49 protein-coding genes and 2 pseudogenes are annotated in these 45,359 nt (G+C 68.2%); 17 read left to right on the top strand and 34 right to left on the bottom strand.

Annotated elements, in window-relative coordinates; genetic code table 11:
* Positions 1-479 precede the first annotated feature (479 nt).
* Complete coding sequence (locus tag AB0E69_RS40760; protein ID WP_360159674.1) at positions 480-1,025, bottom strand: AAA family ATPase; 546 nt, start codon at positions 1,023-1,025, stop codon at positions 480-482.
* Between the two features lie 51 nt (positions 1,026-1,076).
* Between AB0E69_RS40760 and AB0E69_RS40755 the strand changes: the two genes are divergently transcribed.
* Entirely contained in the window at positions 1,077-1,709 is a 633-nt protein-coding gene (locus AB0E69_RS40755) for a hypothetical protein (RefSeq protein ID WP_360159672.1), read from the top strand.
* Positions 1,710-1,726: 17 nt separating this feature from the next.
* Positions 1,727-2,434 carry a hypothetical protein gene (locus tag AB0E69_RS40750; RefSeq protein WP_360159670.1) on the top strand — a complete coding sequence of 236 codons (708 nt, stop codon included), beginning with the start codon at positions 1,727-1,729 and terminating at the stop codon, positions 2,432-2,434.
* Here the strand turns inward: AB0E69_RS40750 and AB0E69_RS40745 are convergent, their stop codons facing one another.
* Both AB0E69_RS40745 and AB0E69_RS40740 read right to left on the bottom strand, forming a co-directional pair.
* Complete coding sequence (locus AB0E69_RS40745; RefSeq protein ID WP_360159668.1) at positions 2,435-3,262, bottom strand: uracil-DNA glycosylase; 828 nt, start codon at positions 3,260-3,262, stop codon at positions 2,435-2,437. It lies immediately after the preceding gene.
* A 293-nt stretch (positions 3,263-3,555) separates the two neighbouring features.
* Positions 3,556-4,977: an MFS transporter gene (locus tag AB0E69_RS40740; protein ID WP_360159666.1), complete on the bottom strand. Its 1,422-nt coding sequence runs from the start codon at positions 4,975-4,977 to the stop codon at positions 3,556-3,558.
* Positions 4,978-5,126: 149 nt separating this feature from the next.
* Here AB0E69_RS40740 and AB0E69_RS40735 point away from each other — a divergent pair, with 149 nt between their 5' ends.
* The gene (locus tag AB0E69_RS40735) at positions 5,127-5,699 is read left to right on the top strand and encodes a helix-turn-helix domain-containing protein (protein ID WP_360159664.1); all 573 of its coding nucleotides are present in this window, start codon (positions 5,127-5,129) and stop codon (positions 5,697-5,699) included.
* A gap of 9 nt (positions 5,700-5,708) precedes the next feature.
* Here the strand turns inward: AB0E69_RS40735 and AB0E69_RS40730 are convergent, their stop codons facing one another.
* Genes AB0E69_RS40730 through AB0E69_RS40690 form a run of 9 tightly spaced genes read right to left on the bottom strand, consistent with a single transcriptional unit; the run spans position 5,709 to position 11,133 of the window.
* Positions 5,709-6,110 carry a type II toxin-antitoxin system VapC family toxin gene (locus AB0E69_RS40730; RefSeq protein ID WP_360159662.1) on the bottom strand — a complete coding sequence of 134 codons (402 nt, stop codon included), beginning with the start codon at positions 6,108-6,110 and terminating at the stop codon, positions 5,709-5,711.
* Complete coding sequence (locus AB0E69_RS40725; protein WP_360159660.1) at positions 6,107-6,403, bottom strand: type II toxin-antitoxin system prevent-host-death family antitoxin; 297 nt, start codon at positions 6,401-6,403, stop codon at positions 6,107-6,109. Before AB0E69_RS40725 ends, AB0E69_RS40730 begins: the two co-directional genes overlap by 4 nt.
* A gap of 23 nt (positions 6,404-6,426) precedes the next feature.
* On the bottom strand, positions 6,427-6,963 hold the full coding sequence (locus AB0E69_RS40720; RefSeq protein WP_360159678.1) for a hypothetical protein: 537 nt from the start codon (positions 6,961-6,963) through the stop codon (positions 6,427-6,429).
* The gene (locus AB0E69_RS40715) at positions 6,906-7,283 is read right to left on the bottom strand and encodes a hypothetical protein (protein ID WP_360159658.1); all 378 of its coding nucleotides are present in this window, start codon (positions 7,281-7,283) and stop codon (positions 6,906-6,908) included. Before AB0E69_RS40715 ends, AB0E69_RS40720 begins: the two co-directional genes overlap by 58 nt.
* Positions 7,280-7,810, bottom strand: coding sequence for a DUF501 domain-containing protein (locus tag AB0E69_RS40710; protein ID WP_360159656.1), 531 nt, complete (start codon positions 7,808-7,810; stop codon positions 7,280-7,282). The genes AB0E69_RS40715 and AB0E69_RS40710 overlap by 4 nt, the downstream gene beginning before the upstream one ends.
* Positions 7,807-8,412 (bottom strand): septum formation initiator family protein, encoded by a 606-nt coding sequence (locus tag AB0E69_RS40705; RefSeq protein WP_360159654.1) that lies wholly within the window; start codon positions 8,410-8,412, stop codon positions 7,807-7,809. Before AB0E69_RS40705 ends, AB0E69_RS40710 begins: the two co-directional genes overlap by 4 nt.
* 16 nt (positions 8,413-8,428) lie before the next feature.
* Complete coding sequence (gene eno, locus AB0E69_RS40700) at positions 8,429-9,709, bottom strand: phosphopyruvate hydratase (RefSeq protein ID WP_360159652.1); 1,281 nt, start codon at positions 9,707-9,709, stop codon at positions 8,429-8,431.
* Between the two features lie 60 nt (positions 9,710-9,769).
* A complete protein-coding gene (locus AB0E69_RS40695) occupies positions 9,770-10,294 on the bottom strand; it encodes a tRNA 2'-phosphotransferase (protein ID WP_360159650.1) in 525 nt (174 codons plus the stop codon).
* Positions 10,291-11,133, bottom strand: a complete 843-nt coding sequence (locus tag AB0E69_RS40690) for a LysR family transcriptional regulator (RefSeq protein WP_360159648.1) — start codon at positions 11,131-11,133, stop codon at positions 10,291-10,293. The genes AB0E69_RS40695 and AB0E69_RS40690 overlap by 4 nt, the downstream gene beginning before the upstream one ends.
* A 70-nt stretch (positions 11,134-11,203) precedes the next feature.
* Here AB0E69_RS40690 and AB0E69_RS40685 point away from each other — a divergent pair, with 70 nt between their 5' ends.
* Complete coding sequence (locus AB0E69_RS40685; RefSeq protein WP_360159646.1) at positions 11,204-11,719, top strand: hypothetical protein; 516 nt, start codon at positions 11,204-11,206, stop codon at positions 11,717-11,719.
* Positions 11,720-11,740: 21 nt separating this feature from the next.
* On the opposite strand, the gene AB0E69_RS40680 is transcribed toward AB0E69_RS40685, so the two are convergent.
* Positions 11,741-12,580 (bottom strand): phosphotransferase, encoded by an 840-nt coding sequence (locus AB0E69_RS40680; RefSeq protein WP_360159644.1) that lies wholly within the window; start codon positions 12,578-12,580, stop codon positions 11,741-11,743.
* Positions 12,581-12,623: 43 nt separating this feature from the next.
* Positions 12,624-15,464 (bottom strand): AAA family ATPase, encoded by a 2,841-nt coding sequence (locus tag AB0E69_RS40675; RefSeq protein WP_360159642.1) that lies wholly within the window; start codon positions 15,462-15,464, stop codon positions 12,624-12,626.
* Between the two features lie 193 nt (positions 15,465-15,657).
* Between AB0E69_RS40675 and AB0E69_RS40670 the strand changes: the two genes are divergently transcribed.
* Positions 15,658-16,404 (top strand): hypothetical protein, encoded by a 747-nt coding sequence (locus AB0E69_RS40670; RefSeq protein ID WP_360159640.1) that lies wholly within the window; start codon positions 15,658-15,660, stop codon positions 16,402-16,404.
* Here the strand turns inward: AB0E69_RS40670 and AB0E69_RS40665 are convergent.
* The 8 genes from AB0E69_RS40665 to AB0E69_RS40630 all read right to left on the bottom strand — a co-directional run bounded on the left by AB0E69_RS40665 (position 16,393) and on the right by AB0E69_RS40630 (position 26,559).
* On the bottom strand, positions 16,393-17,418 hold the full coding sequence (locus tag AB0E69_RS40665; protein ID WP_360159638.1) for a MazG family protein: 1,026 nt from the start codon (positions 17,416-17,418) through the stop codon (positions 16,393-16,395). The genes AB0E69_RS40670 and AB0E69_RS40665 overlap by 12 nt on opposite strands.
* 4 nt (positions 17,419-17,422) lie before the next feature.
* Positions 17,423-18,046, bottom strand: coding sequence for a hypothetical protein (locus AB0E69_RS40660; protein ID WP_360159636.1), 624 nt, complete (start codon positions 18,044-18,046; stop codon positions 17,423-17,425).
* Positions 18,047-18,074: 28 nt separating this feature from the next.
* Positions 18,075-21,704 (bottom strand): transcription-repair coupling factor, encoded by a 3,630-nt coding sequence (mfd, locus tag AB0E69_RS40655; RefSeq protein ID WP_360159634.1) that lies wholly within the window; start codon positions 21,702-21,704, stop codon positions 18,075-18,077.
* On the bottom strand, positions 21,701-22,276 hold the full coding sequence (gene pth, locus AB0E69_RS40650) for an aminoacyl-tRNA hydrolase (RefSeq protein WP_360159632.1): 576 nt from the start codon (positions 22,274-22,276) through the stop codon (positions 21,701-21,703). Before pth ends, mfd begins: the two co-directional genes overlap by 4 nt.
* Positions 22,277-22,321: 45 nt before the next feature.
* Entirely contained in the window at positions 22,322-22,969 is a 648-nt protein-coding gene (locus AB0E69_RS40645) for a 50S ribosomal protein L25/general stress protein Ctc (RefSeq protein WP_360159630.1), read from the bottom strand.
* Positions 22,970-23,191: 222 nt separating this feature from the next.
* On the bottom strand, positions 23,192-23,953 hold the full coding sequence (locus tag AB0E69_RS40640; RefSeq protein WP_360159628.1) for a DUF1932 domain-containing protein: 762 nt from the start codon (positions 23,951-23,953) through the stop codon (positions 23,192-23,194).
* 9 nt (positions 23,954-23,962) lie between these two features.
* Positions 23,963-24,604 carry a response regulator transcription factor gene (locus AB0E69_RS40635; RefSeq protein ID WP_360159626.1) on the bottom strand — a complete coding sequence of 214 codons (642 nt, stop codon included), beginning with the start codon at positions 24,602-24,604 and terminating at the stop codon, positions 23,963-23,965.
* Entirely contained in the window at positions 24,592-26,559 is a 1,968-nt protein-coding gene (locus tag AB0E69_RS40630; protein WP_360159624.1) for a histidine kinase, read from the bottom strand. The genes AB0E69_RS40635 and AB0E69_RS40630 overlap by 13 nt, the downstream gene beginning before the upstream one ends.
* 137 nt (positions 26,560-26,696) lie before the next feature.
* On the opposite strand from AB0E69_RS40630, the gene AB0E69_RS40625 reads away from it, so the two are divergent.
* Positions 26,697-27,374, top strand: a complete 678-nt coding sequence (locus tag AB0E69_RS40625) for a hypothetical protein (RefSeq protein ID WP_360159622.1) — start codon at positions 26,697-26,699, stop codon at positions 27,372-27,374.
* Between the two features lie 3 nt (positions 27,375-27,377).
* Here the strand turns inward: AB0E69_RS40625 and AB0E69_RS40620 are convergent, their stop codons facing one another.
* Together AB0E69_RS40620 and glmU are read right to left on the bottom strand one after the other, a co-directional pair.
* A complete protein-coding gene (locus AB0E69_RS40620) occupies positions 27,378-28,358 on the bottom strand; it encodes a ribose-phosphate diphosphokinase (RefSeq protein ID WP_360159621.1) in 981 nt (326 codons plus the stop codon).
* A 29-nt stretch (positions 28,359-28,387) separates the two neighbouring features.
* Entirely contained in the window at positions 28,388-29,848 is a 1,461-nt protein-coding gene (gene glmU, locus AB0E69_RS40615; RefSeq protein WP_360159619.1) for a bifunctional UDP-N-acetylglucosamine diphosphorylase/glucosamine-1-phosphate N-acetyltransferase GlmU, read from the bottom strand.
* A gap of 154 nt (positions 29,849-30,002) precedes the next feature.
* On the opposite strand from glmU, the gene AB0E69_RS40610 reads away from it, so the two are divergent.
* Positions 30,003-30,326: a hypothetical protein gene (locus tag AB0E69_RS40610; protein WP_360159617.1), complete on the top strand. Its 324-nt coding sequence runs from the start codon at positions 30,003-30,005 to the stop codon at positions 30,324-30,326.
* Between the two features lie 16 nt (positions 30,327-30,342).
* Complete coding sequence (locus AB0E69_RS40605) at positions 30,343-30,495, top strand: hypothetical protein (protein ID WP_360159615.1); 153 nt, start codon at positions 30,343-30,345, stop codon at positions 30,493-30,495.
* A gap of 19 nt (positions 30,496-30,514) precedes the next feature.
* Here the strand turns inward: AB0E69_RS40605 and AB0E69_RS40600 are convergent, their stop codons facing one another.
* The gene (locus AB0E69_RS40600; RefSeq protein WP_360159613.1) at positions 30,515-31,732 is read right to left on the bottom strand and encodes a hypothetical protein; all 1,218 of its coding nucleotides are present in this window, start codon (positions 31,730-31,732) and stop codon (positions 30,515-30,517) included.
* Between the two features lie 96 nt (positions 31,733-31,828).
* Here AB0E69_RS40600 and AB0E69_RS40595 point away from each other — a divergent pair, with 96 nt between their 5' ends.
* Positions 31,829-32,161: a VOC family protein gene (locus tag AB0E69_RS40595; RefSeq protein ID WP_360159611.1), complete on the top strand. Its 333-nt coding sequence runs from the start codon at positions 31,829-31,831 to the stop codon at positions 32,159-32,161.
* Here AB0E69_RS40595 and AB0E69_RS40590 read toward each other — a convergent pair.
* Entirely contained in the window at positions 32,151-32,933 is a 783-nt protein-coding gene (locus tag AB0E69_RS40590) for an alpha/beta hydrolase (protein ID WP_360159609.1), read from the bottom strand. The two genes, AB0E69_RS40595 and AB0E69_RS40590, sit on opposite strands and share 11 nt — an antisense overlap.
* Positions 32,934-33,729: 796 nt before the next feature.
* The gene (locus tag AB0E69_RS40585) at positions 33,730-34,047 is read right to left on the bottom strand and encodes a MerR family transcriptional regulator (RefSeq protein ID WP_360159607.1); all 318 of its coding nucleotides are present in this window, start codon (positions 34,045-34,047) and stop codon (positions 33,730-33,732) included.
* A 933-nt stretch (positions 34,048-34,980) separates the two neighbouring features.
* Here AB0E69_RS40585 and AB0E69_RS40580 point away from each other — a divergent pair.
* Positions 34,981-35,646 (top strand): annotated as a pseudogene (locus tag AB0E69_RS40580) (pyridoxal-phosphate dependent enzyme); the annotation flags it as partial.
* A gap of 324 nt (positions 35,647-35,970) precedes the next feature.
* A complete protein-coding gene (locus AB0E69_RS40575) occupies positions 35,971-36,384 on the top strand; it encodes a pyridoxal-phosphate dependent enzyme (RefSeq protein ID WP_360159676.1) in 414 nt (137 codons plus the stop codon).
* A gap of 78 nt (positions 36,385-36,462) precedes the next feature.
* On the opposite strand, the gene AB0E69_RS40570 is transcribed toward AB0E69_RS40575, so the two are convergent.
* Entirely contained in the window at positions 36,463-37,887 is a 1,425-nt protein-coding gene (locus AB0E69_RS40570; protein ID WP_360159605.1) for an MFS transporter, read from the bottom strand.
* A gap of 51 nt (positions 37,888-37,938) precedes the next feature.
* Between AB0E69_RS40570 and AB0E69_RS40565 the strand changes: the two genes are divergently transcribed.
* The gene (locus tag AB0E69_RS40565; protein WP_360159603.1) at positions 37,939-38,520 is read left to right on the top strand and encodes a TetR/AcrR family transcriptional regulator; all 582 of its coding nucleotides are present in this window, start codon (positions 37,939-37,941) and stop codon (positions 38,518-38,520) included.
* A gap of 6 nt (positions 38,521-38,526) precedes the next feature.
* Here the strand turns inward: AB0E69_RS40565 and AB0E69_RS40560 are convergent, their stop codons facing one another.
* The 3 genes from AB0E69_RS40560 to AB0E69_RS40550 are packed head-to-tail and all read right to left on the bottom strand — an operon-like array spanning position 38,527 to position 39,518.
* The gene (locus tag AB0E69_RS40560) at positions 38,527-38,838 is read right to left on the bottom strand and encodes a DUF1048 domain-containing protein (protein WP_360159601.1); all 312 of its coding nucleotides are present in this window, start codon (positions 38,836-38,838) and stop codon (positions 38,527-38,529) included.
* Position 38,839: 1 nt separating this feature from the next.
* The gene (locus AB0E69_RS40555; RefSeq protein WP_360159599.1) at positions 38,840-39,196 is read right to left on the bottom strand and encodes a DUF1048 domain-containing protein; all 357 of its coding nucleotides are present in this window, start codon (positions 39,194-39,196) and stop codon (positions 38,840-38,842) included.
* Positions 39,168-39,518: a PadR family transcriptional regulator gene (locus tag AB0E69_RS40550; RefSeq protein ID WP_360159597.1), complete on the bottom strand. Its 351-nt coding sequence runs from the start codon at positions 39,516-39,518 to the stop codon at positions 39,168-39,170. The genes AB0E69_RS40555 and AB0E69_RS40550 overlap by 29 nt, the downstream gene beginning before the upstream one ends.
* 77 nt (positions 39,519-39,595) lie before the next feature.
* Here AB0E69_RS40550 and AB0E69_RS40545 point away from each other — a divergent pair.
* Positions 39,596-40,180 (top strand): annotated as a pseudogene (locus tag AB0E69_RS40545) (DNA-3-methyladenine glycosylase); the annotation flags it as partial.
* A 70-nt stretch (positions 40,181-40,250) separates the two neighbouring features.
* Here AB0E69_RS40545 and AB0E69_RS40540 read toward each other — a convergent pair.
* The 3 genes from AB0E69_RS40540 to AB0E69_RS40530 all read right to left on the bottom strand — a co-directional run bounded on the left by AB0E69_RS40540 (position 40,251) and on the right by AB0E69_RS40530 (position 41,561).
* The gene (locus tag AB0E69_RS40540) at positions 40,251-40,565 is read right to left on the bottom strand and encodes a hypothetical protein (protein ID WP_360159680.1); all 315 of its coding nucleotides are present in this window, start codon (positions 40,563-40,565) and stop codon (positions 40,251-40,253) included.
* Positions 40,562-40,840 carry a hypothetical protein gene (locus AB0E69_RS40535; protein ID WP_360159595.1) on the bottom strand — a complete coding sequence of 93 codons (279 nt, stop codon included), beginning with the start codon at positions 40,838-40,840 and terminating at the stop codon, positions 40,562-40,564. The genes AB0E69_RS40540 and AB0E69_RS40535 overlap by 4 nt, the downstream gene beginning before the upstream one ends.
* Positions 40,841-40,985: 145 nt before the next feature.
* On the bottom strand, positions 40,986-41,561 hold the full coding sequence (locus AB0E69_RS40530; RefSeq protein ID WP_360159593.1) for a suppressor of fused domain protein: 576 nt from the start codon (positions 41,559-41,561) through the stop codon (positions 40,986-40,988).
* Positions 41,562-41,819: 258 nt separating this feature from the next.
* On the opposite strand from AB0E69_RS40530, the gene AB0E69_RS40525 reads away from it, so the two are divergent.
* The 4 genes from AB0E69_RS40525 (at position 41,820) to AB0E69_RS40510 (ending at position 45,204) form a co-directional block, all read left to right on the top strand.
* Positions 41,820-42,287 carry an NUDIX domain-containing protein gene (locus AB0E69_RS40525; protein WP_360159591.1) on the top strand — a complete coding sequence of 156 codons (468 nt, stop codon included), beginning with the start codon at positions 41,820-41,822 and terminating at the stop codon, positions 42,285-42,287.
* A gap of 490 nt (positions 42,288-42,777) precedes the next feature.
* Entirely contained in the window at positions 42,778-43,158 is a 381-nt protein-coding gene (locus AB0E69_RS40520) for a VOC family protein (protein WP_360159589.1), read from the top strand.
* A 471-nt stretch (positions 43,159-43,629) separates the two neighbouring features.
* Positions 43,630-44,040 carry a hypothetical protein gene (locus tag AB0E69_RS40515; RefSeq protein WP_360159587.1) on the top strand — a complete coding sequence of 137 codons (411 nt, stop codon included), beginning with the start codon at positions 43,630-43,632 and terminating at the stop codon, positions 44,038-44,040.
* A 639-nt stretch (positions 44,041-44,679) separates the two neighbouring features.
* Positions 44,680-45,204, top strand: a complete 525-nt coding sequence (locus AB0E69_RS40510) for a hypothetical protein (RefSeq protein WP_360159585.1) — start codon at positions 44,680-44,682, stop codon at positions 45,202-45,204.
* The last annotated feature ends 155 nt before the right edge of the window (positions 45,205-45,359 follow it).

Raw genomic sequence — 45,359 nt, 5'->3', positions numbered from 1 at the left:
CAGCCTTGAACTGCGCACTGAACCGACGACGCTTCTCAGCCATGAACAAATCCTCTCAAGCAAGAGCACCTGTCCAACAACCTTGGTACACCCCACGTGTGCGGGCTGGCGCCCGGGTTGCTCGCTTTCGCTCGCGTTCGTGCGCTACGCGGCCGCTACGTTCGTCGCTTCGCTCCTCACCGCTGCCGCTTCGCGCACTCCATCTGTTGCCCGGCTCGGCTCGTACCCGGCATCCTGGCACCGGCGAACTGCTTGCCAGTGACTACAAAGCCTGCCGTAGCGGGCCGCGACCTGATCAGCCTCAGCTGCTGTGGCCGGCGGCTGACCTGACCAACGCTTGAGCCGTGTCCTCTTCGGGCGTCCAGACCGGGATTGGGCCTTCAGGTTTCATTGGATCGCCCTGCCGGGATCGGCACCACGGTTGCAGTTCCGGTTGCAGTTCAACCGCCTTCAGTCGCTCCCGCCCGGTCACGTCGTACCTAGGGCTTCAGATAGATGTCGACTTCGGGGAGGACCTCCGCGAGGGGGCGGTGCATGTCGAGTTGGAGGTAGTTGGTAGCGGGGCGTTGGATGCGGGTTAGCCAGTCGCGGAAGAGGGTTTCGCCGTCAACCGGTTCGGATGCGGCGTCGGCGGGTGGGATGTTGATGCGGGGGCGGTGGGTTCGTAGGCGGGGGCGGGTGGCTAGGCGTTGGTCCAGGAGGGTCAGGTCTTGGATCTGGCATTCGATGTATTTGTAGGTCGCGTTGTGGGAGCGCGCGATTTCCATGCCTGTGGTGAGGATTCTGGGCCAGGCGCAGGGGCTGTCCATGATGACCGAGTGGCCTTGGGTGAGGGTGTGGCGGGCCGTGGCGTACATGACTTCGTAGGCGGCCTTGGCGCTCGCCGGTAGGTCGAAGTCCGCATCCAGGATTGCGGTTTTGATGACGTCGTAGTCGATGGCCACCGCGCCGTACGTTTCGACGACGTACGCCGCGACGGTGGACTTGCCGGAGCCGGGGACGCCGGACATCTGCAGCAGGAACATCGAACCTCCTGGTAGGCGAGTCAGCCTAGCAACGCGAGCTACCTTCAACAGATGGATGGTTGGGAGGGTTTGCGACGGGATGTACGGCGTCTGCTGGAGGAGTCGCCGGAAGCGTTGATGAGCTTTCCTGATCCGGAGAGTGAGCGGCGGGAGCGGCGGATCCGGATCGAGTTGGCTCCCTGGGCGACGGAGATCGCGGCGGCGCTGGATGCGAGGTACGAGACGTTCGTGGAGCTGCGGGTGGGAGCAATGACGTTCCCGGAGCGGCAGTTGTTCGTGCGGGCATACGTACCGCGGCCAGCGTATGGACTCGATGGGATCGAGGTAGAGCTGCTGGGGCCGTTGGCGGTTCGGAGTGGGTGGTCTGCGCAGGCGGACGTGCTGGTGACGAATCGGGGTGATGACGAGCAAGTGCTGCTCAGCAACGGCGCCCTGGGGTCTCTGCTGGTCGACAGCTCCGCTGCTGTGGTCGGTCGGTTTGTCGGTCCGCAGCCCTTGGTTCGTGTGGGGCACCCGGTTGAGGCTCACGGAAGTCGTCCGGTGCCAGTTTTGATCGGTACGGCCTCGTTGGTTCCTGAGCTCGGGTACGCCGTTCCGCCGGGCCAGTGGGGGCTGCTCGTCGGCCTTGGGACGGAGAACGGCAGTAGATGGTCGGCACCGCTGGAGATCACCGTCACGGCGTAGCTGCCAGGATGGGCCGTATGACGGACTGGCGGTCGCTGCGAGATGCTTACGGCTCGGCCGAGCCCGTCGGAGGGCTCCTCGAGCGTGCCGGCACGGGAGATCGCGATGTCTGGGACGAGCTGTGGTCGCGGCTTTGTCATCAGGGCACGGTTTACAGCGCGAGCTACGCCGCTCTCCCCCGGCTGACGGAGCTGGCCGCGCACAGGGATCCAAGAGAATTCGTCGAGCCCCTCTTCCTGGCTACGTGCATCATCGGATCGACCGACGGCCCGGCGCCGGCAGACGTGCGGAGCCGGTACGCCGAGACCATCCGCCAGCTGCACGAACTGGCCCAGGGGTTCGTGCCGTTTGCCGGCGACGACACTGACTTCGTGTACCGGGTGCAGGCCGTGCTGGCGACCGAAGGGGATTCGGTGTGGGGGACGCGGTTGGATGCTCTGGCGGATCAGGAACTGGAGCTCGCGTGTCCCGGCTGTGGTGAGCAGCTCCTCGTCGGGCTCGAAACGATGCCAACGCTCGTCAGGCAGTTCGACGACGCAGCTGTGGGGGCGACGACGTTGACGCCGGCTGACCCGGACCAGCTCAGTGGTGGCGAGGCGCGTGCGTACGAGCTTGCGATCGGCAACGGGCGACCGCAGGTTGCTCGGCGGTTGCTGGAGCTCTTCGGTCGTTTCGAGTGTCCGGCGTGCCAGTTCAGCGGGCGGACCGCGACAGCGCTCAGCTGATTACAGGCCGGCGATTGTCTTGGCGCGGTGGAGGACTGCGTCGAGCATGTCCTCGGTGAGTTTGCCGGTGAAGGTGTTCTGCTGGCTGGGGTGGTAGGAGCCCAGGACAACTACTTCGCCGTACGGGGTCTGGATCTGGTGTTCTACGGCGTGGCCGAACTTGGGGCGGGGGCGCGGGACCTCGGCACCTAGAGCAGCAAGGGCAACCAGGAGGGCGTCGTAGCCGTACTTGCCCAGGCAGACGATGGCGCGAGTCGTTGGGAGCGCCAACGCCAGTTCGTGGTTGTACCAAGGGGCGCAGGTGTCGCGCTCCGCAGGCGTCGGCTTGTTGGCGGGTGGGGCGCAACGGACCGCGGCGATCATGCGGGTGGCGGTGAGGTGGAGGCCGTCGCCGGCGTGTTCGCTGGTGGGTTGGTTGGCGAGGCCGACGCGGTACAGGCTGGCGAAGAGCCAGTCGCCGGAGCGGTCGCCGGTGAAGACCCGGCCGGTGCGGTTGCCGCCGTTGGCCGCGGGGGCCAGGCCGGCGATCAGGATGCGCGGGTCGGGCGCACCCCAGCCGGGGATCGGCCGGCCCCAGTACGGCTGGTCGGCGAAGGACTTTCGCTTGCTGGCGGCAACATCCTCACGCCACTCCACCAGGCGTGGGCAGGCCCGGCAGACAGATACCCGCGCCTCGAGTTCGCCGAGATCGGCCGCAGCCAACCGGCGTACGTCGTCCGCGTCGTGAGCGATCGGGGTTCGCCGTACGGCGGGATCCTCCGGCCAACCGGTCCCGGGTGGAACCGGGCTCTCGAACAGTTGCCCGGTGAGGGGATGTGGCAGCTTCATTCACTCAGACTAGAAGCATGAGTGTCGTGGGCGTGGGATCGGCGACAACCAAGCATCGCCGGTGCTGGCCGAGGCGCTCGGGAGTACTGCGATGGTCGTGTTCCGAGAGTCAACGCGGCCCACGCGAGACATCCCGCGTGGGCCGGGCATCTTCAGGCTCTCCGTCAGGCGGGTGTGGTCCTCATCGAGTGGGAGCTCCGCGAGCCGCGCGCCTCGGACGGCCGGGACCTGCCTTGCCGCAGATCCTCAGCGCCGTCGACCAAGGATTGGCTCCCCTGGCGGGACGGTGACGCTCAGGCTTCGGACATCTCCAGGACCGGGGCAACAGGCCGGGTACGGCGACGCGCACCGGGGATCACCAGCGCGACCAGGACGGCCGCCGCTGCGAAGGCGGAGAGCAGGAGGAACGTGTCGGTGAAGCCGGATTCGGCCGGTAGACCGCTTGGCTGGAGGTGGCCGGTGATGATCGTGCTGGCCAGCGCCGTACCGATCGAGCCGCCGATTGTCCGGATGTTGGCGTTCATGCCGGTGGCAGCACCCGTCTGCTCGCGCGGGACGTTCTGGACGATCAGGGCGACCATCGACGCATACGCCAGACCGAGGCCGACGCCGAACAGCGCAGTCGACACCGCCAGCTGCCACGGCTCGTCGTGGAAGGCTGCGAAGAACAGCGCCGCGACCAGCGTCGTCGCCGAGCCCGAGATCACCTGCGCCTTTGCGCTGAAGTGCGGCGTCAGCGGACCGCTCAGCGAGCCGCCCACCGCCATGGTGACGAGCATCGGCAGCATCAACAGCCCCGCCTGCGTCACGCTGGCCCCGAAGCCGAACCCCGCGATGCGAGGGATCTGGATGAACTGCGGCACGAACGCATACACGGCGAACATCGCGGCGCCGAACAGCAGCGCGACCAGGTTCGTCGTCCACACCGCCGGGATCCGCATCATCCGCATGTCGATCAGCGGGTTCCGCGAGCGCAGCTCGACCCGGATCCAGCCGGCCAGCAGTACGGCGGCCAGCACGAACAGGCCGATCGTCCGGACCGAGGTCCAGCCCCACATCCGGCCGCTGCTGACCGGCAGCAGCAGCGCGATCAACCAGCCGGACAGGAACGCGGCCGCGACCCAGTCGATCCGGCCGGGGACACGGACCGGGGACTCCGGGACGTACCGGCGTACCAGCACCAGGGAGGCCGCGACAACCGCGGCCGGGATCCAGAACAGCCAGCGCCAGCCGAGCCAGGTCACGATCGGACCGGCGAGCACGATACCCAGCCCGCCGCCGGCCGCGATGATCGACGACATCACGCCGACCACCGACGGCAGCCGCTCGGCCGGGAACTCGTCGCGCAGGATGCCGAACGACAGCGGGAACACCGCGCCGCCGACGCCCTGCAGGACCCGGGCGAGGATGAGTACCTCGACGTTCGGGGCGAGAGCCGCGAGCAGACAGCCGACTGCGAGCGCGCCGAGGCCGATGAACAGCGTGCGCTCCTTGCCGACCATGTCACCAATCCGGCCGAGCAGTGGGGTCGCCACCGAGACCGAGAGCAGGAGCGCGGTGAACACCCAGGTGACCGTGCTCGCGGTGGTGTGCAGGTCGTGCTGGATGACGGGCAGCGCCGGGCTGACCAGCGACTGCAACATGGAGAACGAGGCGACGACCACGGCGAGGACCGCCAGCGTCGATCGTGGGTTTCCAGACCTGATTTCAGGCATGCGAAGTCCTTCAGAGGGGTATGAGCGGGCCGCGCTATCGCGGCGCAAGATTTCCCCGGCCTGATAAAGTCGAGGTATGCCTCCACTATAGCGGAGGGGTGCCTCCGGTATCAAGGTCGCCGGTATCGAGTTCGTTAGGGTGGTGGAACATGAGCGAGCAGAGCAGGCCGGTGCTGCACGTCGACGTACGGCGGCCGCAGCGGGCGGACGCACGACGGAACTTCGACGCCCTGCTCGCGGCGGCCCGGGAGGCGTTCGCGACCAAGGGCGTCGAGGCGTCGCTGGAGGAGATCGCGCGGCAGGCCGGGGTCGGCATCGGCACGCTGTACCGGAACTTCCCGACTCGTCAGGACCTGCTCAACGCCGTCTACTTCGGCGAGATCGAAGAGCTGTGCATTGCGGCGGAGAAGGCCCAGGACCTGCCGCCGTGGGAGGCACTGAACAGCTGGCTGCAGGCCTTCGTCGGGTACGCCGCGACCAAGCGCGCGATCTGGGAGTCCCTGAACCGCGAGACGGAAAGCTTCAAGACGGCCCGCGCGGCCATGTACGCCGCCGGCACCCCGCTCTTCGAACGCGCACAGGCGGCAGGTGAGGCGCGCACAGACATCTCCTTCGACGACCTGCTCCGCATGGTCAGCGGCCTGACCGCCGCCGGCTTCACCGACCAGGCCCAACGCAACCGAGTCCTCAACATAGCCCTGGACGGCGTCCGCGCCCGCTGAGTGTGGTGGTCAGCCGCGTGGACTGACGATCTCGAATCCCGCGTCCTTGCCCGCGACAGCCAGTCGATCGTCGTAGGTGACCAGCGCCGTCAGGTCCGCACCAAGCACCCGCGCCGTCGCCAGATGAATGGCATCCAGCGAGCGCAGCATCCGATCCGGCTCATTCATCGCCGCATCCACGATGTCGTCATCGATGCTGATGAAGTCGAACGCGAGCAAGAGATCTCGGGCATCGGGCAACAAACTCGGGAACACCCGCATGACTGCCCGCATCACTTGGATCCGCAAGAGCGCCGAACTCACCCAGGTCGCTCCCGTGGACTCGTCGTAGAACTGGGCGAATGCCTTCGAGTAGCTTTCTTCGACGAGCAGCTTCAGAGCCGCCGAGGTGTCGACGTAGTACAGGCTCACCAGGCTTCCTCGTCGCGCAGAGCGGCCAGCGCATCACCCAGTCGGTCTGTGCCGTCACCCGCACGCGTCCGTGGTCGATAGCCAGGCCGAACGGCCGCCCGGACCCGCCCTTCCGCCGCAAGACGATCCAGCACCGGCGTCGACTCGCGCTCCTCGACAGGCACGATGCGGGCCACGAGACGGCCGTACTCGGTCACGTCGATCGTCTCTCCGTGCCGCACCCGAGCCAGCACCTCACTCGTCTTGTGGCGCAGCTCGCGCAGCCCCACCGCATGTTCGTTGGAGATGGCCACCCGCTAAATGTATCACAAATTTGTTAGCACAATCCTAACGCTATTCCGTCGAGGATGTCGTGTTCGGAGACGGTCAGGGTTTGGACGGGGAGGCGGGTGACTAGGCGTTGGAGGATTTGGGCGCCGGCGCCGATGACGTCTACTCGGCCGGGGTGGATGGAGTGGACGGCCTCGCGGTCGGCTTTGGTTGAGGTGGTGAGCCAGTGCGTGGTCTCGCGGAGTTGCTCGGCGGTCAGGCGGGCGTGGTGGACGGCGGTGCGGTCGTACTCCGGGAGGTTGAGCGCTACCGCGGCGACGGTGGTGGCGGTGCCGGCTACCGCGATCAGGGCTTGGGCCTCGGCGAGCGGTACTGCGGTTTTGTCGAGGAGCTCGTCGATGTCGTGGGTGATGGCGGCCAGCTCGGCGGGGGTCGTCGGGTCGGAGGTGACGTGGCGTTCGGTGAGGCGGACCGAGCCGATGTCGAGGGACTGCGCGGCGAGGATGCCGTCCGCGGTGCCGAGGATCAGTTCGGTGGAGCCGCCGCCGATGTCGGCGACGAGGTACGGCGACGGTAGGTCCAGGGACGTGGTGGCGCCGCGGAAGCTGAGCTCGGCCTCTTCCTCGCCGGAGATGATCTCGGGGTTACTCCGAGTCGCTCTTGGATGCCCGTGAAGAACTCGTCGCGGTTGCTGACGTCCCGGGCGGCGGAGGTGGCGACGAAGCGGAGCCTGCTGATGTCCTTGGCCTCGATGACAGCAGCAAACTGTTCAGCTGCTGCGAAAACCCGGGCGAGGGCTTCGGGGGCGAAGGCGCCGGTCGAGTCGACGCCTTGGCCGAGGCGCACGATCGTCATCCGCCGATCGACCTCGACGAGCTGACCGTCCACCACGTCGGCAATCAACAGCCGAATCGAATTCGTCCCACAGTCAACCGCAGCAACCCGCTCAGACACACGGTCCCCGGCGGCCCCCAGTCGTCCAAGGCGGCCAGTGCTTCGTCGCCCAGGGGGTTTACGCCGGGGCCGACTGCTAATGAGTGGCCGACCAGGACGTGGAGGCATTTGACCCGCGTCGGCATGCCGCCGGCGGTGATGCCGGCTATTTCCTCGACGTGTTCGATCGACTCGCGGTGGGCCAGGTAGGACTCGTGAGCGGCCCGGTAGCGAGCCGACAGCTCTTCATCCGACGCCAACCGGTCGGTCATTTCCTTCATCATGCCCTCGGCCTCGAGCGTGCCGATCGCGGACGCTAGCCGCGGACACGTGACGTAGTACGTCGTCGGGAACGGCGTACCGTCCGGGAGTCGTGGTTCGGTCTCGACCACGTCGGGCAGGCCGCAGGAGCAGCGGTGCGCGATCGACCGGATCCCGCGAGCCGTCCGGCCCAACTGCTTGCTGACGGCTTCCTGGTCGGCGGGGCTGACACTCACCGGCTCAGCTTAGACGGCGTGATGATCGGCTTCGGCGTGGGCTTCGCCTGCGTCGGCCGAGCCGCCGGCGCGGGCGGTTTGCCGGCGCCCTCCACGCTCCCCCACAGCTTCGTGTACCAGGTCGGCTTCTGCGGGGCCGCCGTACCGTCCGACGGCGCCGACGGCTCCGGCGGCGCACCCACCGGCTTCCCGTCCGCGCCGATCACGCGGTACCCGACCTCGCCCGGCATCACCCAGCCGAGCCGCTGCCGCGCCTGCGCCTTCACGTACGCGTCATCGCCCCAGCGGGCGATCTCGTCGTTCAGCTCGTTGACCCGCTTGTCCCGGTCGCGGATCTCCTGCTGCAGCGAGGTGATCTGCTGGTGCTGGTCGAACCACACCCGCAGGCTCTGCGCGTACGACACGATCAGCGCACCGAGCACGAGCAGCACCACAGCCGCCCGGCCGGTGAGGTTGCGGGAGCCCCGGGTCCGGACCGGGCCGGCCGGGGTCCCCGTCGTACGGCGTTTGGGCTGGTCGCCCCGCCGGGCCGGTGGACGCGACTGGGTCCGGCTCGACGGACGCGAGCCGGGTCGTGCACCGGATTCCCGACGGGACGGCATGCGCAAACCCCTTGGTTCAGCCCTGGTACCGGGGGAAGGCCGAGCGACCGGCGTACGTCGCCGCGTCGTCGAGCTCCTCCTCGATCCGGAGCAGCTGGTTGTACTTGGCGGTGCGGTCGGACCGGGCCGGGGCGCCGGACTTGATCTGGCCGCAGTTCGTCGCGACCGCGAGGTCGGCGATCGTGGTGTCCTCGGTCTCGCCGGAGCGGTGGCTCATCATGCAGGTGAAGCCGTTGCGGTGGGCCAGGTCGACCGCGTCCAGGGTCTCGGTCAGCGAGCCGATCTGGTTCACCTTGACCAGCAGGCTGTTCGCCGACTTCTCGGTGATGCCGCGCTGCAGCCGCTCGACGTTGGTGACGAACAGGTCGTCACCGACCAGCTGGGTCTTGCCGCCGAGCTCGGCGGTGATGGCCTTCCAGCCGTCCCAGTCCTCCTCGTTCAGCGGGTCCTCGATCGAGACGATCGGGTACGACGCGACCAGCTCGGCGTAGTAGGCGATCATCTCGTCCGCGGACTTCTTGCCGCCCTCGAACGCGTACACACCGTCGGTGTGGAACTCGCTGGCCGCCACGTCCATCGCCAGCGCGATGTCCTTGCCGACCTCGAGGCCGGCCTTGCCGATCGCGGTGACGATCAGGTCCAGCGCGTCCCGGTTGCTCGGCAGGTTCGGCGCGAAGCCGCCCTCGTCGCCGAGGCCGGTGGACAGGCCGCGCTCCTTCAGGACCGCCTTCAGCGCGTGGTACACGGTCGCGCCCTGCATCAGGGCCTCGGCGTACGTCGGGGCGCCGATGGGGGCGATCATGAACTCCTGGACGTCGACGTTGCTGTCCGCGTGCGCGCCGCCGTTCAGGATGTTCATCATCGGCACCGGCAGGACGTGCGCGTTCGCGCCGCCGACGTAGCGGAACAACGGCAGGCCGGAGCTCTCCGCGGCGGCCCGGGCCACCGCGAGGCTGACGCCGAGGATGGCGTTCGCGCCGAGCTTGGCCTTGTTCGGGGTGCCGTCGAGGTCCAGCATGGCCTGGTCGATCAGCCGCTGCTCGTGGACGTCGTACCCGACGATCTCCTTGTCGATGTCCTCGAGGATCGCGTTGACGGCCTTCAGGACACCCTTGCCGCCGTACCGGTCCTTGTCGCCGTCGCGGAGCTCGACGGCCTCGAACTGGCCGGTGGATGCGCCGGACGGCACGGCCGCCCGGGCGACGGTGTCGTCGTCGAGCAGAACCTCGACCTCGACAGTGGGGTTGCCGCGCGAGTCCAGGATCTCGCGGGCGCCGACGGCGTCGATGGTGGCCACATTGACTCCCAAGTTCTCGATGACGAATCGGTCCTGAGCCTAGCCTCCAGACCAGCGCGCTCAGTGGACCGCGTCGACCTTAACGATCGCATCGACCGGTACCTCGCGCGTCAACAACACCCCGTTGGGCGCTCGAAAGACGGCGAGATTGCCGGAATCCACGCCCAGCAAGACTTCTACGCGCGTTCTTCTTCCCAGGTGACTGTCCTTGGAGGGCGCCAGGTGCACATGCGTTCGACGTCCAGCATGCAGACCTTCGCGCTCGATCGCCGGTAGTGCGGCCCTGTTGGTCCCGTGCCACAGCAGGTGCTGCGGATAGACCCGTTCCCAACTGTTCTCCAAGGCTTCACGCGTGACCGGCATACCTTGCAGCGAGTGCCCCTGGCAGGCACGGATCCGCTCACCGTCCGCCTGCAACCGCTGTTTGTCGTTGTCACGGACAGCTTGCTCGAGCCGGTCCTCCGTCAGGTCCAGCAGCTTGATCACGTCGCTGATGCTCGCCCAGCCGTCCGCACTCATCGTGAGGCCGCGCTCACCTGCTGTGTGCCTGAGCAGGCGGGAGATCGCGCGGCTGTCGCGGCTCACGTCAGCGCCTTGGTCAGCTCGAGCACTCGATCGTCAGGGTCCTTCCGGGTGATGACGTAGTACCGCACCGGCGGGAGGTCCTTGACCGGGATCTTCCGGACCGAGGCGGTGGTCCGGACCGATCCGTTGACGATGGCCGGTCCTACCCCTAGACGGACGAAGTGGACCAGCAGTTCCCACCCTTCCGCCTCGACGGCGACGGACCACCGCAGACCCTGATCGAGCATGCTCCGCTCCAGCTGTTGCCGGTGCGGACGATCCTTGGGCGGTACGACGAGCGCCTCGTCCTGGAGGTCCTTCAAACGCACGGTACGGCGGTTCGCGAGCCGGTGGTCGCTCCGGACGATCAACGTCTGCGGGTACTGCGCCAGCAGTTCGTACTCCAGGTCCGCCGGCGGGACCGCGAAGGCGCTCACCCCGACATCGACCGACCCGTCCCGGACGGAACTCGCGGTCGCGTCCGCGTCCCCGGTCACCAGCCGCAGCTCGCGTCCGCGCGCCAGGAACTTCTTCAGCGAATCCCCCAGCAGATACAGGAAGGCGCCTGACCCGGCCATCAGCACCAGCGGTCGCGGCGGTACCGCACCCAGCGTCCGCAGGAAGTCGGCAGCCCGATCCCGGCTGTCGTTGGCAAAGGCAGCCAACCGCTCCCCCACGTCAGTCAGCTCCAACTGCCGCCCACGCTTCACGTACAGCTTCGCCCCGAGCCGCCCCTCCAGCTTGCGAACCCGGGTATGCAACGCCGGCTGACTCACGTGCAGCTCGGCGGCAGCGCGGGTGAAGTTGCGGTGCCGCGCGAACACCGCGAACGCCTGCAAGTCCTCAGCCACGAGATCCATCACCAGAAACTATAGCTCGAATGTCGATAAATAGTTCTGTCGAATAACTGTGGGGACTCACGCTGGAACCATGAACAGATTGGGAATCGACATCGGACGGGTGATCATCGACGGATCATCCAGGCCCGGTGACACGTCGTTCTTCTGCGGAGACACCACGACCATGCTCAGGACACCCGCCGTACCAGGTGCTTTCGAGGCGATCACGCGGTTGGTGCCGCTGTTCGAGAGTGCCTGGTTGGTGTCGAAGTGCGGACCGCGGATCCAGCAGCGCTCGCTGGAGTGGTTGCACCATCACAGGTTCTTCGAGCAGACCGGCATACCGCCCGGCAACGTGCGGTTCTGCCTGCGTCGTCCTGAGAAAGCGGTGCACTGTGCGGAGCTCGGTATTACGCACTTCATCGACGACAAGCCGGACGTCATCGCGGCGATCAAGTCGGTCGTCCCCTACCGGTACCTGTTCAGAGACTGGGTAACCACAGAGGCAGCGGTGGTGCGGGGGGGTGTTAGCACCAGGTGGCGGAGGGTAGGGCTGCCAGGGCGATCAGGGCGATCAGTTTCCTCATCGGCTTCTCCCCAGGGCTGAGGCGGTACTGATTTCGTCAGGCTACAACTCGAAGGAGCGACGGGCGTCGGCCAGACCTTTGTGGTTGTCGGCGGCAGACGTGATGCCGGTGCGAATGTCTTCGGCGCAGCGCCAGGCGAAGTAGGCGGCCTGGACGGCGTACCGGATCTGGAGGAAGGCGGCCAGGCCCCGGTTCAGCTCGCTGGCGAGGTCCGGGCGTACGGCGAGGTACGACGGGACGAGGTGCTCCCCGTTGTACATGACGGCCGACGCGACGTCGTACAGGATCGGGCCGCGCATGGCGCTCCCCCAGTCGATGAGGCTGATGCGTCCATCGGGACCGCGGCGGAACGCTTCGGCGGCGGGATCGCCATGAAGCCACGCCCACGAGAGCAAGCCCACAGACCGGACGCCGGCCTTCGCCCCCTCCACTGCAGGCCGGATCCACGGCTCGTAGTCCAGGTGCTCGTCGAGCGGGAGAAGCAGCCGCAGCCAGTCGTCGAGGTCGCTGCTCTCAAGACCCACAGCCAGGTGCACCCGCCCGAGCAGCTCACCGATCGCCGCCTGATCCGCGGCACTCTTCCCCAACTCCACGCCCTCGACGTACTCGAGCACGGCCACCTGCCGCCCATCCACCCGCTCCACGAGCCGACCGCTCCTGCTCGGCCGCGGGCGCCCCGTCACGACCCCGGCGTCATCCGCCCGCCGCGCCACCTCGAGCCCCGGCTCGAAGGCACCGTCGTCCGCCCCCACCACCTTGACCACGAACCGCCAGTCCGCCGAAACCGCTAGATACGCCGCCGCGTTCATCCCACCGGTCAGGGTTTCCACTCGGACAGGTTCCAGGCCCCACTGCTCGCGCAGCACCTCAGCAGCGTCCATCACCACAGCCTGCCAGCCCGACGGCACCTTCCGCCGCTGGTTTTCAGCCGTTGGGAATGACGCCGCTGCGGTGCGCCACCGCGGTCGCCTCGGTGCGTGTGGTGACGCCGAGCTTGCGGAAGATCCGGCCCACGTGCGTCGCCACGGTGTTGGTCGACACGAACAGTTCCCGAGCGATGTCGGCGTTCGACAGGCCGCGGACGAGCGTCCGCAGAACGACCAGCTCGCGCTCTGTCAGGCCGAAGGCGGCCGCATCCGGTCGTGCCACGGCGGCCACCAGACCCGCGCGCTGCGCAAGGTCGTCGATCGCGGCGAGCAACGGCACCGCCGCCATCTCGGTGGCGAGCTCGCGTGCTGCGTCAAGGCGGCGCCGGGCGCCAGGTCGGTTGTTGCTACGGACCGCGGTCGCCGCGCCTCCGAGCAGCGCAAGGGCCAACTCGTACTGTTCGTGAATCGCCCGCCAGGCGTCGACAGCCGCGTCCCACGCGGCAAGAGTTCCGAGAGCGAAGGCGTCCCCGGTGCGCAACGCCGCGGCGACGACCGGCCAGTGGCCGGCGTCGGGGAGCGCGGTCCGCAGCACCTCCGAGCGCGCCGGCACCCGCCGCCGCCGGCCGGTAGGGGTACGTTCGAGCCGGAGCGCCGCAAGGTACAGCCGTGTCATGACCGCGGCATCGGCGGCAGGCCACTCGGGCATGACCGCCAGCGCATCAGCCAGCAGCTGGTCGGCCAGTGGTACGTCGTTGTTGCCTAGGGCCACCTCCAGATGGACCGGCAGACGCGCGAGCCCGACCTCGCTGGCCACGCCCGCCGGCGGCACCGCCATCTGCGCGAGCTGCTCGGCAGCCTCGGCGTACCGGCCGCGCCGGACGGCGACGAGCGCGACCTCCAGCCGCAGCGCGGCGTCATACCACGGCGGCGGCCCGTCCGCGAGCGCGTTGTGCACCAGCTCCAGAGCGTCGTCCCATCGGCCGAGCGAGATCAGCGCCTCCGCGCGGATCTGCGCCAGCATGGACCCTCGGGCTCGCATCCGCCCCCAGCGCTCCGCCTGTCGTGCGGCCTCGGCGACCAGCCGCACCGCTTCCTCAGGCCGGCCGGCGTCAGTGAGCGCCCGCCCTTCCCACTGCAGCGAGGTCAGATACGTGTGCTGGTCCCCGCACGCCTCCGCGGCCCGCCGTGCGTCCAGCAGCAGCTTCCGCACCGCCTCGGACTCCCCACGGGTGTGCAGCTCGATGCCGCCGCCAACCAACCGGGCATCGGCAAGAGCCTGTTCGTCGCCGACCCGCTCCGCCAGGTCGAGTGCCTGTCGCGCCCACTCCGCCATCTCCGGCCCGGGCCGGCCGACCAGCTCGGTGAAGGCCAGAGCGGAGAGCAGCCGGCTCCGAAGTACGTCGTCGCTGCCTTCGGGCACGAGCCGCACCCCGCGTGCCAGGTCGTCGCTTCCGGTGCCATCGATCCGGCACCGCAGCAGACCCCGCAGCCGAAGGAGCCCGGCGATGCGCAGCGGCTCGGCCTCCGGGTCCATGGCCGCCAGCGCAGCGGTCGCGTGCTCCACACCGGTAGCCGAGCGACCGGTGGCATACGAGACCGCAGCCGCCAGCTCCTGCACGGCGGCGTAGCTCTTCCCGATCAGCTCAGCGGCCTCGGCGACCTCGGACCACAGCTGGAGAACACGGTCGAGCATGTTCAACTGCTCGTCGTACGCGAACTGGCGCTCGGCCGTCGCGGCGGCCCGCCAGGCAGCGACCAGCGCCTTGGCCGGCTGCCCAGCTACCGTCCAGTGCTCGGCCAGGGCCGCCGGCGACCCCGGCCGCGCCTCGATCGCCTCGGCGAACCGCGTGTGCAGGCGACCTCGTTCGCCGGGCAGGAGGGCTCCGTACACCGCCTCCCGGATCAGGTCGTGCCGGATTCGGTACGCCGTACCGAGCACCGCTACCTGGTTCCGCTCGACCAACTCGCGGACGGCGTCGTCGACGGGACCGGCGGACACCTCGGCGAGTACGTCGTCCGGGACCTCGCCGCCTGCCACCGCGATCGTCGCCAGAACGCTGCGTGCCGCCGGGGAGAGGTCGGCGACGCGGTCCAGCAGCAGGGCGGTCAGCCCGTCGGAGGACGCCGTACCCGATGCGTAGAGGGCCTCCACGAATAGTGGGTTCCCGCTACTGCGGCGGTGGATCTCGCTGCCCGCCACGGCGTGCGGAGGGCGGCCGTCGAGCGCAGCGAGCAACTCGTTGACGTCTTGGCGGCCAAGGGGAGCCAGCTCGAGCAGCGTCACTTCGGGGCGTCGACCGAGCTCGGAAAGCAACTGCCGGGTGGGGTGACCCGAAGGCAGTTCACCGGTCCGCAGGGTGGCGACCAGGAGGACGGGGATGGCGCTGAGGTTGCGGACCAGGTAGACGAGCAGCTCGCGACTGGAGGCGTCGGCCCAGTGCAGGTCCTCCACCACAAGCACGAGCGGGCGTTCGGCCGCCACCTTCGAGAACAGGCTCAGGACCTCGCCGAACAAGCGGACGTGACCGGCCGGTCCCTCCGGCAGCGAAAGCTCGGGGAGCCAACCGGCGAGTGCACTGCCCGTGGACGGGAGTGCCGCGGTGAGGCGGTCCGGTCCCCACTCGCGCAGGAGGTTGCGCAGGATCGCGAGGAACGGCACCCAGGGCGTACCGTCCGCACCGAGCTCGAGGCAACCGCCTGTCAGCACCATCGGCGCGGGACCGGAGCCGGCGAAGTCGCCGATCGCGGTCGAGACCAGCCGCGACTTGCCGATCCCGGCCTCGCCCGAAACCAGGACGGTGACCGGATTGCCGGCGCGCGCCCGTTCGTAGGCGCCCTGCAGCACGGCGAGTTCCGATCTGCGGTTGACCAGAACTGGACTGACAACGGCCCCCATGCGGACATCTTCGCACCCGCGGGGTCGCCCACAGGACCTCACCTGGTGTCAGTGGACTGGACCATTACTACGGTAGCGTTCAGCAAACGTTTGACCCCGCTTGGTGAGGACCATGACGACGTCTGCCCAATCGTTTCGCCGCCATGCCCGAAAACTCGCATACATCTCGTTCCGGCATGCCCAGGGGAACCAAGTGAGCCAACTCCACTTCGTCCAGGCGTACCTCCGCCACCTGCACGCCGACGGCGTCCGGTACGACGGCACCGCACGCACCGAGCTCGCAGCGGCCGCTCGTGCCGCGCGGCTGCCGACCGCACACCTGGCGATTCCGGACACCGCGCTGATCGAGGCTCAGTTCGCGTTCTGGTGGGAGCTTGTGTGCGACGTCGCGGCGGCGGTGTCCGCGCGAGACCACCGGTTGCTCCCGGACGACGCCGTACTGCGCCGCCGCATCTCCGACGTCGGTGGCCGGCCGGAGATGTCCAGCTTCCGCGACGAGGAGATGGACGAGCTTATCGCTGTCCTCGCCACGTACCGCTCGACGGCTGCCGACGAACTCACGCCCCACGACGTCACCGCGCACCGGTTCGTGCCGCAGCTGCTCCGGGTCGAGCTCGGCTTCCAGGGCTCCGGCCCCCGCTACCCGCGCCGTCCACGGCCCGAAGGCAGCGACCCGCACGAGTCGCTGCTCCGGTCCCACTGCCGCCATGCCCAAGCTCGCGCCGGCGCCGGGACGGCCGACATTGTCGACCGGATCTATCTGGAGGTCAGTCGCACACTGGATGCTGCTGGCAACGAGGTGTACCAGCGGCTGATCGACGCGTACAACGCGAACCATCCGGGCGCCGAGGTCACCTCGCTGCACATCGGCGCGGACGCGCACGCCGACCCGAACCTGCACACCGGCTCCGCCCTGAGCCCGGTGGTGTCAGCCGGCTGACTCGGCGGCGCGGATCTGATCGAACAGTTCTCCGACGGCGACACGCAGGGCCTGCTCGGCGTCCACTCCGGCGGTGCGGGCCTCGCGGACGAGGTCGAGCAGGCGGTGGCCGATGTCGTCGCCGGTGGGGAGGTCGGGTGGGAGCACCTTGGCGGCGCGGCCTAGGACTTTGTCGGCGAGGGCCAGCGCTGGGAGAGCCAGAGGGATGCCCTCCAGGACGGAAGAGCGTTGTTTTTCGGCGGCCTTGATGGTCTCCCAGTTGGCCTCGACCGCGGCTGCGTCGGCCGCGTCGACTGTGCCGAAGACGTGCGGGTGCCGCCGGATCAGTTTCTCGACGATCCCGCCGGCGACGTCGTCGATCGTGAAGCCGTCGTCGGAGTCCTCGGCGATCCGCGAGTGGAAGTAGACCTGGAGGAGGAGGTCGCCGAGCTCCTCGCGCAGGTGCGAGACGTCGCCGGAGTCGATGGCTTCGAGGGTCTCGTACGTCTCCTCGAGCAGGTACTTCGCGAGGCTCTCGTGCGTCTGCTCCTGGTCCCACGGGCAGTTCCGCCGGAGGCGGTCCATCACGCGGACCAGGTCGATCAGCCGCGCCCCGGGTACGTCGTACGACCCGTGCAGGATCTCCACGCCGTACGGCGCCTCCGGCTGGCGCGTCAGCTGGTCGGCGACCACTCGAAGCAGCCCGGGCTCGCCGTCATCTCCAACGAGCCAGACCACCTGGCGGCCGTCGGCGGCAGCCGCCGACAACCAGGTCCAGTGCTCAGTGATGTCGCCGTCCACCTGCGTGACCGGGAGGCCCGACCCGACCACAGCTTGCACATCCGCCCGCAGCCGCTCCGCGACAGAACCACCTGGGCTGGCAGCACCGATCTCGTCCGCGGCTTCGAGCGCCTGCCAGGCGGCGCGGGTGAGCAGGCCGGGCGCCACCCGAGGGCTGGTCAGCAAGACCCTGATCCCACCTCGCGTCGCACTGGACCCGGCGGCACCGGGGGCGGCCGCCGGCTGCTCGGACATCAGGTCAGCCCTGACCCTGGCCCTGGTTCTGGGCGTTCTGGGCGGCTTCGCGCTTGGACTTGGTCTGCGGGGACTCGTCGGAGAGCGATCCGGAGATGCTCGCGTCGAGGGCGCCGTCGTTCCACTGGCCGAAGCGCGGGGAGATGTCGACCTTGATGTCCTTTGCGGCTTCCTTCAGCGCCGCCGCGCCCTGCGGCTGCTTCGACTGCAGGTTCGGGTCGTCGATCCCGGTGCCGCCGCCGAGCTTGATCGTGGTGATCACGGTCGCGGACAGCTGGTTCAGGAAGTCCCGCGCCACCGGGTCCGCAATGAGCTTCTGGTACGCCTGCTCGCTCGGCGCGACCTTGGTCGCGGCCGCCGCGATCTCCGCGTCGCTGACCGAGATCGACTTCTCCTGCCGGACCTGCGCCGCGATCGCGTTCCCGACCAGCTCGTTCAGCGCGGACTGGGACGGGTAGTTCTGGCCGAGCGCCGCCGAGACCGCCCGCGAAGTCTTGTCGACGTCGCCGACGCTGATCTCGGTCTTGCCGACCACGGCCGCCGCGCCCGGGTGCGTCCCCGCCGCGCAACCGCTGGCCAGCAGGGCGACCGCCGCCACCGCACCGAGAGCCCGAAGCCGTGTGCTCACCGAATCTCCTTGTATCTCTTTGTCAGGTTCACGCCGGCACCACGATAGGTTCCGCGATCACGTCGTCGATCAACCGGGTGCACCACTGCAGCAGCTCCTGGTCGCGGAGCGGCTGCCCGCCGACCGGCCTGGTGGCAGGTCTCGGCACCAGAATGGTATGCAGCTGCGGCTTGACCAGACTCTTGGGGTACAGCCTGTTCAGCCGGAGCACCTTCGAGTCCGGCAGCTCGACCGGTCCGAAACGGATCAGGTTGCCCTGCAGGGTGACGTCGTGCAGCCCCGCCCGCCGGGCGTGGTTGCGGAACTTCGCCACCTCGATCAGGTTCAGTACGGCCTGCGGGATCTCGCCGTACCGGTCGTGCAACTCCTCGACCAGCTCCGCGATGCCGTCCTCGTCCCGTACGGCGGCCAGCCGCTGGTACATCTCCAGCCGCAGCCGCTGCGACGGGATGTAGTCGTGCGGCAGGTGCGCGTCGATCGGCAGCTCGATCTTGACCTCGGGCTCCTCGGCCTGGGTGTCGCCGCGGTACTCCGCGACCGCCTCGCCGACGAGCCGGACGTACAGGTCGAAGCCGACGTCCGCGATGTGCCCGGACTGCTCACCCCCGAGCAGGTTGCCCGCGCCGCGGATCTCCAGATCCTTCATCGCGACCGCCATCCCGCCGCCGAGATCGGCGTGCTGCGCGATCGTGGCCAGCCGGTCGTGCGCGGTCTCCGTCAGCGGCTTCTCGGGCGGGAAGAAGAAGTACGCGTACGCCCGCTCCCGGCCACGCCCCACCCGACCACGCAGCTGGTGCAGCTGGGACAGGCCGAGCAGGTCGGACCGCTCGACGATCATCGTGTTCGCGTTCGAGATGTCGATTCCGGACTCGACGATCGTCGTACACACGATCACGTCGGACTGCTTCTCCCAGAAGCCCTGGATGACCTGCTCGAGGGTGTGCTCGTTCATCTGGCCGTGCGCGACCGACACCCGCGCCTCGGGCACCAGCTGCCGGATCCGGGCCGCGGCCTTCTCGATCGTGTTGACCCGGTTGTGCACGACGAAGACCTGGCCCTCGCGGAGCAGCTCGCGCCGGATCGCGGCGGTCACCTGGTGCTCGTCGTACGCACCGACGAAGGTCAGCACCGGGTGCCGCTCCTCCGGCGGGGTCGCGATCGTCGACATCTCCCGGATGCCGGTGATCGACATCTCCAGCGTCCGCGGGATCGGCGTCGCGGACATGGTCAGTACGTCGACCGCGGTCCGCAGCCGCTTCAGCTGCTCCTTGTGCTCGACACCGAACCGCTGCTCCTCGTCGACCACGACCAGGCCGAGGTCCTTGAACGCGACCTCGCCGCTGAACAGCCGGTGCGTCCCGATCACCACGTCGATGGATCCGTCGGCCAGACCGTCGATCGTGGCCTTGGCCTCCTTGTCGGTCTGGAACCGCGACAGCGGCGCCACGTTGACCGGGAAGGCGGCGTACCGCTCGGCGAAGGTCGCGTAGTGCTGCTGCACGAGCAGCGTCGTCGGCACGAGTACGGCGACCTGCTTGCCGTCCTGCACCGCCTTGAACGCGGCCCGGACCGCGATCTCGGTCTTGCCGTAGCCGACGTCGCCGCAGACGATCCGGTCCATCGGCATGACGCGTTCCATGTCGTGCTTGACGTCGTCGATGGTGGCCAACTGGTCCGGCGTCTCCACGAACGGGAACGCGTCCTCGAGCTCGCGCTGCCACGGGGTGTCCTTGGAGAACGCGTGCCCCTTGGTCGCCTGGCGGGCGGCGTACAGCTTGATCAGCTCGCCGGCGATCTGCCGGACCGCCTTGCGGGCGCGGCCCTTGCGCTTGGCCCAGTCGCCGCCGCCCATCTTGTCCAGGGTCGGCTGCTCGCCACCGACGTACCGCGTGACCTGGTCGAGCTGGTCGGTCGGCACGTACAGCCGGTCGCCCGGTTGACCGCGCTTGCTCGGCGCGAACTCGATCACGACGTACTCGCGGGTGGCCTTCTGCGTGCCGGACCCGACCGTCCGCTGCATCATCTCGACGTACCGCCCGACGCCGTGCTGCTCGTGCACGACGTAGTCACCAGGCTGCAGCTCGAGCGGGTCGATCGTCTTCTTCCGCCGCGACGGCATCCGTTGCTGGGAACGGCGTTCGGCCGCCGAGCGCTGCCCGGACAGGTCGTTCTCGGTGAGCACGGCAAACTTGATGCCCTCAGCAACGAACCCGTGCTCGAGCTGGCCCTGGGAGATGAGCACGACGCCGGGCTCGGGGATCTCCTCGATACCCTCGACCGCGCGCGCCGGCAGCTCCGCGTCGGAGAACACCTCGGCGAGTCGTTGCGCCGGGCCATGACCTTCGGTGACGCAGACGACCCGCCAGCCGTCGCGCAGCCAGACCCGCAGGTCCTCGATCGCCCCCGCCGTCTCACCGCGGTACGGGTCGACCTCACGGACCGCGAGGATCCGGCTGGTGACCGCGCCGGCCTCGGTGTCGATGTCGAACGCGACCCGCTCGCCCATCGAGTCCCGCAGCTCCGGCGAGTCGGTGGGCGCCGCCGCGAACGGCGACAGGCTCCACCACGCGAGCCCGTTGGCCAGCGCCTGCGCCCGGACGTCTCCCAGCGACATGTACGCCGCCGCGCCGAGGTCGATCGGGGCCTCGCCGCCACCGGCGGCCGCGGCCCACGACGCCTCCAGGAACTCCTGGCTGGTCGCGACCAGGTCGTGCGCCCGGGCCCGGACCCGCTCGGGATCGCTGACCACGACGTGCGTCCCGGCCGGCATCAGCTCGACCAGCAGCTCCATGTTGTCGACGAGCACCGGCGCCAGCGATTCCATGCCCTCGACGGCGTGCCCCTCGGCCAGCTTCTCGAAGAGTTCGGCCAGCTCGGGGTGTTCCTTCGCCAGTACGGCGGCGCGCGAGCGGACCTCGTCCGTCAGCAGCAGCTCACGGCAGGGCGGCGCCCACAGGCCGTGCTCGGCGATGTCCAGCGACCGCTGGTCGGCGACCGCGAAGTACCGGATCTCTTCGATGTCGTCGCCGAAGAAGTCGACCCGCAGCGGGTGCTCCTCGGTCGGCGGGAAGACGTCGATGATGCCGCCCCGGACCGCGAACTCGCCGCGTCGCTCGACCAGGTCGACCCGGTGGTACGCCGCTCCCGCCAGCCGCTCGACGACGTCCTCGAGCTCGGCCGAGTCGCCGACGTGGAGCTGAACCGGCTTGAGGTCGGCCAGTCCGGCGACCTGCGGCTGCAGCACGGACCGGACCGGCGCGACCAGGATCTTGATCGGACCGGTCGTCTCGTCGGACGGATCCGGGTGCACGAGGCGTCGCAGTACGGCGAGACGTCGCCCGACGGTGTCGGACCGCGGCGAGAGGCGCTCGTGCGGGAGCGTCTCCCAGGCCGGGTAGTAGGCGACCGTGCTGGGCTCGTCGACCAGGCACTGCAGCGCCTCGGTCAGCTCCTCGGCTTCGCGGAAGGTCGCGGTGACCGCGAGCACGGGCCGGTCGGCGCCGTTCTGCGCGGCGGCGATCGCGGCGAGCAGAACCGGGCGCACGGGCATCGGCGCGCTCAGGTCGAGGGTCGTGACGCTGTCACCGCGCGCGTCACGGACGGCCTCGGCCACCACCGGATCGGTGATCAGGGTGTCGACCAGACCGCTCAGCTTCACGAGTTGTACCGCCCTTGGGTAGCGTCCAGGCCGTCGGTGAGGAGGAACTCGACCGCGTCGGCCGTCCGGTCCACCGCGAAGGGAAGATCCTTGCGTTCGGTCGAGGAGAACTCGTTCAGGACGAAGTCGGCGGGTGCCTGCCGGCCCGGCGGACGACCCACACCGAACCGAACTCGATAGTACTCACCGGTGCCAAGCGACTTCCGCAGCGATTTGAGCCCGTTGTGGCCGTTGTCGCCGCCGCCGAACTTGCAGCGCAGGACGCCGAAGTCGATGTCCAGCTCGTCGTGCACGACGACCAGGTTGGCCGGCTCGAGCTTGAAGAACTTCAGCAGCCCGGAGACCGGGCCGCCGGACTCGTTCATGTACGCCCGGGGCTTGGCCAGGACCGTGCGGAGCCCGCTGATCCGGGTCTCGATCACCTCGGCCTTGACCTGCTTGCTCTGCTTCCACTTCCCGCCGGTCCGGGCGGCCAGCTCGTCGGCCACCAGGTGGCCGATGTTGTGCCGGGTGCGGGCATAGGAAGGGCCGGGATTCCCCAGTCCGACGACCAACCACACGTCGTCCGCCACGGATCCCGGCCCTCCTGAAAGTGTCTGTGCGCTGTCGGCGGCAGACTACTCGGCAGCGGCGGCCACCGGCTGCTCGGCCGGGGTCTCCGGCTCGTCGCGCTCGATGCCGGCCTCGGCCTCGGCCTCCGCGAGCTCGCCCTCGAGCTGCTCGGCGGTCTGCTGGGCGGTGACGTTCACGATCAGGGTGTCCGGCTCGATCGCCAGCGTGGTGCCGACCGGGAGCTTGATGTCCGACGCGTGGATCTGCGCACCGACCTCGAGGCCCTCGACGGAGACGGTGACGCCGTCCGGGATGTGGGTCGCCTCGGCCTCGACCAGGATCGACGCGTTCTCCAGCACCACCAGGGTGTCGGACACGGCCTCGCCCTCGAGGTGCACCGCGATGTCGACCTGAACCTTCTCGCCACGGCGGACGATGACCAGGTCGACGTGCTCGATGAAGCCCTTCAGCGGGTCGCGCTGGACCTGCTTCGGCAGCGCGAGGTGGGACTCGCCGCCCTCGACCTCGATCATCAGCAGGGCGTTGGCGGTCTTCAGGGCCAGCATGGTGTCGTGACCGGGCAGCGTGATGTGCACGGGGTCACTGCCGTGGCCGTAAAGGACGGCGGGAACCTTGTTTTCCCGGCGGATTCGGCGGGCAGCACCCTTGCCGAACTCCGTACGCGACTCGGCTTGGATCTTGACCTCGGCCACGAGACTAACTCCTCAAAAGCGTTGCGGTGATCTGTTGACTGTGGTGGAACTAGGCTGCGGCCTCAGCGGGCGCCTGCTGACCCCGGAGAAGGCGTCAGGCAACGAACCACCGCGTCGATCACGGAGCCGCGCCCAACAGTTCTCGGGGGGCGTCCCTCGCCGAGGCAACCAAAACAGTCTACCCACCACCCCGCCCAGACGGGAAATCCGGTTCTCCGGGGGTCAGGTGAGTTTGGTCCAGACCTGGCGGAGGGCGCGGGCGGCGTCGCCTTCCAGGCCGGCGGCGTCGAGGGTGGCGGCGATTTCGTCGAACTCCGGACCCCAGCGCCAGGCGACGCTCCGGAGGTGGTCCGGGAGGTCGGGGTCCCGGAGGGAGCTGGCGTCGCCGCGGATCTGCTGAGCGGTCAGGGCATCCGTCACGCCGTGCTTCTCAGCCAGCTGGAACGCGAGCACCGCCAGGGCGGCCTTGCCCTTGTTGTAGAGCGCGTACGACGACTTCGCAGCGCTCGCCGCACCGGGTTCGGCGCCGACGACCATCGTTGTCACCGCCGTACCGGCCCACAAGGCGGCGGCCTGGTCGGCGGCCTTGCCGGACAGGACGAGGTGGGTCGGGCTCGAGCCGCCGGTGGGTGGTGGGCCGATGACGCCCGCGTCGACGAAGGTCGCGCCAGGCAGGGCGGACTCGGCCTCGCGGAGCGACAGCGGGGAGAGCGGATTCGCCTCGACATACAGCCCGGCGAATCCGGCGGCGCCAACCTGCTTGGCGATGTCGACGGCGCCCTGCGGAGCGCAGGAGCACAGCACGGCTTCCGCAGTACGGACGGCTTCGGCGAACGGCGTACCGATCAGGCCTGCGTCGTTGGCGCGCTCAACCGACGCCTCGCTGCGGCCCTCAGGCACCCAGTGCACCTCGTGACCGACAGCAACCAACTGCTTGGCAAGCTTCGAACCCATCGCACCGGGGTGAAAGACGGCGATTCGCATGGACCCAACCTAATGCCCGCCCAGGTAGGCGAGCACGGCGAGAACGCGGCGGTGCTGCTCGTCGTTGGTGAGCAGACCGAGCTTGGCGAGGATGCTGCCGACGTGGGTCTCGACGGTGCGGTCCGTGAGGAACAGACGCCGCCCGATGCCGACGTTCGTGAGGCCCTCCGCCATCAGCGCGAGCACCTCCCGCTCGCGTGGGGTCAACGGCGCCAGCCGGTCGTCGGCCTGTCGCCGCCCGATCAGGCGGTTGACCACCTCGGGATCGAGCGCCGATCCGCCGGCCGCGACCCGGTCCAGCGCCTCCAGGAACTCGTCGACCGCGAGCACTCGGTCCTTGAGCAGGTAGCCGAATCGGCCGGTCGCCACCAGCTCGACCGAGTGCCGCGTCTCGACGTGCTGGGAGAGCAGCACGATGCCGAGCTCCGGGTTGATGATCCGGAGCCGACGTGCGGCCCGCGCGCCGTCGTCGGTGTGGTCGGGCGGCATCCGGATGTCGATGACCGCCAGGTCGGGCGAGGTCTCCGCGACGGCCGTCATCAAGCCGGGAGCGTCGGCGGCGAGACCGGCGATCTCGTGCCCGGCGTCGGCCAGCAACCGCGCCAGACCTTCCCGGAACAGCGCCGAATCCTCCCCAATCACGATCCGCACGGCAGCACCGCCTCGACCGTCGTACCCCGGCCGGTGGGGCTGTGCAGTTCCAGAGCGCCACCCATCGCCGCGACGCGGTCGAGCAGACCGCTCAGGCCGGAGCCCGGCCGCGGAGTGGCGCCGCCACAGCCGTCGTCCTCGATCCGTACCCGCAGCTCCCCCGCCGACTGCCTCACCCGGACCACGATCCCGGTCGCGTTCGCGTACTTCGCTGCATTCGTCACCGCCTCGGCCGCCACGAAGTACGCCGTCGTCGCCAGCTCGTCCGGCACCTCGGCCGGGATCTGCAGCCGAACAGGTATCGGCAACGACTGCGTGACAGCGCTCAACGCCGCATGCAGCCCGTCATCCAAGCTCGTCGGCCGCAGCCCATGCGCGATCTGCCGCAACTCGGCCACCGCGGTGGCCAGCTCGGCAACGCCCCGATCCAGCAGACCGTCAACGTCGACCGACCCGTCGTCCAGATGGCGCTGAGCCAACCGCATCGCCATCCCCAACGACACCAGCCGTTGCTGAGCCCCGTCATGCAGGTCCCGCTCCAGCCGTCGCCGCTCGACGTCTCCTGCCTGCACCAGCCGAGCCCGGCTCGCCGCTACCTCCCGCAACGCTCCAGCCAGCTCCGCCCGCAACCGAGTCACCTCGACCAGGCTGGCCGCCCCGGCCGCTACAGCCTTCAGTACGGCGGGACTCGTCGAAGCAGAAGCCAGTACGCCGATCTGCGCGCCGCCCAGCATCACCGGAACGAGCTGTGGCCCACCAACCGGCGTACCGCCCGCATCGACAAAGCCAGACGCGCCAGGGACGAGCAGTCCGACCCGCAACGCCGGATCGCGAAGCGCCGCACGCAGGGCGGCCTCCAGCTCCTCCGGCTGTGCTTGCTCGGTGTGAATGCGCCGCTGCAGATCCTCGATCGCCAGCATGGCCGCACGCCGCGGTGGATAGAGGCGCCGGTCCACCGACCGCTGCAGCCGGGTGCGCAACGGTGAAATCACCAGCGCACACAGGCCCGTCGCAGCCGCGGCCACTACCGCGGAGTCGCGACCGAGCACCAGGCCCATCGAGACAGCGACCGCGGCGTACGTCCCCAGGAGGACCACGGTCACGATGCCGTAGGTCACGGTGTCGGCCAGCACCCGGTCGACGTCGTACAGGTCGTACCGAAGCATCGCGACCGCCACCGAGGCCGGCAGGCTCACCAACGCGATCACACCGAAGACCAGCGCGACCGGGCCGACCTGTCCGGTGATGAGGATCTCGGCTCCGCAGACGAAGGGGTAGAGAACCGCCACGACGCCTGCCAGCGACAGCCACCTGATCTGCGCGCGGACCTTGCCGGTTGCCCGCCGGGCCCGCCGCAGGACGGACGCCGCGGCCGCCAGCACAGCCGCGAGGAACAGTGCGAAGACAACGCCGCTCAGGACTCGCAGCGCGAGCGGCATGGGCGCGTACGGCCGCGCCAGGCTTTGCAAGGGCGACAGAAACGGCTCGGAGTTGAACGCGCCGAACACCTGCTGTCCAACGCCGAGGAGCACCAACGCAGGCGGCAGTGCTCGCCACCGGCGGCTCGGCAACCGGCCGTCCGGGAAGTACAGGAGCATGAGAGCGGCCGCGACGAACAGCCACCAACCGCTCTCCTCGAGCCACGCCACCACCCGGCTGTCGAGCGGCACCCGACCCGGATCAGCGACGGCGACGCTGTAGTAGACGTCGCGGACGGCCAGGTACATCGCGGTCGTGCCGACCCAGGTCAGCAACGGTCCGACGAGGTTGCGGGGCTCGCGCCGGCTGATCACCAGCCCGAGCAGGGTGATGGCCGCGGCGACCGTGCCCAGCCCGGCGAAGTTCCTGGCCGTGTGCGCTCCGGAGCGGTACGCGATCAGCAGCCAGCCGCCGCCCGCCGCCATCGCCAGGGCGAGCAGCGATAGACCGAGCGAGATCCACCGCCCCCACCGCATGTCGTCAGCGTAAGGCCGCGCGCCGCCGTACGGCTCCGGGTCAGCACGGAGATCCGGCTCGGTACCCGCTCCGATGTGCCACCCGACCCACCTGGCGTTCCCTGAACTGGTCAGTTCTCACCAAGGGGGTTCCGATCATGTCCACCGACACCACCCGGTCTGCCGTCGTACCGGCCACCGATCCCGTCACCCGCCGCCGGATCGGTATTGCCGGCCTGATCATGGTGCTCACCGCAGTCGTCGCGATGCCCGCTGGCGTGCTCTGGCCCGAGCCGTCCGGCGGCGGCGAGACCTACACGTACGGCGACATCCAGCCACTCCGCGACCGGTGGTGGGGCCTCTTGGTCGTCCTCAGCGCCAACCTGGTGCTGAACGTCCTGGCCCAGGCGCTGCTGACGGTGTTCCTGGTCCGTCGCCGGGGCGCCGCCTGGGCGACGGTCGGTGGGTTGATCATGTGGATCGGTACGGCGCTCTACTCGGTGGGCGTGGCCGGCTGGGCGGCGGCGTACTACTTCGCCACCGCTCCGGGCGTGGACGTCGCGGCCGGGACAGCGGTGATCAACCAGGCCGACCACGACACCGCGCACCTGCTCGGCGGCGTGATCGCCGGCTCCCTGCTCGTTGCCATCGGCACCGTCGTCCAGGCGGTCGGGCTGTTGCGGTCGCACGCCGTACCGCGGTGGATCCCGGTGCTCTGGATGACGATCGTGCTGACCTTCGTCATCCCTGGGAACGGCTGGGTCGGCCTGCTGACCGCCGTACCGATGACCGCTGCCGCCATCGGGACGGCGTACTACGCGTGGCGCCGGGCCTGACGCTCAGGCGCGGCCCTCGAACAGGCTGGTGACCGAGCCGTCCTCGAAGACCTCGCGGATGGCCCGGCTGATCAGCGGGGCGATCGACAGCTCGGTGAGCTTGTCGAAGCGGCGGTCCTCGGCGATCGGGAGCGTGTTCGTGACGATGACCTCGCTGGCCTGGCAGTTCTTCAGCCGGTCCACCGCGGGACCGGACAGGATGGCGTGGGTCGCGGCGATCACCACCCCGGCGGCGCCTTCGGCGTACAGCGCGTCGGCCGCCTTGGTGATGGTGCCGCCGGTGTCGATCATGTCGTCGACCAGGATGCAGACCCGGCCCTTGACCTCACCGACGACGCGGTTGGCGACGGTCTCGTTCGGCCGCTCGATGTCGCGGGTCTTGTGGATGAAGGCCAGCGGGGCGCCGTTCAGCCGGGCCGACCACTGCTCCGCGACCTTGATCCGGCCGGCGTCCGGGGACACCACGGCCAGCTGCTGGTCGCCGTACTTCTGGGAGACGTAGTCGCTCAGGATCGGCAGCGCCATCAGGTGGTCCACCGGGCCGTCGAAGAAGCCCTGGATCTGCGAGGTGTGCAGGTCCACGCAGATCAGCCGGTTCGCGCCCGCGGTCTTGAACAGGTCGGCCATCAGCCGGGCCGAGATCGGTTCCCGGCCGCGGTGCTTCTTGTCCTGCCGGGCGTACCCGTAGAACGGGAGCACGACCGTGATCCGCTTCGCCGACGCCCGCTTCAGCGCGTCGATCATGATCAGCTGCTCCATGATCCACTCGTTGATCGGCGAGGTGTGGCTCTGGATCACGAACGCGTCGCTGCCTCGGACCGACTCCTCGAACCGGACGTAGATCTCGCCGTTGGCGAAGTCGTACGCCTGGGTCGGGACCAGCCCGGCGCCGAGCTCCTCGGCCACCTGCTCGGCCAGCGCGGGATGGGCCCGTCCGGAGAACACCATCAGGTTCTTCTCGGTGGTTCGTTTCATCCCGCTCATGGCCGCCGCCTCCCGTTGATTCGCGTGGACTACTGCTGCTCGCCGGACGTCCCGGCGTCAGCTTGGGCCTGCGCTGCCTCGGCCGCCGCGGCGGTCTTGGTACCGGCCCGCTTCCTGGCAACCCAGCCCTTGATGTTGCGCTGCCGGCCGCGGGCGACCGCGATCTCCCCCGGGCCGACGTCCTCGGTCAGCGCCGTACCGGCGGCCAGGTAGGCGCCGTCCGCGATCGTCCGGGGTGCGACGATCACCGAGTTGCTGCCGATGAACGAGTGCTTGCCGACGTGGGTCGGGTGCTTCGCGACGCCGTCGTAGTTGGCGAAGATGGTGCCGGCGCCGATGTTCGCGCCCTCGCCGATGGTCGCGTCACCGGCGTACGTCAGGTGCGGCACCTTCGCGCCGTCGCCGATGGTGGAGTTCTTCGTCTCGACGAAGGTGCCGATCTTGCCCTTCACGCCGAGCTTGGTGCCGGGGCGGAGGTACGCGAACGGGCCGACACTGGCGCCGGCGCCGATCTCGGCGTCCGAGCCGTGTGTCCGGACGATGGTCGCGCCGGCACCGATGGTGACGTTGGTGAGCGTGGTGTCCGGGCCGATGGTCGCGCCGGCCTCCACGGTCGTGGTGCCGTGCAGCTGGGTGTTCGGCAGCAGGGTGACGTCGCGGGCCAGCTCGACGGTCTGGTCGACCCAGGTGGTGTTCGGGTCGACGACCGTGACGCCCTCGCGCATGTGCCGGGTGAGGGTACGGCGGTTCAGCTCCGCGCCGAGCTGGGCCAGCTGGATCCGGTCGTTGACGCCCTCGGTCTGCATCGCATCCGGGGTGACGTGGGCGCCGACGCGCTTGCCGTCACCCTTCGCGATCCCGATCACGTCGGTCAGGTACAGCTCGCCCTGCGCGTTGTCCGTGGTCAGCCGGCTCAGGCCGTCGCGCAGCGTGGCGGCGTCGAAGACGTAGATGCCGGCGTTGATCTCGTCGACCAGACGCTGCTCCGGGGAGGCGTCCTTGTGCTCGACGATCGCCTCGAAGCTGCCGTCCGCGCCGGTGATGATCCGGCCGTAGCCGGTCGGGTCCGGGACGTGAGCCGTCAGCACGGTGACCGCGTTGCCCTGCTTGTCGTGGTCCGCGACCAGTTCGTGCAGGGTCTCGGCCTCCAGCAGCGGTACGTCGCCGGAGGTGACGATCACCGAACCGTCGAAGTCCTGCGGTACGGCGCTCAGCCCGGCGCGCACGGCGTCACCCGTACCGAGCTGCTGCTCCTGAACGGCGGTCTTCACGTCCGGGTCCAGCGCCTTGAGGTGGGCCTCGACCAGGTCGCGGCCGCTGCCGACCACGACCACGAGGTGCTCGGGGTCGAGCGCGCGGGAGGCAACCAGCACGTGCCCGACGAGACTGCGCCCGCCGATCTCGTGCAGCATCTTCGGGATCGCCGATTTCATTCGGGTGCCCATACCGGCGGCCATGATCACGACCGCCGCGGGACGATGGGAAGTCACGCGGTCTTCTCCTCGAGTTCCCTGCGAGTTTCTTCAACAAGTATCAGCACAGGCACCCGGTTCAGTGCCCGCGCAAGCCTACTTGCTCACCATCCGATCCCCAGAAACGCCCTGCTCAGCCCGCTACTGGCCGACTTCCCCCTAGCCTGAGCTTGTGAGTTCCGCCTCCCTCCTCGGCGCCGTCATCCTCCTGATCGCGGCCCTGACCGTCGGTACCGCCCTCGTCCGCCAGTCCCGAGCACTGACCAAGGGCGCGCTCCCCCCGCCCGGCCGGCCCGCTCCGCGCGACGTACCGGACCCCGAGTCGCTCGACTCCATCACCCCGGACCAGCAGCAGGCGATCGTCACTGCCCTGCGCGCCGAGCTGGCCACCGCGGCCAAGGCCGCAGACCGGAAGGCCCTCTACGCCAACATCATCTTCTTCACTGCCGGCGTCCTGGCGAGCATCGTCGTGACCCTCCTCGTCCACCCCCTCTGACGGGTGTACTGAGCCGATGGAGCGGACACCGCAGCCTGGAGACGGCGACGAGCAGGCGATTCTGGGTGGATGGTTGCGTTTTCACCGAGACGCCCTGCGCGCGAAGTGCGCGGGCCTGAGCGCGGAGGAGCTGGTCCGCGAGGTGATCGACGGGCAGACCGGGGAGTAGCCGGTCTGCCCGTCGGCTGCTAGCGGGTGTAGGCGGCGAAGGCTGCGTAGTCGGTGGTCACGGAGGATGGGGTGAGGCCGACTGCCCAGGTGCGGTCGGGGGCCGCCGCGGCGGCGGTCAGGGTGCCCTGCTTGGGGGCCGGCGCGGGCGCCTGGACGAACTTGGTGCCGTTGTACTCGAGGACGAGCGGCCTGGCGAGGATGGTCTGGCCGGACTCCTCGAACCGCTCGCCCACCGCGACGGGACGGCCGTTGCGGAGCGTCACGCCGTACAGCTGGGCCCACCCGGCCGGTACTGCGACCTTGGTCCACTTCTTGCCGTCGTAGTGCACAGCGAGCGGGAGCTCGCGCGCGACGTGGTCGACGCCGACCATCCAGATGTTCTTCGGGCCGATCGTCGCGAACCCGGTCGGGATCTGCGAGCCGTCGGTCGGTACGTCGGCCACTAGCGTCCACCGCTTGCCGTCGAAGTGCGCGAGCCCGGCGTTGAGGCCGACCCAGGCGTCGTTGGCCGACAGGACGGTGAGGACGTTGCCGTTGATCGCGCCCTCGAGGCCGTCGCCGAGCAGCTGCCACTTACCACCGGCGTACCGGTAGACGACGGCCCGCTCAGCTCCGCCGACGTTGGCCCAGCCGGTCGTCCAGACTGCGCCGTCCTTGCTCACCACCACGTCGTCGAACGTGCCGGTCGAGACCGCCGGCGGCTTCACGACCTGCCACTTGGTGCCGTTCCAGTGCATGACGAGGGGGCGGGAGGTTCGCTCGTCGACGCGGTCCTCGCCGACCGCCCAGACGTTCTTGGCGTTGCCGATGGCGACGCTGATGAGCTGCGCGTTGGTGCGTACCGGCTGTGCGACGGCCGTCCACTTCTTCCCGTCCCAGCGCATCGCCAACGGTCGCTGGTCCTGGAAGTCCACGACGTGATCGGCCCCGACCGCCCAGGTCACACCGGCTTTGCTGTCCACATCGGACAACGCGGCCGGCGTCCGGTTCACCGCGGTCGTCGTCCATCGCAACGCGGCTTGTGTGCTGCGGACCCGCGCGGCTTGAGTACTGCGGGCCTGCTCGGCTTGAGTACTGCGGGCCCGCTCGGCTTGCGTGCTGCGTGTCTGCTCGGCTTGCGTGCTGCGGGTCTGAGGTGCTGCTTGCGTGCTGGCCGGCACCGCCATGGCGACCGATTGCAGTGCCAGTCCCGCGACTCCGCTCGCCACCGCGAGCCCAATTCCCCACCGCTTCATCGTTTCTCCCTGAGTTGGCGTCCTCTACAGCCCACTCGACGCCACGGCCCGGGAATCCGTTACACATGTCCCACGACCACTCACTCAGGAGCCCGTATGCCTCTCACCCTCGGCGCCATCATCCTGAACGTGAAAGACCTGGGCCCGGCCAGGGAGTTCTGGACCGCGGCCCTCGGCCTGACGCCGGCCGGAAACCCCGACTTCCTCCTCCCACCCAGCACCGCACCCGCGACCCGCCTCCACCTCGACGAGAACGACCAGACCCACCTGGACCTCTGGATCGACCACGAGACCGACACCCTCGAATCCGAAGTGGAACGTCTCATCTCGTTGGGCGCGACCCGCGTCGAGGACTGGACCTATCCACCGGACGCGGACTTCGTCGTCCTCAAGTCCCCCGACGGCACGGTCTTCTGCGTCATCGACTGAGGAATTCATGGAGATGCCGGGCCCACACCTCCGGCTTCTCGAAGTGACACATGTGCGCGGCATCGGGGATCACTTCGAGCTGGCTGTTGGGTACTGCGGCGTGGAGCCGCTCGGCCAGCTGCACCGGGAACCCCATGTCCTTCTCGCCGTGCAGGATCAGGATCGGCTTCCCGAACTCCCGCAGGATCTCCTCACCATCCCGGGTGACCCAGGGATGCATCAGCCCTCGGACCGCGCGCTCCTCGGACCAGTCGCCGACGTCGGAGCCCAGCAAGGCAAGGAACTTCGGCGCAAGGTCCAGGTCCCACACGAAGATCGTCGAGTTGCGCAATCGCCCGTCCGCCGCGTCCTCGGCTCGCTGCCTGCGCTCGTACTCCGCCCAGCCCTCGAGGTACTGCGCGCTCTCCGACCCTTTGTACGCAGTCGTCGACGCCAGCACCAACCGCCGTACCTGCTCCGGATACCTGTCCACGAACTGCATCGCCGCCCGCCCACCGGTCGAAAACCCCACCAGATCAACGATTCCGAGGTCGAGTACGTCGATCAGCTCGTGCGCATCCTGCACGACGTACTCCGGCTCCAACGCCTCGACCGGCAACCCTCGACTGCTCCGTCCACACCCACGAAAGTCGAACAGCACCACGTGATGATCCCGCGCCAACGGCTCGAACCCCGGCACCAGATACCGATACCCAACATCCGGCCCACCGTGCAACACAACCACCGACGGCCCGTCGCCACGACGACCAAGCTCACGCACAAACAGCGTCACATCCCCAACCTGCACAAGCCGACCATCATCCACACAACCAGCCTGTCAGGCGCTCCGGACAGTTTCCCGACACGACAGCTAGGGACGAACGCCCTGGCCGATGTGACGGCCGGACCTCTCCAGCGCCCTAGCGCGAACAGGCCGCACGTGCGCGGCGGAAACTGGGCCGCACGTGCGCCGCGGAACCTGGCCCGCGCGTGCCTCGCGAAACCTCGGCCGCGCGTGCCTCGCGAAAACCCGGGCCGCGTGCGCGGGCAGCGAGCTGGAGGTCCACCGGGCTGACGCATCCTCAGCAGCGGGGGCGATTGGGAGTCCGCGGAAGCCGGGCCGCGCGTGCGCAGGCAGAGTACGCCCTTCGGCTCGGTGCCGACGTGCAGTGCTGGAGGTCCACCGGCGGAGGCGTTCTCGGTGGCGGGGCGATTCGGGGTCCGCGGAACCTGGGCCGCGCGTACGCGGACGGCGTACACCCTCCGGCTCGGTGACAACGCGCTGTGCTGGAGGTCCACCGGGTGGACGCCTTCGGTGGCGGGGGCGATTCGGGGTCGGCGGAACCTGGGCCGCGCGTGCGCCGCGGAACCGGGGCGACACGTGCGCGGCGGCAACTGGGCCGCGTGCGCGGGCAGCGTGCTGGAGGTGCGCCGGGCGGACGCATCCTCAGCGGCAGAGGCGATGCGATGCCGGGGCTGCGGTTCAGGCACAGTCAGCGGTGTGTCGGGGCGCTTCGGGCCTTACCTGCGGGGTCCGCGGAGCCTGGCCGTCGGGCGAGTGCGGCCCTGCGGATCCCGGTCGTCGGTGGCTAGTCCTGCTCGCGCATTTGTTCGTTGATGCGGATGGCTTCGGCGAGTTGGTCTTCCAGGATGATGATCCGGCAGGCGGCCTCGAGGGCCGTGCCCTGGTCGACGAGCTCGCGGGCGCGCGCGGCCAGTCGGAGCTGGTAGCGCGAGTAGCGGCGGTGGCCGCCTTCGGAGCGTTGCGGGGTGATCAGTTTCGCCTCGTCCAGGCTGCGCAGGAAACCGGGCGTAGTGCCCAGCATCTCCGCAGCGCGGCCCATCGTGAAGGCGGGATAGTCGTCATCGTCGAAATGGGCCGGCCCGGTGGTCGGGGGTGGACTCATCGGTGTCTCCGTGTACTGGTCTGGGGTCATCGCGCCTCCGTGGCGAAGGGCCCCGGTGCCGAAGCACCGGGGCCCAGGGGTTGTGGATTGTCACCATCTACCGGCCGTGAAGCCGGGCCTGCCTGTCCGCAGCGAGCCATACGGAAGCTGACGCTGCGGGGATCGCTGAATGCGTAACCGAAGACCACCTTCCCATCTGATGGAGCTACGGCACCCGCCTGGCGAAGTACTGGCACTGGCGGGCGATCCGACGGTGTAATCCCTTTCCTTCTCTCTCGAACAACAACTACGCACTGCAACTACAGGTACAGAACTACGAACTACCTACTGCAACTACAAACTGCGACTACAACCACAAACTACGTACTGCGACTACAGAACTGCTTACTGCTACTTCACCTGCGAACTGCAACTGCTACCTGCATCCGTCAAGCCGGGAACCCCTTTCAACCACTGGCCCCGCGACCCTGACCGGATCCTGGCGGGAAACCCGAGCCCCTTCACAGATCGGCCCGGCCGAGTCCGCCGTCGTACGTACTTCACAATCACACTCTCGGACAGAACGTTAGCTGTCCACCTCAGCTTCGCTGTTCTTCTCTGTCAACACGAGGAACACTACATGCCCCACAACCCAATGTCTAATCCCGCCACCACAGATTTTCAGAGCCCCACCGAAGAGCTTCAAGCAGCGCAAGCAGACCGCCCACCACCCCCACGAGGCAGTCCAACCAGCCAGGCGGCGAGGCGGGGCCGGCTGGCGAGGTGGTCGTACTGCCCAGGCGGTCGTGCTGCCGAGTGGTCGTACTGCCGAGGCCGGCCGGCGCAGCGGTCCGGCGGGGCAAGGCGGCGGGGGCCCGAGCGGCGAGGCGGCGAGGCGGACCGGATGGTGAGGTGGTCGTGCTGCCGAGGCGGCCGGCTGGTGAGGCGGTCTGAGTGGCGCGGCGGTCTGGGCGGCGGGTGTGGCACGGGGCGGGGATACGCTCCGGTGTCGTGGATGGGACGCGGCTTGACCTTGGGCGGATTCGGGCTGCTCGTTCGGTGATCGATCCGGTGTTTCTCGACAGCCCGTCGTACGTGTGCGAGGCCCTGGAGGCCGCGCTCGGCTGCTCGGTGACGATCAAGCTCGAAACCGCAAACCCGGTCCGCAGCTTCAAAGGACGCGGCACCGAGCTGGTCGCGAGCCAACTGGCCGACGCCGGACAGCGAGCCGTGGTGTGCGCGAGCGCCGGCAACCTCGGCCAGGCCCTCGCATGGTCCGGCCGCAAGCGCGGCCTGGACGTCACCGTCGTCGCCTCCCGCTTCGCAACCCCAGCCAAACTCGAGCGAATCCGCGCCCTCGGCGCCAAACTCGAACTCGTCGACGGCGACCACGAACTAGCCCGCGACCGCGCCACCGAAATCGCAACCCACGACAACATCCGCCTACTAGAAGACAGCCTCGACCTAGAAACCTGCGAAGGCGCCGCCACCCTCGCCCTCGAACTCGTAGGAGACGCAGCACCGACCGCGTCCGGCGCATCGGGCAGGTTGGGCTCTGGAGCCGGGTCAGGCGCACCGACAGGGCTGGGGTCGTCAGCCCCGTCAAGGACAATGCGAGGACTGGCGCCAGCAGCCGAGCTCGCCGCACCGAGAGGACACGAGTCAGCAGCCGGGTCAGGCGCATCGAGAGGGCTGGGGTCGTCAGCCGCGTCAGATGCACTTCGAGGGCTGGAGTCAGCAGCCGGGCCCGGCGCACCGGGACGACTTGAGTCAGCAGCCGGGTCAGGCGCACCGGGGGGCCGGGGAGCAGCAGCCGGGCCCGGTAGCCCCTCCTCGGCAGGCAGTCCGGCTCACCGGTTAGCCGCTGTCGATCCCACCCAACCATCGTCGCCGGGCGACGCAGCGCCGCTTGACGTGGTTTTGGTCGCGCTCGGGGGTGGGGCGATGGCGACCGGCGTTGGGTATGTGTTCAAAGCTCTTATGCCCGGGGTCGAGGTCGTCTGTGTGCAGCCGTTGGGGGCGCCGGCGTTGACTCGGTCGTGGCATGCGCGGCGGGTGATCACTACCGACTCGATCGACACCATCGCCGACGGGGTGGCTGGGCGGCGGCCGATTCCCGAAGTACTCGATGACCTCTTGCTTGTCGCCGATGACGCCGTGCTTGTGCAGGAGAGCTCGATCATCACCGGCATGCGCCTGCTGCTCGAGTACGTCGGCCTCGTCGTCGAACCCTCGGCCGCGCTGGGGATCGCCGCGATCCTCGAAGACCGCGAACGCTTCGCCGGACGCCGCGTCGCCACCATCATCTGCGGCAGCAACGTCGACCCCACCGCCTACCGCCGCTGGATCAACCCCTGAGCCCCCACCCGTCCGGCACACCGACGTCCAAGCACTCACAGACCTCGCCGGCGAAGTAATGCGGCAGCAAGAGTCTCGTCAGACTGCAACGGAATCGACAGCGCCTCGGGAGCGGAGGAATCCGTAGCCGACGAGAGCCGCCGACAGGACCGTAAGCGCGAGGCCGGCGATGGTGGTCGCCGATTCGAACTGCGAAGTCTGGTGAGCGGTCCAGTTCGGATCCGCGATGCTGCCGGTGAAGAGTGCCGCGAGGATCGTGCCGGTGATCGCGATCCCGGCGCCAGAGGTGACCTCGGTTGCGGTGTCCGTGAGCGCAGCCCCGATCGTGGTGCGGTTCTCCGGGAGCCCACGCAGTACGTTGACGCCCGCCACCACACCGACCACCCGCATCCCGACCGCGACGAGCACGAGCGCCACCGCGACCTCGGCGTACCCGAACCGGCCGAACAGCGCATATAACGCCAGCCCGAACACCACAGCCGCCGCGCTGATCCACGCGGCCCGCCCGAGCCCGACTCGTCGTACAAGAGGATTGATCAACAATCCACCAACGACGAGGACGACGACCTGCGGCAGCATCCCGATCGACGCGAGCGCCGGCGACCAGCCCCAATCGAGCTGCAACTGCAGCGTCACCAGGTAACCAAGGCTCGCCGTCGCCAACCCCGCCGCCGCCTTGAACGCGAGCCCGCTGGACACCAATGGACGCGCGACAAGCTCGAGATCCAGCAACGGGTACGCCGCCGACCGCTCGCGCAGTACGAAACCGATCGCCGCCACCACCGCCGCGCCCGTCACCGGCCACGCCGCGACGCTTCCGTTGACGAACAGCGTCGGCGCGACGAGCGCGAGTACGACGGTCGCCGTACCGAGGACCGCGCCGGCAACGTCCACCGGATCGCGGTGCAGGTCCGCCGGTACGTCGGCCGCGATGCCGAGCCGGATGCCGATGAGCGCGAGCACCGCGATCGGCACGTTGATCAGCAGCAGAACCTGCCACGGCGCGACCGCGAGCACGAACCCGCCGGCGGTCGGCCCGACGGCGAGCCCGACCAGCCCGACTGTCGAGATCAGCGTGGTCGCCCGAACCCGCAGGCTGTCCTCGTCGAACAGCCGGAACGCGAGCGCGAGCGAGCCCGGAGTCGTCATCGCCGCCGCGATCCCCATCGCGACCCGTACGGCGATCAGCTGCTCGACCGTGCCGACGAACGCGGTCGCGAGGCTCGCGACGCCGAGCAGGACCAGACCGATCAGCATGACTTTGCGTCGCCCGTACCGATCCGCGAGCGCGCCGAACGCGAGCATCAGCCCGCCGAACACGACGGCGTACGCACCGGTGACCCACTGCAGAGCGGTCGTCGACGCGTGCAGGTCGCGGCCGATGGTGGGCAGCGCGACGTTCAGGATCGAGTTGTCGAGCATCTCGAAGAGGAACACGGCGGAGAGGCCGGCGAGCGCGGGCCAGGCGGTACGCAAGGATCGGGTTGTCTGCGTGGTGGACATACCACTAGGTTAAGTGACTTAACTTAGTCACACAAGAGAGTGAGGTCACACATGCCCCGGACGGATGCGCGCGGCGGCCCTCAGACGCGGGCGAAGATCTCCCAGGTCGCGACGCAGCTATTCCTGGACCGCGGCTTCGACGCGGTCACCGTCGCGGAGGTGGCCCGGGAGGCCGGCGTCTCGAGCGTCACGGTCTTCAAACACTTCCCCCGCAAGGAAGACCTGTTCCTCGACCGTACGGACGACGCGGTCGAGCTGCTCCGCACCGCGGTCCGCGATCGGGGTACCGACGTACTCACGTCGTTGGAGACCGCCACCATGCGCCTGGTCGAGGACCGCCACGCCCTCTCCGGCCTGGCGGACGGCTCCGTGCCGTTCTTCCGGACGGTCGCGGCGTCGCCCGCGCTGATCGCACGGGCGCGCGAGATCGCCGCGGAGCTGCAGCAGACCCTCACCGAAGAGCTGCCCGAGTCGCCGCTACTCGCCGCCTTCTTCATCGCCGGCTACACCACGGTCCTCGTCGAAACCGCTCGCCAGCTGATCGCCGGGACGCCCGTCGACACGGTCGCGGCCGACCACCGGACCCGGCTCAACCACCTGTACGCCGCGCTCCGCAACGGCGTACAGGTCTGAGCGAACCTACTTCTCCGAGGCTCTGGACTTCTGGTAGATGTCCGCGTACGTGGGCGAATCCTTGATCAGGTCGTCGCAGAAGGCGGCCACGTCGGTGCCGATGAGCTCGAGCACGCCCTTGCCGGCCGCGACACCTTCCTCGAAGAAGTCGACGATCCCGCCGAGCAGATTCCCTTCCGCCAAGGCGGTCGGCCCGACCTTGAAAAAGTACCGCTGCATTTCCTTGTAGACGATCTGGTAGTCCGGCGGCAGCGCCTTGACCCGCGCCACGTGGGCCCGCCACTGCTTCTTGCCCTCGATGATGTCGTGAATGCCCACGTCAGCCTCCCAGCCGGGCCAGTTTGGTTGCGACATTCCGGTTCAACTGCGCGCGCCATTTGTCGCGATAACTCCGCGCTCCTTCGCCACCTGCGAGCGCTGCACAGAAGGCCGGGATATCGTCGCCGAGCACTTCCTGAATGCTCTGCCCGTCGGCCGCCGTCACCTCGAGCAGCCCAAGAGCGCCGTCCAGAATCGGCATCAGATTGCGGCCGGTGAATCCGGCGTACGGGAAGAGCCCGGCCTTGACCTGCTCCCATGCCGCTCGGTGCTCCGCCGGCAGCGCCGCGGCCCGGACCTCGAACGCCTTGAAATCCCGGGTCATGTCGTTACCGGTGACCGTGTCCCAGAAACTCATCGTGTCCCTCCTTGAGTTTGTCGATCCGCGACGACACGTACTCCCACTTGACCCAGAACGCCTCGAGCTCCGCCCGCCCCGCCGCATTCAACGCATAAAACTTCCGCGGCGGGCCCTGCTCCGACGGCCGCTTGGTCACCTCCACCAGCCCGTTCTTCTCCAACCGCAACAAAATCGTGTAAACAGTCCCCTCCACGACATCCACAAACCCCAACGCATTCAGCGTCCGGGTAATGGCATACCCATACGTCTCCTCCCCCGCGATAATCTCCAGCACGCACCCCTCCAACGTCCCCTTCAACATCTCCGTCACACCGTCCACTACACCTCCCCGACTACTCCGTAACACCGAGTACCACTATACGGTATCACTTAGTAGTCCATGTGCAAGGCTGAGGCATGACCCGAGCCCAGGTTGCGCGCCCCGCAGCAGCTCGGCGTCTAGGGCGCGAGTTCTACCTGCGCCCGGCGGCGGACAGCGCCACGGACTTCCTCGGCAAGGTCCTGGTCCACCAGACGGCCGCCGGGAGAGTCGCCGGAGTCATCTGCGACGTCGAGGCCTATCCGGCTTTCACCGACGAGGTCCACCACGGCAACAAGAAGACGCCACGAACCTCGGTGATGTGGGCGGAAGGCGGGGTCGCGTACGTCTACTTGATCTACGGGATGTGGCACCAGTTCGCCGCAGTCATGAACGCGGCCGATGTACCCGACGTCGTCTTCATCCGCGGCGCACTCCCCATCGAAGGCCTCGAAACGATGACCGCCCAATGGGACAAACCACGCCCCGCAAGCACCCTCACCAACTCCCCCGGAAAGCTCTGCAAGTCCTTCCAGATCACCCGAGACCTGTACGGCGCCGGACTGACCGCCGACACGCTGTTCCTCGAGGACTGGGGCGTGTCAGTCGACCCCGCGAACATTCGAACCGCGAAGCGAGTCGGCATCGACGCTCGGCACGAAGGACACGACAGCCCACTGAGGTACCACGTGCACGCTCTGGACTTGCGCACACCTGGCCAACCCCCAGGCTTCCCGGTGATCATCGGGCCTACTAGCCGGCGATGCGATGGGTCTCCAGATACTCCTGCAACGCCTCGCGCAGGACAGCGCTCGGGTTGGTGTTGTGAGCCTGGGCGAACGCAGTCAGGTTGTCATCCATACTGCCTGGCAGACGGACCTGGCGAACTCGAGTCCGCTCCCCAGGCGCCTTGTCCGGATCGATCGACGGCCGCCCACGCCGACTGTGCTCAATGAGGTCCTTGCCAAAGTCGGCCGCAGCCTTCCCGCGCACCGCGGTCGAGGAGTTCTTCGGCAGCTCCATCTCATGCTCAGCCCACTCAGCGGCTTCGCGATACTTGTCGCTCACCACTGATCCTCCTCCATCCGTTCGAGGTGCTTACGACGAGCCACCATCACAGGAAAGACATGCAGGTCGCGCGGCGGATTGATCTCCACCATCACTTCCAACAGGGCACCTCCACGCCGACGCGGAGGACCGATGAACAAGGTAGGTCGGACCGTCGCAGGCGGCCGTGGCTCGTCGAACTCACGCTCGACGTAGTAGGCGTTCTCGATCGCGTGCAACGCGTCCTCATGGTCGATGCCATGCTTGTCCGCGCTCGGAGCCCACGTGATCGCCATCGCAATATTGTAGTACAAAATCTAGGTTCTGTAGTACAGAATCCACTCTTTTGTAGTACATAAAGCGAGCGTACCTCGTCCAGCGATTCGCCGGATGAGCTGCGAGCGTCGGAAGCGCGGATCGCGGCAGATGAGTGCTTCTCCGTCAGATCACGGAGGCGCGGTCGGCCTGCCAGTACTTCAGTCCGGCCTTGTCGAAGCGGGACTCGAGGGCCTCTAGGCCTGAGGTGAGCTTGAAGTCTCGCTCTGACGCAGAGATGGGGACGAGCCACAAGAAGTCGACGTGGCGATCGCCGACGTGGCATGTCTGCAGCTCGGGGCCGTAGGGGTACGGGAGGCTGATCAGCAGGTGGTCACAAGCTGAGCCTGGGAGCCAGGGCTCGCCGATGGGCAGCGTGTGACCTAGACCGAGCTTGCCTCCGTGGTTGTAGTGGACCGTCATTGCCAGCAGCTCCACAGCGCGGTCCTCGGCGGCGGCCGTGCAGATCAGGAACTCGAGACCAGAATTTTCATCGGTTGCGGCCCACCCTCCCACGGAGACGTACGTCCACACGTCCGCGGCGGTTGCAGGGGCGACGCGAAGAACCCTGAAGTGCGGATTCTGCTCGCGGACAGGTCCGGCCAACCACGTGAACGCGTCGATAGTTCGGCCCGCGAAGTAGCGCCTGACGTGTTCCTCCAGGGCGCCGCACACATCATCGCAAGGCGGAAAGTCAGGCACCGAACGACTCTATGCGGCTGCCCGTTCAGAGCCGCAGCGGTGACCGCCGAGTCTGACGACGCCTCCGACTTAATGGCTCGCTGGCAAAATGGTTGCTGCATGACAGAACCCTGGGTCAGAAGCGCTCTGAGCTGGAGGTTCTGGTTGCTCCAAACCTGAGCCTGCACCCGGCCCAGCTTGCGCCTGATCGTTCACCCCGATCCGTTAGCAAGTCCGGCCCTGAACGGATTGTCGGAGGCTGCTGGCACCCTCCTCGGCATGCCGATTCCAAGAGCGGTCGCCGTTGTCACCGATGGTCGTCGAGCACTGATAATCAAGCGCTATCTGCGGCACAAGGCAGTCAACGACTGCGTCATGTGTGAAGCCAGTGGGTGGGACGGGCCGGAGTGTCCTGGCCATCACTACGCAGTCCTGCCCGGGGGGCACGTCGAGGAAGGCGAGACGGCCGAAACCGCAGCCGTGCGGGAGCTGAATGAGGAGACCACCCTCACGGCAACGATCGGCCGGTTGCTCTGGACCGGCAAGCACAACGGCAGGCCTGCCTCGTACTTCCTGATGGCCGACGTCACCGGCACGCCGGTCTTGTCCGGTTCAGAAGCGGAAGCGCATGGTCCAGAGGACAGCTTCGAGCTGATGTGGGCTGGGGTTGACGAGTTCGAGGACCTTGGTCTCTACCCTGCTGACGTCAGGTTGCCGCTGGCGGAGCTGCTGAGCGCCAGCACGTAGCGCACCCCACCCCGGTGTCTTCCCGTTTGCGCTGCTGACATCCGGTGGCCGTGCATGTGGTTGCGGGGCGTCTTGGCCATGCCGATCCGGGCCATCACTCTCCGGGTCCACGCGCACATCATCCGCAAGAGCGCAGACGGGGTAGTAGCGACATTTGCCGCTGCGGTCACCGTTGAACCTGACGACGGGGACCAGGGCTACGACGTTCCAGACGCCTCGGCGATGGTTGCGGGTTAGCAAATCCGTTAGCCAAATCCGGCTGAGCATGAGAGAACGTCTAGGTCAGAGATGCTCTGACCTGGGGTTCTTGTTGCTCGCCCGCCAGGTTTCGATCCTGGTCTTCGAGATTCAAAGTTACTGATTGGCCGTGCGTGCTCGTCTATGCGGGGCCAGTCTGTCTCGTTCGCGAGGCTTAATGCGACCGGCCTGGTCCATACTCGTGCACATCGATCCGCAGTTTCTGTTAGCAAAGGTGTTAGCAAGAGCGACGTTGGAGGAGCAGATTATGCCGGGTTCGACAGGCGGGGTCCTTGTCCACATCAACCCGATCCTGAACGTCTCCGACCTTCAGTCCAGCATCAAGTTCTACACGGAGGTCCTCGACTTCGAACTCCTTGGCACCTTCGGAGATCCAGCCGACTTCGGCATCATCCGTTGGGACGAGCACGAGATCTATCTGTGCGTGAACGGCCAGGGACAGCCTGGGACGTGGCTGGCGCTGTTCGTCAGCAAACCCGCCGCACTGTACGAGCGACTCGTCACCAACGAAGCCAAGATCCTGACGCCCTATCCGGGCGACGATGGCGAATTCCGCGTCGCTGATCCGGACGGACATGTGCTCCGTGTCTTTTCAGGTTCCCCGGAGGCGTAGCCGGTCCATCCCGACCTTGCGTTCCCTACTTCGAACAGCCGGCCAAATCGGCCCGGTCACCCCGGAGTTAGGCCCCCGCCGGAGGCGGTGCCCAGGATGGTCCGAAGCGCCTTGATTCCACCGCGTGGGGACGAATTACCTCAGCCCGTCACCAGCGGTTCGATTCCGAGCGGCGCCGGCCTGGGGTAGTCGCAGGCGGCGCGCAGCCCGCAACAAGCCAGCGGCAGCTGGCAGGAAGTCTGCGGTAGCCCGAGGGTGGGTGGGAGCTCGCGGAGGGGGCGCGTCGGAGGAGCGTAGCGACGACAGAGCGGCCGCGTAGCGAGCTTGGGTTGCTCCCCCACCAGGTTTCGATCCTGGTCTTCGAGATTCAAAGTTGCTGATCGACTGTCGACCCGGGTCTATCGCGGCCCCTTGGCATACTCGGGCGGAGCAAGTAGACGGTTGGATCGGTCGACGCGTAGGAGCCAGGTCATGTCGAAGCTCGAAGCGGTCGTGGCCGCAACCTCGGTCGAGTCGGGGCGTTTCCACCAGGTGGAGACGACCGTCGACCTTGGCAGCTTGCTCCGCCTGTTCGATCAGCTCATGGGCATCGGGCAGGGGTACTTGGAACTGCGATCGGCTGAACGTGAGTTCCCCCTCGTAACGGTGGGCTTCCGGGGCAGGTTCGCGGTGATGCACTGCGCGTCCGCGCCAGACCAGATGGCCCTCCTACGGGGAGACGGTTCCGTAGAGCCCGGACAGATCGTTGAAGTGCCGATCATGGGTGAGTTCGCGACATTCACGGGTGAGTTCGTCCTGGACACTGCGCGAGCACGAACGGCGCTCGAGGACTTCGTTGCCAACGGCAACCCGGCGCGCCTCGGCGAGTGGTGCGAGCTGTGATCCTCCGACAAGCGGAGCAGCCTGTGGCGGCGGACATGCGGCCCTGTCGGCACACCTGCCCTGTCCCCGTGATGGCTGCCGCCCGTCCCCTGCTTCCGTCGTTGCGTTGGAGCGGAGCGACGACAGAGTGCCTGCGTAGCGAGCGTGGGTTGCTCCCCCGCCAGGTTTCGATCCTGGTCTTCAAGATTCAAAGTTGCTGATCCACCGTCGACCGAGGTCCACAGAGGCGTTCGCCAAGCTGCTCGTTGCGCGCATGGCCCGCTCAAATCGCCGGGCTCGTCCACAGCCGTCCACGGTCCTGTTAGCAAATCCGTTAGCAAGCCGACTGCCAATGCGCCACTCCATGGCGACCTGGTCCTCGGGCTGCTTCGTCGCTCGACGGCCGCGGAACTGGTGCCGGGTCGTCGACAGACGGCGCCCGGCTATGCCCTGCTCTGCGGGGAGGATGTCTGCATGCCTACGACCCGAACTACGCTGCAGTCCATACCGGGCGCCGGTCTGCTTTCGTTGCTGGGGCTGCCTCGGTTGCCTGAGCTACCACCGCTAGATCCGGCGAACCGCCGTGCGTATGAGGAGTTCACCAGGAGCTGCGTCGACCCGCCCGGCTCACCGGAGCGACTGCGGCCGCCAGGGCAGACGATGACCTACCTGCGATGGCTCGCGATACACCGGCAAGTGCTGTTCCATGGAAGCCAGCGCGACAGCATCAGCGAGCTGAGACCGGACCGCGAGTCCGACGACAGCACGGCGTTCGGTAGCCAGCGCGCGGTTTTCGCGACGGACGATCCGGGGTGGGCGATGTGGTTCGCCCTCCTGACGCGTGGGCATGGCTTCCGCTCCACGCGCAACGGCGTCTGGTCGATACGTGGCGACACCCAGAACCGGCAGTACTTCTTTTCGATCGACAGTGACCAGCCTGACTCGGAGCTGCTCACCGATGGTTGGCTGTACGTACTCCGCCGAGACGGATTCACGGCTGAGCCCGCCGTCGCAGGAATGCTGCAGTCGGGCCAATGGGTCAATCCCAACCCGGTCAGGCCACTCGCCCGGATTGCGGTTGCTCCGGCTGACTTCCCGTTTACTAGCGTCATCGGACGCCACAGCGGCAGCGAGTCCATGTTTCGCACCCTCTGGAAGGCGCGTACCGCGTACCGCCGCCACTGAATCCACTGCGACAGCGTGCGCGCCTCGCGTCTTCCCGCCTGCCGTTCGGCCCACGCGTAGCGCGATCAGGAGACGCCAGAGGGGCCAAGATGGAGCGCCCCACCGGACGAACGATCTTGGCCCCACCCGTTGGTCCTGATATGTTAATACTTGGG

This window comes from Kribbella sp. NPDC026611 (assembly GCF_040638345.1).
Taxonomy (GTDB): domain Bacteria; phylum Actinomycetota; class Actinomycetes; order Propionibacteriales; family Kribbellaceae; genus Kribbella.
Note: the sequence above shows the minus strand (reverse complement) of the source record. Positions and strands in the feature narration are given on the sequence as shown.

Coding starts and splice junctions, on each gene's coding strand:
- AB0E69_RS40760 (WP_360159674.1), bottom strand. CDS start 1,025: ATGTTCCTGCTGCAGATGTCCGGCGTCCCCGGCTCCGGCAAGTCCACC.
- AB0E69_RS40755 (WP_360159672.1), top strand. CDS start 1,077: ATGGATGGTTGGGAGGGTTTGCGACGGGATGTACGGCGTCTGCTGGAG.
- AB0E69_RS40750 (WP_360159670.1), top strand. CDS start 1,727: ATGACGGACTGGCGGTCGCTGCGAGATGCTTACGGCTCGGCCGAGCCC.
- AB0E69_RS40745 (WP_360159668.1), bottom strand. CDS start 3,262: ATGAAGCTGCCACATCCCCTCACCGGGCAACTGTTCGAGAGCCCGGTT.
- AB0E69_RS40740 (WP_360159666.1), bottom strand. CDS start 4,977: ATGCCTGAAATCAGGTCTGGAAACCCACGATCGACGCTGGCGGTCCTC.
- AB0E69_RS40735 (WP_360159664.1), top strand. CDS start 5,127: ATGAGCGAGCAGAGCAGGCCGGTGCTGCACGTCGACGTACGGCGGCCG.
- AB0E69_RS40705 (WP_360159654.1), bottom strand. CDS start 8,412: ATGCCGTCCCGTCGGGAATCCGGTGCACGACCCGGCTCGCGTCCGTCG.
- AB0E69_RS40690 (WP_360159648.1), bottom strand. CDS start 11,133: ATGGATCTCGTGGCTGAGGACTTGCAGGCGTTCGCGGTGTTCGCGCGG.
- AB0E69_RS40685 (WP_360159646.1), top strand. CDS start 11,204: ATGAACAGATTGGGAATCGACATCGGACGGGTGATCATCGACGGATCA.
- AB0E69_RS40680 (WP_360159644.1), bottom strand. CDS start 12,580: ATGGACGCTGCTGAGGTGCTGCGCGAGCAGTGGGGCCTGGAACCTGTC.
- AB0E69_RS40675 (WP_360159642.1), bottom strand. CDS start 15,464: ATGGGGGCCGTTGTCAGTCCAGTTCTGGTCAACCGCAGATCGGAACTC.
- AB0E69_RS40665 (WP_360159638.1), bottom strand. CDS start 17,418: ATGTCCGAGCAGCCGGCGGCCGCCCCCGGTGCCGCCGGGTCCAGTGCG.
- AB0E69_RS40640 (WP_360159628.1), bottom strand. CDS start 23,953: ATGCGAATCGCCGTCTTTCACCCCGGTGCGATGGGTTCGAAGCTTGCC.
- AB0E69_RS40630 (WP_360159624.1), bottom strand. CDS start 26,559: ATGCGGTGGGGGCGGTGGATCTCGCTCGGTCTATCGCTGCTCGCCCTG.
- AB0E69_RS40625 (WP_360159622.1), top strand. CDS start 26,697: ATGTCCACCGACACCACCCGGTCTGCCGTCGTACCGGCCACCGATCCC.
- AB0E69_RS40620 (WP_360159621.1), bottom strand. CDS start 28,358: ATGAGCGGGATGAAACGAACCACCGAGAAGAACCTGATGGTGTTCTCC.
- AB0E69_RS40605 (WP_360159615.1), top strand. CDS start 30,343: ATGGAGCGGACACCGCAGCCTGGAGACGGCGACGAGCAGGCGATTCTG.
- AB0E69_RS40600 (WP_360159613.1), bottom strand. CDS start 31,732: ATGAAGCGGTGGGGAATTGGGCTCGCGGTGGCGAGCGGAGTCGCGGGA.
- AB0E69_RS40595 (WP_360159611.1), top strand. CDS start 31,829: ATGCCTCTCACCCTCGGCGCCATCATCCTGAACGTGAAAGACCTGGGC.
- AB0E69_RS40585 (WP_360159607.1), bottom strand. CDS start 34,047: ATGAGTCCACCCCCGACCACCGGGCCGGCCCATTTCGACGATGACGAC.
- AB0E69_RS40575 (WP_360159676.1), top strand. CDS start 35,971: ATGGCGACCGGCGTTGGGTATGTGTTCAAAGCTCTTATGCCCGGGGTC.
- AB0E69_RS40570 (WP_360159605.1), bottom strand. CDS start 37,887: ATGTCCACCACGCAGACAACCCGATCCTTGCGTACCGCCTGGCCCGCG.
- AB0E69_RS40565 (WP_360159603.1), top strand. CDS start 37,939: ATGCCCCGGACGGATGCGCGCGGCGGCCCTCAGACGCGGGCGAAGATC.
- AB0E69_RS40555 (WP_360159599.1), bottom strand. CDS start 39,196: ATGAGTTTCTGGGACACGGTCACCGGTAACGACATGACCCGGGATTTC.
- AB0E69_RS40535 (WP_360159595.1), bottom strand. CDS start 40,840: ATGGCGATCACGTGGGCTCCGAGCGCGGACAAGCATGGCATCGACCAT.
- AB0E69_RS40525 (WP_360159591.1), top strand. CDS start 41,820: ATGCCGATTCCAAGAGCGGTCGCCGTTGTCACCGATGGTCGTCGAGCA.
- AB0E69_RS40515 (WP_360159587.1), top strand. CDS start 43,630: ATGTCGAAGCTCGAAGCGGTCGTGGCCGCAACCTCGGTCGAGTCGGGG.
- AB0E69_RS40510 (WP_360159585.1), top strand. CDS start 44,680: ATGACCTACCTGCGATGGCTCGCGATACACCGGCAAGTGCTGTTCCAT.